This is a genomic window from Knoellia aerolata DSM 18566 (genome assembly GCF_000768695.1).
Taxonomy (GTDB): Bacteria; Actinomycetota; Actinomycetes; order Actinomycetales; family Dermatophilaceae; genus Knoellia; species Knoellia aerolata.
This window is the reverse complement of record NZ_AVPL01000024.1, coordinates 1-50718: the sequence shown is the minus strand read 5'-3', so window position 1 is coordinate 50718 and position 50718 is coordinate 1. Positions and strand designations below refer to the sequence as shown.

Here is a 50718-nt window from a genome sequence, read left to right as displayed (position 1 = left end):
CAGGCGCGGACAGCGCGGTCGGCCCGCGCCACCGGTCGGGTCCGGCGGCGGCGTCGCGCCGGTCGAGCTCCGCGAGCAGCCGGGTCATCCGGCGTCGTCGCCGACGGGGGCCCAGGCTCACCCGGTCCCACCACTGCCCCGTCGCCATGCGCCCCAAGATGACACCACCCGCGCGTGATGTCCGCCATTTGCGCGACATCGGGGGAATCGTGATGCCCACGACGGCCGCGGCGTGTCAGAGTGAGGGCGACCGCACCACCGATCCAGGAGGCCACCGTGTCCGAGTCGAAGAGCACGCGTCCGACGCCCAGCGAGGACATGAAGAAGAAGTTCAGGGAGGCCCTGGACAAGAAGCACGCGCACGGCGGTGCCGACGTGTCCGACCATTCCGAGCGTTCCAAGGTCGACCACGGCCACGGCCCGGAGACCTCCGGCCGTGACCAGATGTTCCGCCGCAAGTCCGGCTGACCCGGGGACCGTTTCCCGCCTGACCCGTGAAACGGGCCCGGGGCAAGAGAACTGTTCTCTTGCCCCGGGCCCGTTTTCCGGGTGCCCCGGAAAAGGAGTGGCGGGGGGTCAGCCGGCGTGGTCCTCGATGAGGCGCACGAGGGTGGCGACGCCGTAGCCGGTGCCGCCCTTGGGGGCGACGCCGTCGGCGCCCTTCTCGTTGAACGACGGGCCGGCGATGTCGACGTGGGCCCATGGGATGCCCTCGCCGACGAACTCCTGGAGGAAGAGCCCGGCGGTGAGCATGCCGCCCCACCGGTCGGCCTTGTGGGCGAGGTCGGCGACCACGGAGTCGAGGCCGGCGCGCAGCTCACGGGGGAGCGGCATCGGCCAGGAGTCCTCGCCCTCGGCGCCCCCGGCGTCGACGACACGAGCCCGGAAGTCGTCGTCGTTGCCCATGACCCCCGCGACCTTGCTGCCGAGCGCGACCATCTGCGCGCCGGTGAGGGTGGCGATGTCGACGATGGCGTCGGGCCTGGCCTCGCTGGCGAGGCAGATCCCGTCACCGAGCACCATCCGGCCCTCGGCGTCGGTGTCGATGATCTCGACGGTCGTGCCGTTGCGCATCGTCACGACGTCGCCGGGACGCTGCGCGGTGCCGCTGGGCATGTTCTCGGCGAGGCAGAGGTAGCCGGTGACGGCGACCGGGCCACCGAGCTCCGCGGCGGCGACGACCGCCGCGGCGACGGCGGCGGCTCCGGCCATGTCCGACTTCATCGTCAGCATGCCCGCGGCCGGCTTGATGCAGAGGCCACCGGAGTCGAAGGTGATGCCCTTGCCGACGAGCGCGACGGACGGGGCCTTGCCGGAGCGGGCGCGGCCGGGGGAGTAGGTCATCGTGACGATCCGCGGCGGGTTCGCCGAGCCCTGGCCGACGCCGACGATGCCGCCGAAGCCGCCCATGGCCAGTGCCTTCTCGTCGAGCACCGAGACGGTCACCTTGCCCGAGGAGGCGGCGACGACGGCCTTGACGCGGTCGACGAAGGCCTGCGGGGTGAGGAGGTTCGGCGGCGTGTTGACGAGGTCGCGGGCGAGGTCGCGACCCGCGCCGATCACGGCGGCCCGGGCGACGGCGGCCTTCGCGGACTTGCCCTGGCCGACCGTCGACACCACGGTGATCGCCGGGCCCGACGTCTTCGGGGCTGCGGTCGGCTTCCTGGCCGTTGTCGACACCTTGGTGGAGGCGGCATCGAAGGAGTAGCACCCGGCATACGCACCGTCCGCGACGGCCGCGAGGGCGGCCTCGTCGGCGGCGGGGAGGGCCAGCGCCACGGACTTCTTCGTCGAGACCGAGCGCAGGGCGGTTCCGGCGGCGGCGCGCAGGACGTCGGCGGTGACGTCGCCCTCCGCACCGAGCCCGGTGACGACGACGGCCGTGGCGGTGACGCCCGGGACGGCGACGACGCGGGCGACCTCGCCCGGCTTCCCCTTCGCCTCGAGGTCGGTGAGGACGGCGGCGAGGTGCTTCGCGGCGGCAGCGGGCAGGCCGTGGCCCTCGGCCAGCCGGGCTCCGGCGTCGGTGGAGACGGAGCCGACGACGAGGGCGTCGACCTTGAGGTTCGCGGCGTCGCGCGTGGTGAGGTTGAGGCTGGGCACTGCGGTCACTCCTGGGCTGGTTCGCGGCAGGCGAGGTCGTCGCCCCTTCCGTCCCGCACCCTAGCCGCGACGCCCGTCGGGCCCGCGCGATAGCGTGCGGACATGAGCGACCTGCTGCACTCTCCCGTCCACGACCGCCACGTCGCGCTGGGCGCCAAGATGGCCGACTTCGGCGGCTGGGAGATGCCGATCGAGTACCCCGGTGGTGGCGTCGTCGCCGAGCACACCGCTGTCCGCGAGCGCGTCGGGCTCTTCGACGTCAGCCACCTGGGCAAGGCGCGCGTCAGCGGCCGCTCCGGCGACGTGAGCGCCGTCGACTTCGTCAACACCTGCCTCACCAACGACCTGCGCCGCATCGGTCCCGGCCAGGCCCAGTACACGATGTGCTGCCAGGACGACGGCGGCGTCGTCGACGACCTCATCGCCTATGTCCGCAGCGACGAAGACGTCTTCCTCATCCCCAACGCCGCGAACACCGCCGCGGTCGTCGAGCTGCTGCGGGCGGCCGCGCCGGAGGGCCTGACCGTCGAGAACCTCCACGACGCGTATGCCGTGTTCGCCGTCCAGGGGCCGCTCAGCGACGAGGTCCTCACCGCCCTCGACCTGCCCGTCGACCACGACTACATGTCGTTCGTCGAGGCGCAGTGGCAGGGCTCGCCCGTCATCGTCTGCCGCACCGGCTACACCGGCGAGCGCGGCTACGAGCTCGTCCCGACGTGGGAGAGCGCCGGGCCGCTCTGGGACGCCCTCGCCTCCGCCGTGGCCGACCAGGGCGGTATGCCGGCCGGTCTCGGCGCGCGCGACACGCTCCGCACCGAGATGGGCTACCCGCTGCACGGCAACGACCTCAGCACCGAGATCACCCCCGTCATGGCGGGCGCCGCGTGGGCGGTCGGCTGGGACAAGGAGGCGTTCTGGGGCAAGGAGGCCCTCGCCGAGCAGCGCGCGGCCAAGACCTCGCGCCTGACCCGCGGCCTCGTCGTCACCGGCCGCGGCATCCCCCGCGCGCACTGCGAGGTCCGCAAGGACGGCGAGGTCGTCGGCGAGGTCACGTCGGGGACGTTCAGCCCGACCCGCAAGGAGGGCATCGCGCTGGCCCAGCTCGACCGCTCGGTCACCGTCGGCGACGAGGTCGTCATCGACGTGCGCGGCCGCGAGGTCCCCGCCACCGTCACCAAGCCGCCGTTCGTCGAGGTCGGCGTCCGCGAGGCCTGACCCATGGCAGGCGGACACCGCACGGGTGCGCACACCTACCGCGCCACGATCGCGTGGGAGGGCTCCACGGGAGGCGGCTACACGGCATACGCGCGCGAGCACGAGGGCACGGTGCCGCCGGCGCGCGACCCGGTCGCGCTCAGCGCCGACCCGCACTTCCGCGGCGACGCCGACCGCGCCAACCCGGAGCAGCTCCTCGTCCTCGCGGCCAGCTCCTGCCAGCTGCTGTCCTTCCTGCACGTCGCGGCCACCGCCGGGCTGGACGTCCTCGACTACACCGACGACGCCGAGGGCGTCATGCCCGTCGGGGAGCACCCCCTGCGCCTCACCCGGATCACCCTGCGCCCCCGGGTCCTCGTCGCCGCCGGCAGCGATGTCAGCCGGTTCGAGGACCTGGTGCACGAGGCCCACGAGGGCTGCTTCATCGCCAACTCACTCACCACCGAGATCGTCGTTCAGGCGACGGTCGAGGTCGCACCCAAGGAGAGCCCGACATGACCGATGCCTGGACCTGGACCTACGAGGACGCCCAGGGCGAGCCGGTGACGGGGGAGCCGACGACCGAGACGGCGTTCCCGACCCAGTCGGACGCCGAGAACTGGTTCGGCGAGGTGTGGCGCGAGCTCGCCGAGGCGGGGGTCGCCGCGGTGACGCTGCACCACGACGGCGCCAAGGTCTACGGGCCGATGCGCCTCGACGCGTCCGCCTGAGCGCTCAGCTCGGGAACTGCCCGCGGCCCACGATCGGACGGGGCATGCGGGTGCGACGCATCTGGAAGGCGCGCATCGCGGCGTAGAAGCCGTCGCCGCGGTGCACGGCCGCCTCGCCGTGCTTGGCCTCGAGCTTCTTCTTCACGCGGCGCCACATGAGGAAGGTGTCGATGGCCGCGGCCGTGATGAGGCCGTAGACGAGCGCGAAGACGATGAGCATCGCCCACGGCTCCCGGACGAACGAGAGGGCGAGGACGATGAGCATGACCGGGAGCATGAACTCCGCCACGCCCCAGCGGGCGTCGACGTAGTCGCGGATGTAGCGCTTGACCGGTCCCTTGTCGCGCGGCGGCAGGTGCGCCTCGTCACCGGTGAGCATCGCATGGCGCTGCTTGGCCATCGCCTCGCGTCGCTTGGCGCGGTCGGTGCTGCGCGCCGCCTTGCGGTCGGTGACGACGAGCGGCTGCTTGCGCGCCGCCTCCTGGTCGCGCCGCTTCGGCGTGGGGCGGTTCTTCGCGCCGACGCGGGCGGCGTTGGTCGCCTCCGCGAGCTCTTCGTTGGTGGTCTTGCTGCGTCCGAACACGGGCTGAGTGTATGCCGCCGGGCTGGGTCCCTTCGTCCGACCTCGCCCTGAGTAGGGTCGGGTCGTGACCGACCCCACCAATGCGACCGCCCTGCCCGAGCTCTCTGCGCTCCGCGAGACCGTCCGGGGCCTCATGCCCCAGCTGCGCAGCGACCTCGAGGCGCTGACGCGGATCCCGAGCGTCTCGCTCCCCGCCTTCGACCAGAGCCACGTCGAGGCGTCAGCCGAGGCGACCGCCACGCTGCTGCGGGCCGAAGGGCTCGAGGTGGAGATCGTGCGCGAGGGCGGCGCTCCGGCGGTCATCGGGCACATCGCCGGGCCCGAGGGCGCACCGACCGTCATGCTCTACGCGCACCACGACGTGCAGCCGCCCGGCGACGACGCGGACTGGGACAGCCCGCCGTTCGAGCCGACCGAGCGCGACGGGCGGCTCTACGGTCGCGGCGCCGCCGATGACAAGGCCGGGATCATGGCGCACATCGCGGCGCTGCGCGCCCACGCCGGCAACCTGCCCGTGGGGGTCACGGTGTTCGTCGAGGGGGAGGAGGAGGTCGGCTCCGACTCGCTGCTCACCATCCTCGAGCGCCACGGCGACAAGCTGCGCGCCGACGCGATCGTCCTCGCCGACTCCATGAACTGGGACATCGGCACCCCGGCGCTGACGACGACGCTGCGCGGTCTCATCCGGGTCGTCGTCACCGTCTCGACGCTGGACCACGGCGTCCACTCGGGCATGTTCGGCGGCGCCGTCCCCGACGCCATCACCGCGCTCGTGCGGCTCATCGCCACGCTCCACGACGACGAGGGCAACGTCGCCGTGGCCGGTCTGCGCTCCGGCGAGGCCGCCGACCTCGACTTCTCCGAGGAGCGGCTGCGCGAGGAGTCGGGCCTGCTCGACGGTGTCTCGACGATCGGGTCGGGCTCGCTTCTGTCGCGCATGTGGACCAAGCCGGCCCTCACGACCATCGGCCTCAACGTGCCGACCGTCGAGCGCTCGTCCAACACCCTCGTCCCGTCCGCGTCGGCCAAGCTCTCGATGCGCATCGCCGCCGACGAGGAACCCATGGACGCGTATGCCGCGCTCGAGGCCCACCTGCGTGCGAACGCCCCGTGGGGCGCCCGGGTCGAGGTCCACCTCGACGACCAGGGCGCCGGGTTCGCGGCCGACGCGAGCGGGCCGGTCTACGACCAGGCTCGCGCGGCGTTCGCCGACGCGTGGGGCACGCAGCCGGTGGACATCGGGGTCGGCGGGTCGATCCCGTTCGTCGCCGCCTTCGCCGAGCGCTTCCCCGACGCCGCGATCCTCGTGACCGGCGTCGAGGACCCCGACACCCGAGCCCACGGGGCCAACGAGTCGCTGCACCTCGGCGAGTTCGAGAACGTCTGTGTCGCCGAGGCCGTGCTCTTCGCCCGGCTCGGCGCGATGAGGAGGAGCTGACCATGGCGGAGAGCGGCCACGGGTCGTACGTCGAGCCCGAGTTCGAGCGCGACACGACCTACATCGAGGACCGGATCACCGCCGAGGCCGGACCGTGGCCGGTCGAGGCGGGGCGCTACCGCCTCGTCGTCGCCCGGGCCTGCCCGTGGGCCAACCGCGCGATCATCGTCCGCCGGCTCCTCGGCCTCGAGGACGCCATCTCCATGGGCATCTGCGGGCCGACCCACGACGCCGACTCGTGGACCTTCGACCTCGACCCCGGCGGGCTCGACCCGGTGCTGGGGATCCCGCGCATCAAGGACGCCTACCTCGCCCGCTTCCCCGACTACCCCAAGGGCATCACCGTGCCGGCCGTCGTCGACGTGCCGAGCGGCAAGGTCGTCACCAACGACTTCCCCCGGATGACGATCGACCTCTCGACGCAGTGGACCGAGCACCACCGCGAGGGTGCCCCGGTGCTCTACCCGGAGGCCCTGCGCGCCGAGATCGACGAGGTGAACCAGCGCGTCTACACCGAGGTCAACAACGGCGTCTACCGCTGCGGGTTCGCCGGGACGCAGAAGGCGTACGACGCGGCATACGAGCGGTTGTTCACGGCTCTGGACTGGCTCGAGGAGCGGCTGTCCACGCAGCGCTACCTCGTCGGGGACACGATCACCGAGGCCGACGTCCGGCTGTTCACGACGCTCGCGCGCTTCGACGCCGTCTACCACGGCCACTTCAAGTGCAACCGGAGCAAGCTCAGCGAGATGCCGGTGCTCTGGGCCTACGCGCGCGACCTGTTCCAGACCCCCGGGTTCGGTGACACGACGGACTTCGTGCACATCAAGAGCCACTACTACGAGGTCCACCGCGACATCAACCCGACCGGGGTCGTCCCCGCGGGCCCGGACCTGTCCGGCTGGGCGACGCCGCACGGGCGCGAGTCCCTCGGTGGTCGGCCGTTCGGTGACGGCACGCCTCCCGGACCGCCGCCGGCGTCGGAGCGGGTGCCCACCGCCCACAACCCGCACGTCGGCGAGGACGGCCTCGTCACGACCTGAATTGTCGGGTCCGTCCCGCGGCGCCACGTCGTTCTCGCCGCGCCCTGTCGCCGTGGCACCGTGGCGCGACGAGATCGACGTGGCGCTCGGATTTCTCGCCACAGCGGTCAACCTTTTGGCTCCGCGGTGCGACTCTGCTGGTGTGAGCCCTCTCCTGCGAGCAGTCCGTGACAGCGGGTTCGGTGCGCCGGCCGCCGGCACCGACCTCGGTCGCGAGGAGGCCCTGGTCGTCCTGTTCCGCACCCACTGCGCCGACCTCGTGCGCCTCGGGTACGCCCTCACCGGCGACCGGGGCGCCGCCGAGGAGGCCGTCCAGGACGCCTTCATGTCGCTGCACCGGAACTGGCGCACGCTGCGCGACCGGTCGGCGATGCACGCCTACCTACGGGCGGCCGTGGTGAACCGGTGCCGGTCCGTGCACCGCGCCCGCGCCAGCCGGGTTCGCGCCACCGAGCCGCTGCGGGCCGACCTCTCCGCCCGTCCCGGCGCCGACACCGACGTCCTCGCCCACGAGGCGTCTCGGCGCATCGCCGAGCAGGTCCGGGGGCTGCCGCAGCGCCAGCGCGAGGTCGTCGTCTGCCGCTACTACCTCGACCTCACCGAACGCCAGACGGCTGACCTCCTTCAGGTGTCCGTCGGCTCGGTGAAGAAGCACGCCAGCCGGGCGCTGGCCACGTTGCACGACCGGATGGGGGTGGCGCCATGAGCGAGGTGGAGGCACGCACGCGAGAGGCGCTGCACGAGGTCGTCGACGGTCTCGGCGTGACCGACCACGACGTCGCACGGATGGAGACCGACCTCCTGTCGGCGCTGGAGCGCCCGCGTCGTCTGGGCAGTTCCCGCGTCCGGGCGCTTGCCCCCGGCCGACGTCGGTGGGGGCTGGCCGCTGCGGCGGTGGCGGTGGTTGCCGCGGTCGCCGGAGGGTTCGCCCTGACCTCGGACGACCGAGAGCCGGCACGCCCCGCCGGAGCGCCGACGCCGTCGAACCTGCCGCCGTCGGACCGCCCCCTCGTCCCTGCCGACCTCGTCGGCACGTGGCAGAACGTCCCCGACTCGCCGTGGGTGTGGGACTTCACGGTCGACGGGCGACTGCGGGCGGTGGAAACCGCGGCGGCGTACCTCGAGGGCAGCTTCGAGGACCGGATCGTCTCCCGCACCGGCAACGTCTACACCGTGAGGGCGGAGGACGGATGTGACTCGACCTGGCGGATCAGGACCATGCGCCCGGGTGCCGTGGGGATCACCCCCCTCAAGAACTCGTGCAGTCAGCTCGAGGTCCCCGACGAGGGGGACGAGCTCCTGCTCGAACGGATCTCACCGGATCCGGATCTTCAGGGCGAGCTCGCGGCAGTGGCCACCAACGACGACCAGGGGTTCCTCAGGCAGACGTACTACATCGACGGAACGTGGCTGCACGTCGAGACGGGGACGGTGCTCGTCGTGGGAGCCCCCTGGGGAGGGCCAGTGCTCAGGTACGTCCTCGATGACGACGGTGACGGGGCGACCTCACCGGACCAGCGTGGCCGGGTGACGGTTCCCGAAACCGGTCCTCCGGTGTTCCGCCCGGACGGTGCCGGCTCCACGACGTGCGAGCTGCGCTTCGCCGCGAGCGTCCTCGACAAGGGGAAGGTGTCGACCACGAGCGAAGGGGGTGGGTGCCTCCCGGGACCCGGCCCCCACACGTGGGTCCGCATCACCTGACCCGACTGCTCCTCAGTCCCGCGGCTCAGTCCTGCGGCACCTCTGGTCACCGCGTGACCCGTCCTGGGCAGGCGCCGCGACGCCGGGTGGCCAGGTGGGCGTCATCTCCGTGTGGCGGTTCACCTCGTCGATGTCCGGTGGGACTCTGGTGGTGTGAGCCACCGCCTGCGAGCAGTCGGGGACCGCGGAAACCATGGGCCGGCCGCGGCGGTCGACCTGTCACGCGAGGAGGCGTTGGGAGTCCTCGTGGGTGCTCACGGCGCCGAGCTCCTCCGTCTCGCCCACGCCCTCACCGGCAACCGTGCGGCCGCGGAGGGCGCCGTGCGGGACGCCTACGTCTCTCTGCACCGGGACCCGGACGCCTTGCGAGACCGGTCGGCGGACCTGGCGTTGCTCCGCCGCACCGTGGTGAACGGATGCAGGGCCGTGGACCGTGGTCAACCGCGGGGACCTCGGGTCATTGAGCAGCCGGATCAGCCAGCCCCACCGCCCCGTCCGGTCGCCGGACCCGGCGCGGGCCGTGAGGCGCTGGACCACGACTCAGAGCAACGCCTGTGGGCCGCCCTGGGGCACCTGCCGCCGCGTCAGCGCGAGGTGCTGGTCTGCCGTCACTACCTCGACCTCACCGAGCAGCAGAGCGCCGACCTGCTCCAGGTCTCCCTGAGGTCCGTCAAGGAACAGACGAGCCGCGCGCTCGCCACGGGCGTCGCGGGGACCCTCGGACCCGAGTCGGTGCGCCAGCTGGTGGCCGACCTCGTGGTGACCGAGAGCGATGTCGAACGCCTGGAGGTCGAGATCAGGGAGCGGATCGACTCCGGGGCGCTGGGAGGTCCCGCCGAACGGCCACGTCGGCGGTGGGCTCTCGCCGCTGCGGCGGCGGCCACCGCTGCCGCCGTGGCCGGTGGGCTCGCCCTGTCTGCGGACGACCCTGCGCCCACGCGCCCCGCCCCGACGCCGGTGTCCGACCAGCCGCTCGTCCCCGCAGACCTCGTTGGCCTGTGGCGCAACGTTCCGGAGAGCCCGTGGTTGTGGGAGTTCACCGCGGACGGCCGCATGGGGGCCACCGAGACGTCGAGCGGATATCTCAGCGGTGGCACGGTGGCGAAGACCATCAGCCGTCGCGACGGTGACCGGTACATCACTTCCGACCCGACCGAGGACTGCGGCACCGACTACCGGGTCCGCCTCACGTCGGCGGGGGCAGTGGTGACCGTTCTCAGCGGTACCTGTGCGGAGGACTGGGTCGGCGCCGAGTACGACCTCGAGCGACTCTCGCCCGGTGTCGCCGGACCAGGTGCCATCCTGCCCCGGCACGCCAAGGCCGATGCCCCCACCCGAATGACCACCGCCCAGCTCGACGGAACGTGGTTCGATCCCGAGTCGAGCACCGTGCTCGTCGTCGGACAGGGGTACTCCGGCGTGTCCCTGACTTACGTGATGGATGACGACGGTGACGGTGCCACGGACCCGGACCAGCGCGGGCTCCTCGCCATGGAACCGGACGGGTCGATCCGTGCTCGGCCCTCCGCCGGCAACGCCGATGTGGAGTGTGGGCCACAGTTCACGAACGTGATGACCGACTCCGCGACGATGACGACGACAGGTGCGGACGGTGGCTGCGCCCCCACGGGGAGTCAGCAGACCTGGATCCGTGTGAACTGAGCGCTGCAGGTGCCAGCGGCAGTCAGTCCTTGGACGTCTCGCCGGGCAGGGCGAGCATCTGGTCCAGCGCCACGCGGGCGTCCGCGGCCACCTGCGGCTCGACCCGGATGGGGTTGACCACCCGTCCGTCGACGAGGGACTCCAGCGCCCACACGAGGTGGGGCAGGTCGATCCGGTTCATCGTCGAGCAGTAGCAGACGTTCTTCTCGAGGAACGTGATCCGCTGCGCCGGGAACATCTGCCCGAGCCGCTGCACGAGGTTGAGCTCGGTCCCGACGGCCCACGCCGTCCCGTCGGGCGCGGCGGCGATCGTCTGGATGATCCGCTCGGTCGATCCGACCTCGTCCGCGAGCTCGACGACCTCGTGCCGGCACTCCGGGTGGACGATGACGCGCACGCCCGGGATGGTGGCGCGAGCGGCCGCGACGGCCTCGGTCGTGAACCGGCCGTGCACCGAGCAGTGCCCGCGCCAGAGGATCATCCGGGCCGCACGCAGCTCCTCGACGGTGAGCCCACCCAGCGGGCGGTGCGGGTCCCAGACGACGCAGTCGTCGAGCGAGCCGCCGAGGTCGCGGGCCCACGTGTTGCGGCCGAGGTGCTGGTCGGGCAGGAACAGGACCTTGCCGTCGCCCTCGAGGCCACCGCGCTCGGACAGGGCCCAGGTGAGCGCGGTCCTGGCGTTGGAGGAGGTGCACACGGTGCCGCCGTGGCGCCCGGTGAACGCCTTGATCGCCGCCGAGCTGTTCATGTAGGTCACCGGCACGACCGCGTCTGCGACCCCGGCCTCGACGAGCTCGTCCCAGCAGTCCTCCACCTGGGCGATCGCCGCCATGTCCGCCATGGAGCACCCGGCGGCGAGGTCCGGGAGGATGACGGTCTGGTCCTCGCTCGTGAGGATGTCGGCCGACTCGGCCATGAAGTGCACCCCGCAGAAGACGATCCACGGCGCGTCCGGGCGGGCGGCGGCCTCCTTGGCGAGCTTGAACGAGTCTCCGGTGACGTCGGCGAACTCGATGACCTCGTCGCGCTGGTAGTGGTGACCCAGGACGAAGACCTTGTCGCCGAGCGCGGCCTTCGCGGCCCGGGCGCGCTCGACGAGGCCCGGGTCCGAGGGGGCAGGCAGGTCGCCGGGGCACTCCACACCGCGCTCGGAGTGGAGGTCGCGCCCACGTCCGAGCACGAGGAGGGGGAGCGGAGCAGCAGGCGTTGTCGTCACGAGAACGATCGTATGCCGCGTGGCCGGGTGGTGATCGGCCCGACGGTCACGACCACGGCGACGGGCGGCGCCGGTCGTTCGCTAGCGTTCGTTCCGTGCACGTCGTCATCGCTCCGGACTGCTTCACCGGAACCCTCACCGCCACCCAGGCCGCGGAGGCGATGGCGGCCGGCTGGCACGACACGGCCCCGGGCGACACCCTGACCCTGCTGCCCCTGTCCGACGGGGGCCCCGGCTTCCTCGACGTCCTCGCGCACGCCCTCGGCGGGACCACCGTCGCCCTCACCGTGAGCGACCCGCTTGGGCGGGAGGTGCCCGCAGCGGTCCTCGTCACGGGCGACCCCGGGGACCGGACGGCATACGTCGAGTCGGCGCAGGCCGCTGGACTGCACCTCCTGGCGGCGGACGAGCGCAACCCCGCCCTCACGAGCACGTGGGGGGTCGGCCAGCTCGTGCGGGCCGCCCTCACCGAGCAGCCGCGCCGCATCGTCGTCGGCCTCGGCGGCAGCGGCACCAACGACGGCGGGGCGGGGATGCTCGCGGCCCTCGGCGCGGGCCCGGCCGAGAGCCTCGCCCGCGGTGGGAGCGCCCTCGCGACGGCCCCCGACGACGCCCTGTCCGGCCTGCTCGCCGTGCGCGGCGAGCTCGCGGACGTCGAGCTCGTCATCGCCAGCGACGTCGACAACCCGCTCCTCGGCTTCAAGGGCGCGAGTGCGGTGTTCTCCCCGCAGAAGGGGGCCACCCCCGAGGTCGCGCAGGAGCTCGAGGCGGCCCTGGGTCGGTTCTCCGAGATCGTCGCGCGCACCGTGCCCGCCCCCACGGACCTGCTCACCGGCGCACCGCGCCGCCTCGAGCGCGAGCCCGGTGCCGGCGCGGCCGGGGGCCTCGGCTACGCCCTCATGCTGCTCGGCGGGCACCGGGTCAGCGGGGTCCAGCTCGTGCTCGACGCGGTCGGCTTCCACGACGTCATCTCGGGCAGCGACCTCGTCGTGACGGGGGAGGGGACCTTCGACTGGCAGAGCCTCAGCGGCAAGGTCGCGTCCGGGGTGGCGGAGGCCGCCCTCGGCGCAGGGCTGCCCACCGTCGTCCTCGCGGGTCAGGTCCTCGTCGGGCGCCGGGAGACCATGGGCCTCGGGATCAGCGGGGCGTATGCCGTCGCGGAGACGCCCGCGGAGCTCGAGGCGGCCATGCTCGACCCGGTGGGGACGCTCCGCGCCCGCGCCGCGCGGGTGGCCAGGACGTGGTCCCCTGCTCGGTGATCCTCCCGAGGGGACGTACTCTGGGGGGACGAACGGGAACAGACGAGGGTTGCGGACCGTTGCGACCTGATGCACGACGACAGACCACCCGAGCCCCGACGCAGCACAGGAGTCACCCATGAGCGAGCTCGACACCCAGGCCCCCGAGACCACCACCGAGGCGCCCGCACACGGCGTCCTCCTCACCGACCTCGCGGCCGGCAAGGTCCGCTCGCTCCTCGAGCAGGAGGGTCGCGACGACCTGCGCCTGCGCGTCGGAGTGCAGCCCGGCGGCTGCTCCGGCCTCATCTACCAGCTCTACTTCGACGAGCGCAGCCTCGACGGTGACCTCGTCCGCGACTTCGACGGTGTCGAGGTCGTCGTCGACCGCATGAGCGGCCCCTACCTCGAGGGCGCGACGATCGACTTCTCCGACACCATCGAGAAGCAGGGTTTCACCATCGACAACCCCAACGCCGGCAGCTCCTGCGCCTGCGGTGACAGCTTCGGCTGAGCCGAACCCACGGCGACTTATTGCCCGAAACGGCGGCTGCGGGACCGATCACATCGGTCCCGCAGCCGCCGTTTCGGGCCTCAGCGGTACTCGGGGTTGGGGTGGTCGAAGTTCACGCCCTGGTCCCACTGGACCCGCTCGTTGCCGCCGGTGGGGAAGCCGCCTCGCTCCTTGAGCAGCCGGGCGAGGTGCATGAGGTTCCACGTCATGAACGTCGTGTTGCGCTGGGTGAACTCGTTCTCGGGGCCGCCGCTGCCCTCGTCGAGGTACGAGGGGCCCGGCCCGGCCTCGCCGATCCAGCCGGCGTCGGCGTTCGGCGGGATCGTGCAGCCGAGGTGCTGGAGGCTGTAGAGGATGTTGGACGCGCAGTGCTTGATGCCGTCCTCGTTGCCGGTGATGATGGCGCCGCCGACCTTGCCGTAGTAGATGTACTGGCCCTGCTCGTTGGTCAGCCCGCTCATGGCGTAGAGCCGCTCGATGACCCGCTTGGTGACGCTCGAGTTGTCGCCGAGCCAGATCGGGCCGGCGATGACGAGGATGTCGCTGGCCCGCACCCGCTCCCAGATCTCGGGCCACGCGTCGCTCGCCCAGCCGTGCTCGGTCATGTCGGGGTAGACGCCGGTGGCGATGTCGTGGTCGACGACGCGCAGCACCTCCACGTCGACGCCGTGCTTCTGCATGATCGCGGTGCTCACGTCGATGAGCCCCTGCGTGTGGCTCTTCTCGGGAGAGCGCTTGAGGGTGCAGTTGAAGACGATGGCCCGAAGGCCCGTGAAGTCGGCGTCCTGCCAGCGGGGTGTGTCCATGTCGAGCACTCTGCTCGCTCGATCCGCGGCGGACAAGGGCGGTGATGCCCGCGGTGGGTCGCAGTCGGCGACTGCTCAGGCTCGGTCGCGTGCGCGTGCGGTGGACGTCGCTGCGGCGGCGGGCTGCTGCCGGCGCAGGAGACGCCACGGCTGCGCGACGAGGAGGAAGACGAGGAGCGGCACGCCGAGGAACCACGTGCCCACGCCCCCGGCCCCGGTCGAGAACCCGCCGCCGTCCGCCTCCACGCGCGCCGAGAAGTCGACCCCGAACCAGGGGAAGACGAACCCGCGCACGGCCCGTCCCGTGACCCCGCTGGCCTCCACCCCCGCGGTGAACGCGATCGCCGTGAAGAGGCACGCGAAGGCGACGAGCCCGAAGGCCACCGAGGCCCAGATCGCCGCCTGCGACCACCGGGGCCGGGAGGGGTTGGTGTCCGTGGCGGCGTAGGCGAGTCCCTTGGGGGAGCCGATGCCGAAGAGGGCGCGCGTGGTGCCCACGTCCGCGCTGGCCGCGCCGAGGTTGGCCCGCAGCTCGCGGCGCAGCTCGCGCCGCCTCGAGCCGCGCACCCCGCGCATCTCGAGCCAGAAGTCGTAGCGGAGGACGGCGTTCTCGATGCGAAGTCGGTCCAGGACGGTCATGCGGTTTCCCCTGTCGTGAGTGCGGCGCTGACGGCGGCGGTGGCGGTCTCCACCGACCGGACGAGGCCGTTCCACGCCGTCTGGCGGTGGGCGAGCTCGGCGTGGCCGGTATCGGTGAGCCGGTAGTACTTCCGCGCGGGCCCGGAGTCGCTGCGCAGGAGGTAGGACTCGAGGAACCCCGCGGCCTCGAGTCGGGTGAGGGCGGGATAGACCGTCCCCTCGGCCAGGTCGTCGAAGCCGGCGACCCGGAGCTGGGTGACGATCCCGTATCCGTACTGGTCGCCCGTCGAGAGCATGCTCAGGAGGAGGAGTCCGAGGACTCCCTTGAGCATCTGCGGGTCGTGGGCGGGCATGGGAGCATTCTTGGCCCAGTACTAATCAATGTCAAGTACCTGCGTATGTCGAGACCGCGGCCGGACGGTAGGTTGCCGAGGTGCGCATCGCAGTCACCGGGTCCATCGCGACCGACCACCTCATGACCTTCCGCGGCCGCTTCGCCGACTCCCTCGTCGTCGAGCAGCTCGACAAGATCTCGGTGTCCTTCCTCGCGGACACGCTCGAGATCCGGCGCGGGGGAGTCGCGGGCAACATCTGCTTCGGCATGGCCGCTCTCGGGCAGCGGCCGCTGCTCGTCGGTGCGGCCGGGGAGGACTTCGCCGACTACCGGAGCTGGCTGACCCGCCACGGCGTGAACTGCGACCACGTCCACGTCTCCGACTCCCGGCACACCGCGCGCTTCGTCTGCACCACCGACGACGACATGGCCCAGATGGCGACGTTCTACGCCGGTGCGATGAGCGAGGCCCGTCTCATCGAGCTCGGGCCGATCGCCGATCAGGGTCTCGACCTCGTCCTCATCGGCGCCAACGACCCGGAGGCGATGCTGCGCCACACCGAGGAGTGCCGCACCCGCGGCATCACCTTCGTCGCCGACCCCTCCCAACAGCTCGCCTTCGCGGACGGGCCGTTCATCCGCCGGCTCATCGAGGGCGCCGACTACCTCTTCACCAACGAGTACGAGGCGCACCTCACCGAGCAGAAGACCGGCTGGAGCGAGGCCGACATCGACGCCCAGGTGACGACCCGGGTCACCACGAAGGGCAAGAACGGCGCCGTCATCACGACCCGCGGCGAGGAGCCGATCGAGGTCCCCATCGCGCTCGAGGCGCGCCGCGCCGACCCCACCGGCGTCGGCGACGCCTTCCGGGCCGGCTTCCTCACCGGGCTCTCCGCGGGCCTGCACCACCGGCGCTGCGCCGAGATCGGCTCGCTCCTCGCGACCTACGTCCTCGAGACCGTCGGGACCCAGGAGTACACGCTCGACAAGCGCGCCTTCCTCGACCGGCTCGCCCGGGCCTACGGTGACGACTCGGCCGCCGACGTCGAGCCGCACATCACCGTCGCGGGGCACTGACCACACGACCGTGCCCGTGCCCGTGCCCTTCCCGCCGGTCGAGCCGCCTCCCAGCGAGTGGGAGCTCGGCCGCCTCCGGCCCACGCCCGACGACGACCTCGTCGGGGCCGGCGCCGACCTCGCCCCCGGAACGGTGCTCGCGGCCTACCGCGCGGGCCTGTTCCCCATGGGGCTCGGCGTCGACGGCGGTCGCCCCCTCGGGTGGTGGTCGCCGCAGCCCCGGGGTGTCCTCGACCCCGATGCGTTCCGCGAGCGACGCTCGCTGAGGAAGGCCCGCGCCCGCTTCGAGATCCGGGTGGACACCGCGTTCCAGGAGGTCGTGCGCCGGTGCGGCGACCCCGAGCGTGAGGGGCGGTGGATCACCGACGAGATCGCCGCGGCCTACGCCGAGCTGCACCGGCTGGGCTGGGCGCACAGCATCGAGACCTGGCGCGAGGACCGGCTCGTGGGAGGGCTCTACGGCATCGCGATCGGGGGGCTGTTCGCCGGCGAGTCGATGTTCCACGCCGAGCGGGACGCATCCAAGGTCGCGCTGGCCGCCCTCGTGGACCTCGTCCGGGCCGACGGCGACCCGCGCCGCATCATCGACGTGCAGTGGGCCACCGAGCACCTGCAGCGGCTCGGGGTGGCCGAGTGGCCGCGCGAGCGCTACCTCGACGCGCTGGCGGAGGCGCTGCACGCCCCGCCGATCGACTTCGGCTCGTCCTAGACCTGCTCAGCCGAGCACGACGACGTATGCCGTGTGCGCACCCCGGCGCTCGAGCGTCACCGTGTGTCCGCGCATCCGGGCCCACGCCGGGATGTCGGCCTCGGCGGCCGGGTCGTCGGCCAGCGCCACCAGGGTGCGGCCGGGCGGAAGGTCGCGCGCGAGGCGGGCGAGCTCGATGACCGGCAGCGGGCACCGCAGCCCGCGAGCGTCGAGGTCGACCTCGCCGGTCACAGCCCGTCCACCCCGAGACGGGCCCGGAGCTGCGCGACCACGCCCGGCAGCTCGCGGCACAGGGTGTCGACGTCGCGGGCTCGGTCGGGCCTCACCGCTGCCAGCGGGAGCGTGACCCGCACGTTGCCGTGGGTCAGCGCCCCCATCGCCGCGAGGACGTGGCTGGGCTCGAGCCGGCTGGAGGTGCAGGCCGAGCCCGAGGCGACGACCACGCCCCGGCGGTCGAGGGCGTCGACGAGGCTCTCGCCGTCGACGTAGAGCACGCTGAAGGTGACGACGTGGGGGAGGCGCCCGGTCCCGTCGCCGACGACGTCGACGTCGTCGATGGCGGCAGCGGCGGCGCGGATCCGGTCGACCAGCGCGCGGGCGGTGGGGTCCTCCTCGGCCCGGGCGTGGTCGGCCTGGCGCCAGGCCTCGGCCGCGGCGAGAGCCGCGGGCACCCACGGGTCGGCGGGCTCGCGGCCGTGCTCGGGTTCCCACCGGGGCCCGGGGAGGTCGAAGCGGGTTCCCGTGCGCACGGCGAGCACTCCGAGGGGAGGCCCGGCCACGGTGGCGGCGTCACCGACGAGGAGGTCCCAGGCGGACGGGGGCGCCACCCGGCCCAGCGACGAGGTGCCGTCGACGAGCAGCGGGACCCGCGCGGAACGGCATACGGCGTGGAGCCCGTAGAGGGGCTGGGTGGTGCCCACCTCGCCGTTGGCCTGCTGGAGGGCGACCGCCGCCACCGGGGCTCCGCCGGCCAGCGCGCTCGCCAGCGTGTCGGGGTGGAGCCGTCCGAGGGGGTCGACGGCGAGCGGCGCGGTCGCCGGGTCCGCGTCGTGGGCCTCGTGGACGAGGACGGCCTGGTCCACCGCCGAGGTGACCACCCGGGTGCCGACCCGACGGCGAGCGTGCCGGAGGCCCGCGACCCCGGTCCGCAGGGCGTGGACCCCACTGGGGTGGAAGGAGACCTCGTCGGCCCGGGCGCCGAGCGACGCGGCGACGCTCTCGCGCGCCTGGTCGAGGAGGAGGCGGGCCTGGCGCCCCTCGCGGTGCAGGCGACGCGGGTCGGCCCAGCCGGCGTCCAGCGCCGCCAGCAGCGTCTCGCGCGCGGCGGGGGGCAGGGGGCTGCGGGGGGCATCGAGCACGTGCTGACCGTAACCCCACCCGTCCCCGGCTGTGAGCCCTCCATGCACTAGTGTTTGTTGCTGTTCCAGCCCACGACGCAGGAGGGTGCTCCGGTGCCTCAGCACGACCATCTCAACCCCCGCTCGCGCGGTCGGCGGCTGACCACGTGGGCCGTGGTGACCGTGGCGGCGATGGTGGCGCTCAGCGGCTGTGAGCTCGGTGAGTTCAAGGACGGCTACCTCCCCAACGGCATCACCGAGAACGCCGACCGGGTGCGTGACCTGTGGATCGGCGCCTGGATCGCGCTCCTCGTCGTCGGTGCCCTCGTCTGGGGGCTCATCGGCTGGTGCGTCGTGGCCTACCGGCGTCGACGCGACGACAACGAGCTCCCCGTCCAGCTGCGCTACAACGTGCCGCTCGAGATCCTCTACACGATCGTCCCGATCTTCATGATCGCGGTCTTCTTCTTCTACACCGCCCGGGACCAGACCGCCCTGCTCGACACCGAGCAGGACCCGGCCGTGACGGTCAACGTCGTCGGCAAGCAGTGGTCCTGGGACTTCAACTACCTCGAGGCCGACGTCCACGAGACCGGCTCGCAGGCCATCCTCACCGGGGAGCCCGGCGCCGAGGAGACCATCCCGACGATGTACCTGCCGGTGGGGGAGCGCGTCGAGTTCGTGCTCACCGCCCGCGACGTCATCCACTCCTTCTGGGTGCCGCAGTTCCTCCAGAAGCTCGACATGATCCCCGGCCGGGTCAACAAGTTCCAGGTCGTCCCCACCGAGGAGGGCACCTTCAAGGGCAAGTGCGCCGAGCTCTGCGGCGCCTACCACTCGGCCATGCTGTTCAACGTCAAGGTCGTCCCCCGCGCCGAGTTCGACGCGCACATGGAGGACCTCAAGTCGCAGGGTCAGACCGGACTGCTCGGTCCTGACCTCAACCGCGAGAACCTTTCGCCGGCGGAGCAGGAGAAGCTGCCCGAGGAACTGAGGACCCGATGAGTGCCGCAGCCGACACCAGGACGATGCTCCGCGAGCGTGAGTCCGTCTCACGTGCCCGGGTTGCCCCCGGAGCCACGGTGGTCAAGTGGATCACGACGACCGACCACAAGGTCATCGGCAACCTCTACTTCATCACCTCGTTCATGTGGTTCCTCCTCGGCGGCCTCATGGCGCTGGTCATCCGCGCCGAGCTCATGCAGCCCGGCATGCAGATCGTGGACAACCCCGACCAGTACAACCAGATGTTCACGATGCACGGCACGATCATGCTGCTGCTCTTCGCGACGCCGCTGTTCGCCGCCTTCGCCAACGCGCTCATGCCGCTGCAGATCGGCGCGCCCGACGTGTCGTTCCCGCGCCTCAACATGTTCGCCTACTGGCTCTACCTCTTCGGTGGCCTCATCGCGGCCGGCGGCTTCCTCACGCCCGGCGGCGCGGCCTCCTTCGGCTGGTTCGCCTACACGCCGCTGTCCGACACCTCGTACAGCCCGGGCATGGGCGGTGACCTCTGGGTCTTCGGCCTCGCCCTCGCCGGCTTCGGCACCATCCTCGGGGCGGTCAACTTCATCACGACGATCCTCACGATGCGCGCACCCGGCATGACGATGTTCCGGATGCCCGTCTTCACGTGGACGGTCCTCGTCACCTCGATCCTCGTGCTGCTCATCTTCCCGGCGCTGGCCGCGGCCCTGTTCGCCCTCGGCGCCGACCGGCGCTTCGGTGCGCACATCTTCGACCCGGAGGCGGGAGGGGTGATGCTCTGGCAGCACATCTTCTGGTTCTTCGGCCACCCCGAGGTCTACGTCATCGCCCTGCCCTTCTTCGGCATCATCTCCGAGATCCTCCCGGTCTTCTCGCGCAAGCCGGTCTTCGGCTACAAGACCCTCGTCTACGCCACGATCTCGATCGCGGCGCTGTCGGTCTCGGTCTGGGCCCACCACATGTACGGCACGGGCCAGGTGCTGCTGCCGTTCTTCGCGATCATGACGATGCTCATCGCCGTCCCCACGGGCGTGAAGTTCTTCAACTGGATCGGCACGATGTGGGGCGGCAAGCTCACCTTCGAGACCCCGATGCTGTGGGCGCTGGGCTTCCTCGTGACCTTCCTCTTCGGTGGCCTCACCGGCGTCATCCTCGCCAGCCCGGCGCTCGACTTCCACCTCACCGACAGCTACTTCGTCGTGGCGCACTTCCACTACGTCGTCTTCGGGACCGTCGTGTTCGCGATGTTCGGTGGCTTCTACTTCTGGTGGCCCAAGCTCACCGGCCGGATGCTCGACGAGCCGCTGGGCAAGATCCACTTCTGGATGCTCTTCGTCGGCTTCCACACGACCTTCCTCATCCAGCACCTGCTCGGGATCTGGGGCATGCCCCGTCGCTACGCCGACTACCTCCCCGAGGACGGCTTCACCTTCGCCAACCAGGTGTCGACGGTCGGCGCCTTCATCCTCGGCGCCTCGATGATCCCGTTCTTCTACAACGTGTGGAAGACGTGGCGCTACGCACCGCTGGTCGAGACCGACGACCCGTGGGGCTACGGCGCCTCGCTCGAGTGGGCGACGTCCTGCCCGCCCCCGCGCCACAACTTCAACTCCATCCCGCGCATCCGCTCGGAGCGCCCGGCCTTCGACCTCAACCACCCCGAGGCCGCCCCCGCCGGCTACGAGTCCTCCGGCCTCGTGAAGGCGATGGGCCCGGCCGACCTCGGTGGCGACTCGATGTCCGCCAACAGCAAGGAGTCCTGACCGATGCTGGCCATGGAACGACTCGGCTACGTCCTCGGCGTCTTCTGCGCGGGAGTGGCTCTCCTGTACGGCGTGTGGGGGGACTGGGCCGAGCCCGTCGGCGTCGTCGGCCTCACCCTCGGGGCGCTCCTGGGGTTCATGATCGCGGGCTACCTCAACATCACCCGGCGCAAGCTCGACGGCGTCCCGCCGGAGGACGACCCGCTCGGTGAGATCAGCGACATCGCCGGCGACTTCGGCTTCTTCAGCCCGCACAGCTGGTGGCCGCTCTGGCTCGCCGGCTCGGCCGCCATCATCTTCCTGGGCCTGGCCATCGGCTGGTGGCTCGTCGCCCTGGGGACGTTCTTCGCCATCCCGGCGCTCGTCGGCTGGGTCTTCGAGTACTGGAAGGGCCCGCACGCCCTCTGAGCGGGCTCAGCCCCACCCGAGCTCGTGCAGGGTGTCGTCGTCGATGCCGAAGTGGTGCGCGATCTCGTGGACCACGGTCACCGCGATCTCCTCGCGCAGCTCCTTGACGTCCTCGCACATCCGCGTCAGGGGCCCGCGGAACAGGGTGATCCGGTCCGGCAGGTTGCCCAGGCCCCACCCGGCGTCCCGCTCGGTGAGCGGCACCCCGTCGTAGACCCCGAGCAGGTCGGGGTCGTCCGCGGCGGGCTCGTCCTCGACGAGGAAGACGACGTTGTCGAGCATCGCCATGAGCTCCTCGGGCACCTCGTCGAGCGACTCCTCGACGATGGCCTCGAAGGCGGCGGGTTCAATCGGCTGCACCCGCCACACCCTGTCACGGTTGCCGGAGCCGGGCGTGCAGGCGGGCCGCCAGTCGGGTGAGGTGGTCGCGCTCGGCGGCGCTGGCCGCGGCACGGGACGCGACGGCATACAGCCGTTGCGCCTCGCCGAGGTCACCCGCGCGCTCGTGCAGGTGCGCGCGGACGGCCGCGTGCCGTGGGACGCTCTCGGGCACCTCCGCGACCGCCCGCAGGCCCGCGAGGGGACCATCCACCTCCCCGAGGGCGACGGCGCGGTTGAGCGCGACGACGGGTGAGGGGTGGAGCCGCAGCAGCTCGTCGTACCACTCGAGGACCTGCGTCCAGTCGGTCTCCGCCGTCGACCGCGCGTCGGCGTGCAGCGCCGCGATGGCCGCCTGCGCCTGGAACTCCCCGAGCCGGTCCCGGGCGAGCGCGTCCTGGAGGATCTGCACGCCCTCGGCGACGAGCGCCGTGTCCCACCGGGAGCGGTCCTGCTCGTCCAGCGGCACGAGCTCGCCGCTCGGCCCCCAGCGCGCCGACCGACGGGCGTGGTGGAGCAGCATGAGCGCGAGGAGTCCGGACACCTCGGGCTCGGACGACGCGGCCGCCAGCTGGCGGGTGAGCCGGATCGCCTCCTCGGCGAGGTCGACCTCGCCGGTGTGGCCCTCGTTGTAGATGAGGTAGAGCACGCGCAGGACGCTGTCGAGGGAGCCCGGCTCGACCAGACCCTCCCGGGCGATGGTGCGTTTGGCCCGTGAGATGCGCTGCGCCATCGTGGCCTCGGGGACGAGGTGCGCACGGGCGATCTGCCGGGTCGTGAGCCCACCCACGGCGCGCAGGGTGAGCGCCACCGCCGACGAGGTCGACAGCGCCGGGTGGCACGCGAGGAAGAGCAGGAGCAGGGTCTCGTCCGCGCCGGTCACGGGACCCGGAGCGGGCTCGAGGTGATCGGCGACCTCGCGGCGCCGGCGGGCGGCGCCGGACCGCACCGCGTCGAGGTGCTTGCGCCAGGCGGTCGTCACGAGCCAGGCGAACGGCGCGTCCGGTGGCTGCGCGTCCCAGCTCAGGTGCGCCTCGAGGAGGGCCTCCTGGACGGCGTCCTCGGCCGACGCGAAGTCGGCGCCGCGGCGGACGAGGACGCCGAGCACCCGGGGACCGAGGTCCTTGCAGAGCGCCTCGAGGTCGGTCATCGCGAGCCGGCCGCGGTCAGCCGGTGACCTCGGGCAGCGAGGTGAGGAAGGGCCGGACCTCGATCCACTCCTCGAGCGGCACCCCGCCGGGGCCCGGGGCCGACGACAGGAACGCCGCGACCTCGTGGGCGCGCTCGACCGAGTCGACGTCGATCGCCATCCAGCCCGCGATGAGGTCCTTGGTCTCGACGAACGGACCGTCGGTGACCGGCGGGCTGCCGGCGCCGCCGTACCGCACGAAGGTGCCGCTGGGGGAGAGGGCCTGCGCGTCGACGAACTCGCCCCGCTCACGCAACGTGTCGGCCACGTGGTCCATGAAGGCGATGTGGTCGGTGACCTCCTGAGGAGCCCACTGGTCCATCGGGATGTCACCCTGGGGTCGACGCGGCGGCCCGCCGCGGTAGTGCTTGAGAAGCAGGTACTTCGCCATGGGGTCTCTCCTTGGTCGGTGACGGCCCTCCTGGCCGTCGACACTACCGAGACGGTGCCGGCGAGCGGTTCTCGACATCCGGGCCCGGGACGGGACCAGTCTCGCCCCGGGTGGAACGTGACAGCGGCCCCCGGGACGAGGTGTCCTGGAGGCCGCTGTCACTGCTGAGCGGGGAGCCGGCGTCAGCTCACTCCTTCATGCGGCTGGCGCTGCCGACACCGCGGGCCTGCGAGTCGACGTCGGCGCCGTGGCCGCCGTCGCCGGGGCCGTGGTCCTGCCGACCGTCGATGCCCTCGTAGTCGAGCGGGGCCTCGATGGCCTCGGCCTGCTGACCGTCGTGGTGCGCGGCCGCGAGCTCTGCCGGGGTCACGGGGTTGACCGCGTCCTTGAAGTAGAAGTGCGACAGCTTCGCCCGCAGACGGTCCTTGCGGCTGAGCGGGCGCTCGACGCCGTTCTCGTCGACCTGCGCGGTGAGCTGCAGGGGTGCCACCGGCTCGTGCTGGACGAGGATCCACCGCTCCTGCTCGGTGAGCGCGTCGTGGCGCTCGTGGAAGGAGCCGTCCGCCCCACGCATGATGCGACCCGACTCGCGGGCGTGCAGGGCGAGGTCGCGGTCACGGCGCTGCAGGCTGAGGCAGATCCGCTTGGTGACCCAGAACGCGAGCGGAGGCCCGACGAACAGGGAGATCTGGAAGACCCGGGTGATGTCGTTGATCGACATCCCGAGCTTGATCGCCATGATGTCGTTGCCCGCGGCGAACATGAACACCGAGTACGCGACGATGCCGGCCATGCCGATGCCGGTGCGGGTCGGGTTGTTGCGGGGCCGGTCGAGCAGGTGGTGCTCGCCGGTGTCACCGGTGACCCACCTCTCGACGAACGGGTAGGCACCGAGGACGATGTAGACCAGCGGGAGGAGCACCAGCGCCCCGAGGGCGATGTTGAGCGACAGGGTGTTGCCGAAGATCTCGAACTCCAGCCAGCCGGGCAGCAGGCGCAGGGCACCGTCGTAGGCGCCCATGTACCAGTCGGGCTGCGAACCCGCGGTGACCGGCGACGGGTCGTACGGGCCGTAGGCCCAGATCGGGTTGATCGTGAACAGGGCCGAGATCAGGGCGATGATGCCGAAGACGATGAAGAAGAACCCACCGGCCTTCGCGGCGTACACCGGCATGACGCGGTAGCCGACGACGTTGTCGTTGGTCCGACCCGGGCCGGGGAACTGGGTGTGCCTCTGGACCGCGACGAGGACGATGTGCGCCGTGAACAGACCGACGATGACCGCCGGGAGCAGCAGCACGTGGGCGCTGTAGAGGCGGGGGATGATCGCCTCTCCCGGGAAGGGGCCACCGAAGATGCCGTAGGCGAGGTAGGAGCCGATGACCGGTGCGGTCTGGACGAACCCCTCCATGGCGCGAAGACCGGTGCCGGAGAGCAGGTCGTCCGGGAGGGAGTAGCCGGCGAAGCCCTCGATGGCCGCGAGCAGCGCGAGCACCGTGCCGATGACCCAGTTGAGCTCACGCGGCTTGCGGAACGCCCCGGTGAAGAACACGCGGAACATGTGCACCGTGAGGCCGACGACGAACATCAGCGCGGCCCAGTGGTGGATCTGGCGGACGATGAGTCCGCCCTTGATGTCGAAGGAGATGTTGAGCGTCGAGGCGTAGGCGTCCGACATCGTCTGGCCGCGCAGCGGCACGTAGGAGCCGTCGTAGACCACCTGGGTGGCGCTCGGGACGAACCAGAGGGTCAGCAGCGCACCGGAGATGAGGCAGATGATGAGCGAGTACATCGCGATCTCGCCGAGCATGAACGACCAGTGGTCGGGGAAGACCTTGCGCAGCAGGTAGTTGACGCCCTTGGCCGAGCTCGTGCGGTCGTCGATCCAGCCGGCGACGCCGCCGACCTTGCGGGCGGCCGCACTCGGGCCGGGCTCGACCTTGGTGTCGCCGTCGCGGAGACGGTCGGCCGGTCGCCCGGAGGGGACGGTGTCGGTGCTCATGCGGAACCACGCTCCCAGAAGCTCGGTCCAACGGCCTCTTTGAACGGGCCCTTGGAGATGAGGTAACCCTCGTCGTCGACGGTGATCTCCAGCTGGGGAAGCGGGCGCTTGGCCGGGCCGAAGATGACCTTGCAGTCCTGCGTCACGTCGAACGTCGACTGGTGGCACGGGCACAGCAGGTGGTGGGTCTGCTGCTCGTAGAGCCCGACCGGGCAACCCACGTGCGTGCAGATCTTGGAGTAGGCAACGATGCCCTGGTAGCCCCAGTCCTTCTCCTTCTGGGACCTGATGTCGTCGGGGTCGAGCCGCATGACGATCACCGCGGCCTTGCCCTTCTCCTCGAGCACGTGCTTCTCGAGGTCGAGAAGCCCCTCGGGCATGACGTGGAAGACCGAGCCGATGGTCACGTCGCTCGCCTTGATGGGGGTGTTCTGCGGGTCACGCATGAGGCGGAGCGGGGCGTTGGGGTAGCTGCCGTCCTCCTCCTGATGGCCGTTCCAGAAGCTCACCGAGAGGTCGTCGCCCGGCAGCGGGCCGAGGCCTCCGATGACGGGCAGGATGACCGGGACCGCGAAGAGGCCGAGGGCGCCGCCGAGGGCGTACTTGATGATCGGGCGGCGGGTGAGGTGGGCGCTCTCCGCGCCGTCACCGAGGATCTGGACGAAGTCCTTCCGGGCCTCGTCGCTCGAGCGCATCGGGTGACGCATCTCGACCTCCTCGGTGTCCGGCATGAGGGTCTTGGCCCAGTGGACCGCCCCGAAGCCGATGCCGAGCAGGGACAGCGCCATCGTGAGACCGAGCACGGCGTGCAGCGCGTTGGCCTGCCCGATGCCCGGGATGAACATCGTCGACTGCTTGTCGATGGCGAAGTAGGCGACGACGAAGCCGAGCGTGCCGAGGATCGAAAGGATGAAGAGGCCGCCGACGGCGCGCTCGGCCCGCTTGGCGCCGCTCTCGCTGAGGTCGGAGGCCCGGTGGGTGTGCGGCGGGAAGCCCGGGTTCTCGAAGCGCGCCGGGATGCCGCCGTCGCCGACGACGTGGCCCTGGTCGAGGCGAACGGCGGTGGAGCCGAACTCACCCGGCTGGGTGACCTCGCCCCCGCTGGGGTGGCTGTCCTTCTCGTTCATCGGCTGTTCGATCCTGTCGACGGTGCGTGGGAGGCGGTGGCCGGCATGGCTCAGGCGGCCTTCTGCCCGAGCCACACGGCGGTGGCGATGAGGATGCCGAGCCCGAAGAACCAGGCGAACCAGCCCTCGGTCACGGGCCCGAGGGAGCCCAGGGCGTGCCCGCCCTGCTGCGGTGCGTCCTCGATGGACTTGAGGAAGGCGATGATGTCGCGCTTCTCCTCCGGGGCGATGTTGCCGTCGTTGAAGACCGGCATCGACTGCGGCCCCGTCTCCATCGCCTCGTAGATGTGCTTGCCGGAGACGCCCTCGAGGGCCGGGGCGTACTTGCCGCGGGTGAGCGCGCCGCCGGAGCCGGCGAAGTTGTGGCACATCGCGCAGTTGACCCGGAAGAGCTCGCCACCCTTGGCGGGGTCGCCCTTGCTCGGGTCGACGTCCTCCTCCGACGGGACGGCCGGGCCCGGCGCCAGCGAGGCGACGTAGGCCGCGACCTTGTCGATCTCGTCCTGCGAGAACTGGACGGTGGCGCGGGGGGCCTGGACGGCCGGCGCGCGCATCGGCATCCGTCCGGTGCCCATCTGGAAGTCGACCGCGGCCGCGCCGACGCCGGCGAGGGCGGGGCCGGCGACCTGGTCGCCCTTGCCCGTGGCGCGACCCTCGGCGTTGACGCCGTGGCAGGTGGCGCAGTTGGCCACGAAGAGCTGCTTGCCGGCGGCGACGTCCTCGGCGGTGCTCGTCTCGGCCTGCGCCGGCTGGGGCGCGACGGCCGCGTAGGCGAACCCGGTCACGAGGAGGCCGAGCATGAGCAGGAGGGCGATCGCTGCCGGGTGCCGGCGGCGGGCGGCCAGTGCGTTCACGGTGCGGTCCTGTCGGGGGTCTCGGGGGTGGGTGGTCCGATGATGGCGGTCACGACCGACACCTCACTGCAGCAGGTAGATCATCGCGAACAGCGCGATCCAGACGACGTCGACGAAGTGCCAGTAGTAGGAGGTGACGATGGCGCCGGTCTCCTGGAGGTGCGTGTAGCGACGGGTCGTGAACGTCCGTCCGATGATGAGCAGGAAGGCGATGAGCCCACCGGTCACGTGCATGCCGTGGAAGCCGGTGGCGAGGTAGAAGATCGACGAGTACGAGTCGGTGCTGAGGGTGACGCCCTCGTGCACGAGGTGGGCGTACTCGTAGACCTGTCCGGCGATGAAGATCGAGCCGAAGGCGTAGGTGAGGACGTACCACTCGCGCATGCCCCAGCCCTTGACGTCGAGCAGGCCGCCGGTGCGGGCGACCTGGCCGCGCTCGGCCTTCCAGACGCCGAGCTGGCACCACACCGACGAGATGACGAGGACGAGCGTGTTGGCGGCGGCGAAGGGGACGTTGAGCAGCTCGGTCCGCTCGGCCCACTGGGTGGGCAGGTTGCCGCGCAGCGAGAAGTAGAAGGCGAAGAGAGCGGCAAAGAACATCAGCTCGCTCGCGAGCCACACCATGGTGCCGACCGCGACCATGTTGGGACGCGTCGCGGGACCGTAGTCCGGGATGCTGGGAACCGGACCGGAGACTCGAGTCGCTGCTTCTATCGCCACGTCGGCCATTATGGCCGTAATCCCTGTCAAGCGCTGCACCGACCCCCGACTCAACTCGGGTCAGTTCCAGAAAGCGTGCGTGGCTAGGATGAGGCCATGACCTCACCGCACGCGGCTGCCCCCGCGGAGACCGGCTCGCAGACCCGGTCCACCGACGGAATCCACCAGGTTTCGGTCCTGCTCTACAGCGACGACATCACGACCCGCGACGCCGTGCGCGCCGCGGCCGGTCGTCGCCCGGCACGGGACGTCGAGGTCACCCGCTGGCTGGAGTGCGCGACCGCGTTCGCCGTCACCGAGGCGCTCGACGCCGGCGGCTGGGACGTCGTCGTCCTCGACGGCGAGGCGGCCAAGAACGGTGGGCTCGGCCTGTGCCGCGAGCTCAAGAACGAGATCTACCAGTGCCCGCCGATCCTCGTGCTCACCGGACGCCCGCAGGACGGCTGGCTCGCGGCGTGGTCGATGGCCGACGACGCGGTGCCGCACCCGCTCGACCCGATCAGGATCGCGGAGTCGATCGCGGGCCTCGCGCGCCAGCGCGCCGCGGCGCGCTGACGTGCCGGCCGCGGCGTCCTCGGGCCCGACGTGGCCCGACCTGCTGACCCGCCTCCTCGCCCGGCAGGACCTCACGCTCGAGCACTCCCGCTGGGCGATGGACCAGATCATGAGCGGTGAGGCGAGCGTCGCCCAGGTCGCCGGCTTCCTCATGGCCCTGCGCTCCAAGGTCGAGTCGGTGGCCGAGGTGCGCGGCCTCGCCGACGTCATGCTCGAGCACGCGCGCCGGATCGAGGTCCCGGGCGAGACCATCGACATCGTCGGCACCGGCGGCGACCGCTTCGGCACCGTCAACATCTCGACGATGTCGTCGGTGGTCATCGCTGCCACCGGGCTGCGTGTCGTCAAGCACGGCAACCGGGCGGCGTCGTCGAAGTCCGGGTCCGCGGACGTCCTCGAGTCCCTCGGGGTGAACCTCACCCTGAGCCCCGAACAGGTGCGGCAGGTCGCCCTCGACGTCGGCATCACCTTCTGCTTCGCCCAGACCTTCCACCCGTCGATGCGCTTCGCGGGTCCGGCCCGGGCCGAGCTGGGCGTCGCCACGGCCTTCAACCTCCTGGGCCCGTTGACCAACCCCGCGCAGCCGACGTATGCCGCGGTCGGCGTCGCGGACGCCCGTTTCCTCCCCGTCATCGCCGGGGTCTTCGCGGACCGGGGGACGTCGGCGGCGGTCTTCCGCGGCGACGAGGGCCTGGACGAGATGTCGATCGCGGGGACGACGACGGTGCTGTGGGTGCGCGACGGCGCGGTCACCGAGGTGTCGGTGCACCCCACCGACGTCGGCCTCGGCGTGTCGACGATCGACAGCATCAAGGGTGGGCTCGCCGACGAGAACGCCGAGGTCGCGCGTCGGGTGTTCGCCGGCGAGGCGGGTCCCGCCCGGGACGCCGTCCTGCTCAACGCCGGAACCGCCCTCGCCGTCGCCGCGCACGTGGGGGGGACCGAGCCGGGCGAGGTCGTCGCCGCGGTCCGCGACGGGGTCACCCGGGCTGCTGCGGCCATCGACTCCGGTGGGGCAGCGGCGCAGCTGGCCCGCTGGGTCGTCGCGAGCCGCGAGGCCGCACCCGCCTGACCCCACCCGCCCACGTGTTGGGTTGAGGCCGGTGAGGGGGGTTACTCGAGGCCGAGGCTGAAGGCGGCCTCGAGGTCGTGCTTGGAGTAGGTCTGGAATGCGATGTGGGTCGCCGTGCCCGTGACGCCGACGACCTTGTTGAGGCGGTCGGCGATGACGCTCGCGAGCTCGTCGTGCTGGCGGACGCGCACCATGGCGATGAGGTCCGCGTCGCCGGCGACCGAGTAGACCTCGCTCACGCCGTCGAGCTCGGCGACCTCCTGGGCCACCTCGGGGATCCGGTCGACGTCGGCGGTGATGAGAACGATGGCGGTGATCACGTCTCGCAGCGTAGCCGGGTCAGTCCGTGACCCAGACGTTGTCGTGGTAGGCCATGAACTCGGCGCGCTGGTCCGGGCTCATCGCGGCCACGCCGCCGTCCTGCGCGAGCCCCTCGAAGTAGGCCTCGCGGGGCGCACCCGGTGCGAAGTGCAGGAGCATCGAGGCGGGCCCGTCCTCGTTGCGGAAGCCGTGCAGCCCGCCCGGCGGCACGTGGAGGAAGTCGCCGGACCCGGCCCTCACCCACCGGTCGCCGTCGAAGATCGAGACGGTGCCGTCGAGGACGTAGAACGACTCCGAGATGGTGCGGTGGAAGTGGGCGCCGGGGCCGCTCGGTGGCCCGGCGAACTCCCACCGGTAGAGGCCGAACAGCCCACCGGTGGCCTCGCCGCGCGCGACGTAGTGGACGCGGTTGCCGTTGGGGTAGACGAGGTCCGGCTCGCTGTCACCGGCCCGGACCCACGCGGACCGCTCGCCGCCCTCGCCGGTGTAGAGCGGTGGGGGATAGGACATGGGAGCCCTCCTGGGGTGGACCGGCGCGACCGTGGTCCGAGACTAGGCCGAACGGAAGCCCGGTGCGTTCCACTTCGAGGCTTCCACCGGCTCGAGCTCCTGCCGGATGCCCGTGGCTCCGCCGACCGGGCAGGTCCACGTCCCCACGATGTCGACGAGCCGCACACCGGGGGCGTCGAGCCAGCGCAGGACCTTCTCGCTCTCCTCGGGCGTCGCGGCGGTGGACGGGGGCAGCGGGGCGGGGACCACCTCGGCGCTGGCCCGCAGGGCCTCGACGTAGGGCATCGGGTCGGCGCCACGCGGCGACTGCGTGCTTCCGGCGAGCCGGCCGAAGCGGATGCACATGATCTCCCAGCCACCGGTCTCGCTGCGCCGCGCGGCGACGAGCTCGGCGGTGCGCGCCAGCGGGTCGAGCCGCTGCGCCCGGGACGCCCCCCGGACGAGGCTGATCATCCGGTCGCGCACGACCCCCGCGTCCTCGAACCGCTGCTGCTCGGCGAGGTGGTCCATCCGGTGGCGCCACGTGGAGACCGCGGGGCGCGCGTCGCCGGTGAGGAGCGCCACCGCCTCGGCGACGACCTCGGCGTACTCGTCGACGCTCTGGGTGCCGTCGCACGGCGCGCCGCACCGACCCATGTCGGCGAGCGCGCAGGCCGACCGCAGCCGGGTCACCGACAGCCGCTCGAGGCACTGGCGCAGCGGCACGATCTCGTGGACCCCGGCGACGGCGTCGTCGGCGGAGCCGCGCGAGGCGAACGGGCCGATGTAGCGGGCGTCGTCCCCGGCGACGTCGCGCACGATCGACAGCCGCGGGAACGGCTCGACGGTGAGCTTGACCCACCACGCGCGCTCGGGGTGGCGGGAGCGCCGGTTGTAGCGGGGCTTGTGCTCGGCGATGAGGCGCAGCTCGCGGACCTCGGCCTCGAGCGGCGTCGCGCAGACGATCGGCGTGACCGACTCGGCGATGCGCACCATCTCGGCCATCCGCCGGCGCTGCTCGGACGCCGTGAAGTAGCTGCGCACCCGGGTGCGGATCGACACGGAGGTGCCGACGTAGAGGACGCGCCCCTGGCCGTCCTTGAAGAGGTAGACGCCGGCCGCCTCGGGCAGGTGGTCGGCGAGGTGGCGCTTGCGCCGCGTGGCGGTGGGCACCCGTGAGGAGTAGCCCTTGAGCTCCTCGAGCGAGTGCACCCCGAGGGAGCCGACGCGGGCGATGAGGCCGTGCAGGACGTCGACGGTCGCGCGTGCGTCGTGCAGGGCCCGGTGGTCGGGCACCGTGGTGGCACCGAAGAGCCGGGCGAGGGAGCCCAGCCGGTGGTTGGGGACCTCGTCACGCGACACGAGCTGGCGGGCGAGGTGCACCGTGTCGACGACCGGGAAGCGCGGCCAGTCGCGGTCGGCCCGCGCGCACGCCGCCTTGAGGAAGGAGATGTCGAACCCGGCGTTGTGGGCGACGAGCACCGACCCCGCGGCGAACTCGAGGAAGGCGACGAGGGCGGGCTCGACGCGCGGCGCGCTGCGCACCATGGCGTCGGTGATGCCGGTGAGCACGGTGATGAACGCGGGGATGGGCTCGCCCGGGTTGACGAACGTCTGGAACTCGCCGAGGACCTCCCCGCCGCGGACCTTGACCGCACCGATCTCGGTGATGCCGCACTCGCTGGGGCTGCCACCGGTGGTCTCGAGGTCGACGACGACGAACGTCACGTCGGACAGGGGGGTGCCCAGGTCGTCGAGCGTGCCCTGGACCATCCGCATGGGAGCGAGGCTAGGTGGGGCCGCCGACACCGCCCGGGAGGCCGGGCCGCACGAGGGCGAGGAGGGCTGTCAGTGCCCGCTCCTAGCGTGGGCGGTGCCCGATGAAAGGAGTGACGACATGACTCACGACCTGACCCGTGACAGCCTGACCATCCTCTGTTCGCGCTGCCCGGTGCGCGACCTCCACTGCGGTGACTGCATGGTGACCGCGATGGTCGACCCGGCGGCGATGGGGCTCGGCAGCGAGCTCCCGCTCGACGTGGACGAGCGGGCCGCCGTGACGGCGTGCGTGCGCGCCGGGCTGGTCTCGGCGGAGGCAGCGGCGACGGTCCGCTCGCAGCGAGTCCCGTTCGACATCGGGCGGGCGGTCGGCTGACCCCGGCCTGACACCATGGGCGCGTGTCCGTGACCGACCACCACTCCCGTATGCCGTGGGGCCCGGCGCGTGCCCGCGTCACCGTGGCCGTCGTGGTCGGGTCCGCGACGCTCGTGGTCGGCGGGTGCGCCGGCTCCTCCCCGAAGCCGACGGCGTCCGCGTCCGCCACCCGGAGCACGTCGGCGCCCGGGACCCCCCAGCCGGGGCCGAACACCCCGACGCCGCAGACCGCCTCGCCACCGGGCGCCGACGCCGAGCAGGAGCCCCTCCCCGGCGCGCGCACCGTCACCGGTGCCTCCAGCACCGTGACCGGCACCGTCGACGAGGCGGCCCTCACGGCATACGCCACGATGGCCGACCGTGCCGTCGCCCAGGTCGCGAAGCACTGGAGCCCCACGTGGCCGCGCCGCGTCACGATCGTGGCACCCGCCGACGCCACGGCCTTCCGGGAGCTGGTCGGCCGGGCCGACGACCTCAGCCAGGTCGCGGCCGTCACCGTCGGGCCCGTCGACCCCACCACCGGCCTGGCCACGCGCGACCGCGTCGTCCTCAACCCCGACGCCTTCCGGTCGTTGACGCCGAGCGGTCGCCAGTTCGTCATCACCCACGAGAGCACCCACGTCGCGGTCCGCGCCTCGATCGGCGGAGCCGCCCCGTTGTGGCTCGCCGAGGGGTTCGCCGACCATGTGGGCTACGCCGGGTCGGGGCGCAGCAGGACCGAGCTGGCCGCCGCGCTGCTCGACGAGGTCGACGCGGCGCGGGGGCCCACCCGGCTTCCCACGCAGGCCGACTTCGACCCCGGTCAGGGCGAGATCGCCCCCACCTACCTCGCCGCCTGGCTCGCGGTCGACCTCATCCACCGTCGACGAGGACCGGCTGTCCTGCAGCGGTTCTACGAGGCGTCGGTGGTCGACGGCTCCCCGGCGGCGGCCGACGCGGCCACGGACGAGGCCTTCGTCGAGGTGCTCGGCACGACCCGGGCCGAGTTCACGCGGCTGTGGCTCTCGGAGCTGGCCCGGCTCGCGTCCCCGCCGTGACCTCCGGTGGCTCGCGGTGGAGCCGGTACCGACCGACACCACGGCCCGGACACACCGCAGTGTGCCCGGGCCGTGGTCGTGCGGTCGGCTGTCAGGTCGGGCTCAGCCGTTGACCTCGACGGTCATCTTCCCGGTGCGGTTGCTCTGGACGACCCTGAGCGTCACACCGGCACCAGCGACCTTGACGCTGCCCATCGGGTTGGCGGCGTCGTAGTAGCGGTTCGGGTCACTGTCGTCGAAGACCGGGACCGGAGCCCGGACGGGGACGTCCAGCGTGGTCATCCCGGCGGACGTCTCGCGGTGCAGCGAGATCGGGTCCGTCGGCTCGACGCCGAACGTCGCGTCGAAGCTCTGGATCCGGTTCCGCGCCACCGTGTCGTCGCTCCACCGCAGGGCGGCGGGCCGTGCGTCGACCGGAAGAACACGTCCCGTGCCGGGGTGCGTGCGCGTGTTGTTGTTGGACACCGCGGTGTTCCAGTAGCTCACGAGCAGCCCGTCCTGGTAGGGGAAGTGCTCGACCCAGTCGGGCCTGCTCAGCGGCCACCCGAAGTTGTACGGCCCCGTCCTGAGGGTCGCGTCGTAACCGACGTACTGGCGGTTCTCGGCGATGTAGAAGCGGTCCCGGCCGTTCGCGTCCTTGGGCAGCGTGACGACGAGCGCCTGCTGCTTCTTCGTGGCGTGCGCCGACGGCCCCAGGACGACGGTGGCCTCCTCGTCGTGGGCGACGGTCGCGTGGTCGAGCCAGCCGAGCTGCAGCTTCTCCCAGGCACCCATGTGGTCCGGCGTCGTACCGATCGAGTCCTGGCCGTGGCCGAGCCATGAGCCGGAGCTCATGAGGGTCCAGAATCCGGTGCCGTTCTCGCCGCCACTGGTGTCGTAGAGGTCCGGCAGGCCGAGGTCGTGGCCGAACTCGTGGGCGAAGACACCGAGGCCGCCGTTCTCGGGCTCGGTGGTGTAGTCACGGATCCAGAACCCGGTCTGCCCGATCTGGACGCCCCCGTTGCGGTTCCACTCGGGACCTCCTCCCGAACGCTGGCCCACGGACCAACGGTGCGACCAGATCGTCGACTCCGGTGCACCGGCCTCCTCGCCCTCACCTGCGTGCACCGCCTGGAAGTGGTCGATGTACCCGTCGGGCTCGGTGAAGACGCCGTCCCTGTCGTGGTCGTAGCGGTCCCACTGGTCGAACTCGGCGAGGTACGCGGCGATCTGCGCCTCGGACGTGCCGATGGACTTCTGGTGCTCGTACCAGGCGGAGGCCCCGTCCTGGATGAAGCGGGTCATGTCCGCCTGGCTCTCCGTCTGGCCGTAGCTCGCCGAGTTCCAGGGAACGGTGACCCACTCCGAGGTGTCGCCCTTGACGGTGTAGCGGCCGCTCGACATCTCCCGGTAGAGGCTCGACATCGACTCGCCGGGACCGAAGAACATGTCCTGGAAGTGCTCACGGTCGAAGTCGTCGACCCAGTAGGTGGTGTTGTCCACCGCCCGGTCGGGCTGGGGGATCGCGTTGTGCACCGGGCCCGCACCGGCCGCGGGGAAGCGCGGGTCGACCTGGTCACCGAACTCGATGAGGAACGTCAGGATGCTGTCGGTGGACTGCAGGCCGTACTGCGCCCACTGACCCGGCGCGACCTCCACCGAGCGGCCCCGGCCCTTGGCCACCGGCTTCGCCTCGCCCCGGAGCACCGTGGCCACGCCCTCTTCGACGAGGGCCCGGCGGGCCTCGTTCTGCTCGTCGGGCCGGTCGTCGACCCGTTGCGCCGCCGAGTCGCCACGGTCGGGACTCGCCATGGCGGCGGAACCCGGGACGAGCGCTGCCGCCGCGGCAACGGCCACCCCCACGAGCACCCGCGATCTGGTGTGTCGCATGTGAAACCTCCTCGGCCCCCCCGGTCAGCGGAACCGTTCGAGTGAGTGCGCGCCCCGCTGCACCGGGCGCTGACCGCCGGGCGGCGGCTACCGCGAGCCTAAAGTTCGTCGGCTCATTCCGCTCGGCGAGCAGCGCTCGGGAGAGCCCCGCCATGGCCCCGGGGCACCGCCAGCGACATCGCGACCAGGGCCGCGCTGAGCCAGAACTGGTTGTAGAACGCCTGCTTGTTGACGAGGTTGGCGGCGAGCAGCACGAGCGCGCACCACCGCAGCAGCTCGTCGAGCGGGGGCTGCCGCCGGTGGACGAGCAGGGCCGCGACGGCGAGGGCGCCGAGCGCGATGACTCCGGTCACCCAGAACGGCAACGTCACCCCGTGCTCGTTGAGGAAGTAGAGGTACCACGTGTTCGCGAACCGGATCGGGTGGAAGCCGAGCAGCAACGTGACCGTGTCGTGCACGAAGTCGGACGGCGACGCGAGGAACCAGGGCGCGACGAGGACCCCGGTGAGCGCACCGGTCGCCACGGCCCGCCGGGGCCCGAAGGGCTGCCAGAGCAGCAGCAGCGGCAGCAGCAGCGCGAGGTGCTGCTTGCTCGCACAGGCGAGCGCGAGCGGGACCACGGCCCACCAGGCGTGCCCGCGACGCACGAGCACAGCCCACCACACGAGGCCTGCGGCGAGCAGCGGCTCGGTCCAGGCCTGGTCGATCTGGGTGAGGGCCCCCGGGGCGACGACGAGCGCGGTCACCGGCACGGCCGCGCGAAGTGCCGTGGCGCGGGCGGTGCTCGGCTCGTCGCCGCGCAGCGGCCGGGCCAGCGCCCAGACCCCGAGGAAGAGGACGACCGACCAGAACGCGATCGCCCAGCGGACGTCGCCGCCGAGCCACCGCCCCGGTGCGAGCAGGACGGCCGTCCACGGCAGGTAGGTGAAGGCGTCCTGGACGCCGGGGGAGTCGGTCCACGTCATGTCGTAGAAGTTCTCGCCGCGAGCCAGCGCGTCGCTCGCCTGCTGCAGGGTGACCCAGACGTCGATCCGCGGTGCGGGGTCGCCGAGCGTGGCGATCGTCGCGGTGACGACGTGGCCGGCGACCGCGAGCCCGTATGCCGTCCGCGCCCGCGCCGCTGTCGGCCGCGACAGCAGCGCCGCGCCGCCGACCCCGACGACGGTCAGGGTCGCGAGCGCGGCCGTGAGCGGCCCGCCGCGCAGGTAGCTGAAGAGGGGGACGGCCCACGTGACCGCCACCGACCCGAGGAGCACGACGGGCACGAGCCACGCCGGTGCCGGGTGGATCCGGGTGCGACGACCGAGCCAGAGCGCGAGGCCGACCGCGCACACCGTGAGGGTGAGCACGATCGGCACGCGGAACCGGACGACGCTCCACTGGAGCACGCCGAGGTAGGCGAGCCAGGCCGCGGCGAGCGCGCACGCGGCATACGCGGTCGTGGCGGTGGAGCGGGTCGAGGGCGAGGTGGGGTCAGCCGCCGTAGAGCGCATCGACCTCGTCCGCGTAGTCGCGCATGACGATGTTGCGCTTGAGCTTGAGCGAGGGCGTGAGGTGACCCGACTCCTCGGTGAAGTCGTTCTCGAGGACGGCGAACTTGCGGATCGACTCGGCCTTGGACACCGCGGAGTTGGCGTCGTCGACGGCCTTCTGGATCTCGGCGAGGACGGTCTCGTCGGTGCGCGCCTTGGCCGGGGTGATGCCCTCGAGCCCGTGGTTGGCCGCCCACATCGGCAGCATCTCCTCGTCGAGGGTGAGCAGCGCACCGATGAACGGCTTCTGGTCGCCCACGACGATGCACTGGGAGACGAGGGGGTGGGCGCGCAGGCGGTCCTCGAGCACGGCGGGGGCGACGTTCTTGCCACCGGCGGTCACGAGGATCTCCTTCTTGCGGCCGGTGATGCGCAGGTAGCCGTCCTCGTCGAGCTCGCCGATGTCACCGGTGTGGAACCACCCGTCACGGATGGCTTCGGCCGAGGCATCGGGATTGTTGCGGTAGGTCCCGAAGACGTTGACGCCCTTGGCGAGGATCTCGCCGTCGTCGGCGATCCGGATCGTCGTGCCGGGCAGCGGCGGACCCACGGTGCCGATCTTGAGGGCCCCGGGAAGGTTGACGCAGATCGGCGCCGTGGTCTCGGTGAGGCCGTAGCCCTCGAGGATGGTCACGCCGATGCCACGGAAGAAGTGTCCCAGGCGGGTGCCCAGCGGCGCCCCGCCGGAGACGGCGTACTGGACCTTGCCGCCCATGGCGTCGCGCAGCTTGCCGTAGACGAGCTTGTCGAAGACGGCGTGCTTGGCCTTGAGGCCGAAGCCGACCGAGCCCTGCTCCTGGGCCTCCGACCACGCGATGGCGGTCTCGGCGGCCTTGGCGAAGATGGCGCCCTTGCCGCCGGCGACGGCCTTGGCCTCGGCGGAGTTGTAGACCTTCTCGAAGACCCGCGGCACGGCGAGGATGAAGGTGGGCTGGTAGCTCGCGAAGTCGTCGAGCAGGGTCTTGATGTCGGCCGAGTGGCCCATCTTGGCCCCGGACGCCAGGCACAGGACCTCGATGAAGCGCGCGAACACGTGCGCGAGGGGGAGGAAGAGCAGTGTGGAGGCACCGGGGGCCGACACGACCTCGGAGAGCTTGGCCGTGGTGTTCTCGGCGAGGTCGAGGAAGTTGCCGTGGGTCAGCTCGACGCCCTTGGGCCGGCCCGTGGTGCCGGAGGTGTAGATGATCGTCGCGACCGACCGGCGGTCGACGCCGGCCCGGGCCTCCTCGAGCGTCGCGTCGTCGGCGGTGGCACCGGTGGCGGCGAGGGCGTCGAGGTCGCCGTTGTCGATGATCCAGGTGTGGGCGAGGGACGGCAGGTTGCCGGAGATGCCCTCGAGCGAGCGCTGGTGCTTCTCGGTCTCGAGGACGACCCCCACGGCATGGGAGTCCTGGAGGATCCACTCGACCTGGTCGGGGGAGGAGGTCTCGTAGATCGGGACGGGCACGGCACCGGCGGTCCACAGGGCGAAGTCGGTGAGGGTCCACTCGTATCGGGTGCGGCTCATGATGCCCACGGCGCTGCCCGGCGTGATCCCGGCGGCGATGAAGCCCTTGGCCAGCGCGTCGACCTGGTCGGCGAACTCCTTCGCGGAGAGGTCGCGCCAGCCGGCACCGTCACGCACGGAGAACAGGGCGAGGGACGGGGTCTCACGGCGGTGCCGCGCGGGGAGGTCGGCGAGGCTGCCCTCGGTCGTGGTCGGGACGAGCGTGGGAGTGGACTTCTCGAGCAACGTGGTCTCCTTCGACGGGTCCGACGTCGACGTCGGTCCGGGTCGCCAGCGGCGGTCGGTGGACGCACATCCACCGTCCTCCGATCCTAGAGGTAGCCCCCGTTGGGTAGCCTGCGCCCATGACCGATCGCACGTCGTCCTCCATCCACATCGCCGCCGACGCCGGCGCGGTGCTCGATGTCATCGCCGACTTCGAGGCCTACCCCGAGTGGGCCGAGCAGGTGAAGACGGCGACGGTCCTCAGCGAGGACGGTGACGGCTGGGCCGACCAGGTCGAGTACGTCCTCGACGCCGGCGCCATCAAGGACACCTACGTCCTCGAGTACGACTGGGACCAGATCGCCGAGGACGGCTCGGGCTCGGTCTCCTGGAAGCTCGTGCGGGCCGGTGTCCTCAAGGCCCTCGACGGCACCTACACCCTCACGCCGGACGAGACCGGGACGACGGTCGACTACGCGCTGGCCGTCGACGTCCGCGTCCCGATGATCGGCATGCTCAAGCGCAAGGCGGAGAAGCTCATCGTCGACACGGCGCTCAAGGAGCTGCGGAAGCGCGTCGAGTCCGTCGCCTGACGGGCCTCGAAACCCGCCGTCCCGGAGCCCCGTGACCCCATCACCGCGGATCGTCCTCGTCACCGGCAAGGGCGGCGTCGGCAAGACGACGACCGCTGCCGCGCTCGCGGTCGAGTCGGCACGCGCTGGCCGGCGCACCCTCGTCATGTCGACCGACGTCGCCCACAGCCTCGGCGACGCGCTCGAGATCGGCCTGCGCACGTCGCCCACGTGGGACCGGACGCTGGAGGTCGAGGAGCGCCTGCACGCCCAGGCCGTCGGTGCCCGCACGAGCGTCGCGGCGGACTGGGGGACGATGCGCGACTACCTCCTCACCGTGCTGGACTCGTTCGGTGTCGACCCGGTCGTCGCCGAGGAGCTCACCGCCCTGCCCGGCGCCGACGAAATCAGCGCCCTGCTCACCCTCGGCCACCACGCGACGAGCGGGGAGTGGGACGTCGTCGTCGTCGACTGCGCGCCCACCGCCGAGACGCTGCGGCTGCTCGCCCTCCCCGAGCTCCTCGGCTGGCACCTCGACCGCCTCATGCCCACCCAGCGGCGCCTGCTCACGGCCATGCGCCCCGCCGCCGCCGCGGCCGCCGGGCTGCCGATGCCGGGCAACGAGGTCCTCGACGTGCTCTCGACGTGGCGGGCGCACATGGCCGACGTCCGCACGCTGCTCACCTCCGAGCGCGCGAGCGTGCGCATCGTCCTCACTCCCGAGAACGTCGTCATCGCCGAGGCACGTCGCATCCTCACGTCGCTGTCCCTGCACGGGTATGCCGTCGACGCCGTCGTCGTCAACCGGGTCATCCCTGTCGACGACGACCCGTGGCGCTCGGCCTGGAACGCCGCGCAGACGGCCGGCATCGCGACGATCGTCGAGTCCTTCCGTGGGACACCGGTGCTCGTCGCGCCCTACCTCGCCGGCGAGCCGACGGGGGCCGATGCCCTCGCCGAGCTGGCCGTGCAGACGACGACCCTCGATGGCGAGCTGCCTCCACTGGACTCGCCGGTGCGTGGTGGCGGCCTGCGGGTGGAGCCCGACGGGGAGGACTTCGTGCTCCTCCTGCCGCTGCCGCTCGCCCGCTCCGGCGACGTCGACCTGGCCCGGCGCGGCGACGACCTCGTCGTCGACGTCGGCGGTGTGCGGCGCGTCATCGCCCTGCCGTCGGTGCTGCGCCGCTGCATCGTCAAGAATGCTGGGGTGCGCGCCGGGGAGCTCCGGGTGCGGTTCGTGCGTGATGAGGAGGTGTGGCCCCGTGGACGCTGAGCAGCGACTCGACGCCGCCGTGGGATCGGTGGCGGAGGAGGCGGCCCGGCTGCTCGAGGCGCTGGGGCGCCCGCCGGCCGCGCAGCGCGACGCGCCGTCCGGCTCGGACGGCGGGACGACTTCCACCGGCTCGACCACCGCCCACGACCCGACGCAGGGCGGCACCGAGCACGTGCACGTCGCGATGGGCGACGCCCAGACGTGCACGTGGTGCCCGGTGTGCCGCTCGGTGGGCGTCCTGCGCGGCGTGAGCCCCGAGACCCTCACCCGGCTGGCCGACCTAGCGACCGCGGCCGCCACGGTGCTCGCCGACCTGGCCACGCGGCACCCGAACGGCGCGGGCGAGCGACGCGAGCCCGCCGAGCGGGGCACGCGCACCGAACCCATCACCGTCGTCGACGAGGAGGAGCTGTCGTGAGCCTGGCCATCGGGATCGACATCGGCGGGACCAAGGTCGCGGGAGGGGTCGTCGACGAGAACGGCGAGATCCTCGCCCGGGCCCGCCGCGACACGCCCCACCGCTCGAAGCGGCCGCAGGTCGTCGAGGACACCATCGTCGACGTCGTGCACGAGCTGCTGTCGACGGAGCCGTCGGTCGCTGCGGTCGGCATCGGTGCAGCCGGTTTCGTCGCCGCCGACCGCGCCACGGTGGTCTTCGCACCGCACCTGTCCTGGCGCGACGAGCCGTTGCGGGACGCCCTGAGCAAGCGCATCGACGTCCCGATCCTCGTCGACAACGACGCCAACGCGGCCAGCTGGGCGGAGTGGCGCTTCGGTGCGGCGCAGGGGGAGTCGCACGTCGTCATGGTCAACCTCGGCACCGGCATCGGGGGCGCCATCGTCATGCACGGCGAGGTGATCCGCGGCCGCTACGGCATCGCCGGCGAGTTCGGCCACATGCAGGTCGTGCCCGAGGGCCAGCGCTGCGAGTGCGGCAACCGCGGCTGCTGGGAGCAGTACGCCTCCGGCAACGCCCTCGTGCGCGAGGCCCGCGCGATGATCCTCGCCAACTCCCCGGTCGCCTCCGACCTCGCCGCCCGGGTCGGCGGCCGTGCCGACGACCTCACCGGACCGATCGTCACCGAGGCCGCCCGCGACGGTGACCCGACCTCGATCGAGCTGCTCGCCGAGATCGGGCACTGGCTCGGCATCGGCATCGCCAACCTCGCCGCGGCCTTCGACCCGGGGACGTTCGTCATCGGTGGCGGGGTCTCCGCGGCGGGTGAGCTCCTGCTCGGACCCGCGCGCGAGACGTTCCGTCGCCGCCTCACGGGCCGCGGCTACCGCCCCGAGGCGAGGATCGTCGCGGCCCACCTCGGCAACGAGGCAGGGCTCATCGGCGCCGCCGACCTCGCCCGCAAGGATGCGGCGTCCTGACGACGATCCGGATCGCGAGCTACAACACCCGCGACTTCCTCGAGGACCCGTATGCCGCGGCGCGAGTCGTGCGCGCCATCGACCCCGACGTCCTCTGTCTCCAGGAGGTCCCGCGACGGCTCTTCTCGACCCAGCGGGTCGCGAACTTCGCGCAGCAGTGCGGGATGTACTGGTCGGGCCGGCACCGCGGGAGCGGCGGCACGACGATCTTCACCTCGCTGCGGGTCGACGTCGTCGAGTCCCGGCACACCCGGCTGAGGGTGGCCCGCCTGCAGCGGACCCGCGGCTTCGCGCTCGCCCGGGTGGCCGCGCCGGGGCGCGAGCCGATCGCCGTCGCGAGCGTGCACCTCGGCCTCGACGCCCGCGAGCGCGCCGCCCACGCGCAGGTCATCCTCAGGGCCGTCAACGTCGGCGGGGAGGTCGTGCTCGCCGGCGACCTCAACGAGAACGAGTCCGGTCAGGCGTGGCAGGCCTTCGCCGGCGTCATGCGGCTCGTCTCGCCGCTCACCCCGACCTACCCGGCCACGCGCCCGCGCAAGGTCCTCGACGTCATCTTCGCCTCGCCCGGCCTCCTGGCGGAGCCGCACGTGCCGATCGCCATCCCCGAGGCCGACCTCGTCGCTGGCAGCGACCACCGCCCGACCTGGGTCGACCTCCGCCTCGGGGAGCCGACGCCGCTGCAGGAGAGAGCGGACGAGGCGACCGCCGAGGTCAGCGCGTCGGTCACCGACGAGATGGTGCAGCACGCCGAGTCCGCCGGGGGCGGGCCGGCCGACCCCGCCGGCTGAGCCGTCGGGTCCGGTCAGACCCGGGCGCCGTCGTCGTCGTCGAAGGGGTCGCGGTGCGCGGGCTGGCGCAGGACGAGCAGCCCGAAGCCGCCGAGGAAGAGAGCGATGCCGCCGAGGATCCACCAGCCGGCGTGGAACGGGGAGGCCAGCGCCACCCAGAGCAGCAGCAGCGGTCCGCCGACGAGGCCGATGAGCGCGCCCCAGTAGCCGAGGTCCTCTCCGGGGGGCAGTCGCACCGGGCCGGGCTCGAAGTGGTCGTCCTCGGCGTCGACGCTCGGGGCCTGTCGCCACGACTCCGGCTCGGCCGGCTCGACCCGCTCGACCGGCTCGTCGGACGCCGCGGCTGCGTCGCCGGCACCGGCGGGCGCGTCCGTCACCGCGTCGTCGTCCGGACTGGGCTGCGTCGCGGGGTCGGGCTCGGCACGGGACAACGCGGCATACGCCGTCGTGATGTCCTGGACGGTGCGCGGCTTGGGCGGCTGGGGGGCGTCGTCGTCCCAGCGAGCCACGATCGCGTCGAACTGCGCGTCGATGTCACGGTCGCTCATGGCTGCCTCGCGAGAGTTGGTGTCGAACACCGAAATCCTGCCACGTCCGCGCCCGCGTGACAGCCTCGGGGGGAAGATCTCGTGCACTAGAGTCATGGCGACTCGACGGAAAGGACGCTGGTGTTCTACTGGGTGCTCAAGACGGTGATTCTTGGCCCGATCCTGAGGCTCCTGTTCCGTCCCTGGCTCGAGGGTGAGGAGAACATCCCGGCGACGGGCGGCGCGATCTTCGCCAGCAACCACCTGTCCTTCTCCGACTCGGTGTTCCTGCCTCTCGCCGTGCCTCGTCGGGTGACGTTCCTCGCCAAGGCCGACTACTTCACGGGCGTCGGCCCCAAGGGGCGTCTCACCGCGGCCTTCATGCGTGCGATCGGGCAGGTCCCGGTGGACCGGGCCGGCGGCAAGGCCAGCGAGGCCGCCCTCAAGTCGGGCCTGAGGATCCTGCGGCGCGGCGAGCTGCTCGCGCTCTACCCCGAGGGAACCCGCTCGCCCGACGGCCGTCTCTACAAGGGCAAGACCGGGGTGGCCCGGATGGCGCTCGAGGCCAAGGTCCCGGTCATCCCCGTGGCGATGGTCGACACCGACAAGGCGCAGCCCACCGGCCAGGTCATCCCCAAGGTCATGCGGGTCGGCGTCCGCATCGGCACCCCGCTCGACTTCTCGCGCTACCAGGGCATGGAGGACGACCGGTTCGTCCTCCGCTCGATCACCGACGAGATCATGTACGCGCTCATGGAGCTCTCGGGCCAGGAGTACGTCGACATGTACGCCGGGTCGATGAAGGACCGGATCAGCCGCGCCAAGCGCATCCTCCAGCGGGAGCAGGCCGAGGCGGAGAAGCCGGGCCGGGCCGCCGACGAGCTCGAGCGCGAGCTGGACGCCGCCGAGTCCTCCGACGGGACCCGAGGTGCCGACGAGCAACGTGCCGGGTGAGGCCGTGACCCGCCGGGGGGCGCTGTTCGGGGTCACGAGCACGTCGGCGCGCACCGGACGCTCGGAGCCCGTCATCGTCGAGGCGTTCTCTCGTGGCCTCGACCTGTTCCGTCCCGCCGCCGCCCTGTATGCCGGCGCCGTCCTCTGGCGTCGACACGAGACGATGGCGCGGCCCTGGGTGGGGTTCGCCGTCATCGCGGTGCTCATGGGCTTCTCGCTGCTCCTGCTGGCGTTCCGTCGCCGCACGACCGGGCTGCTCGTGGTCGAGGTGCTGCTCGCGGTCGGCGGGATCTTCGCGACGCTGCTGGCCGACCACCCGGAGGACGTCGCCGCCGGGCAGTTCACCCTGCCGACGATCTGGGCGGCCGGCTGCGTCGTCGGCGCCGCCGTCCTCCACGGCCGCACCGGCGGGCTCGTCGTGGCCGGCGTCATCGCGGTCGCCGACGTCCTCGAGGTCGGGTCGGCCAACGCCACGACGTGGCACAACATCCTCCTACTCTTCCTCCTCGGCGGGCTCATCGGGCTCGCCGTCGACCTCGCCCGCGGTGGGCTGCACCGCTACGAGATCGTCGTCGCCGAGCGGGAGCGCCTCCGCGAGCGCGAGCGGCTCGCCCGCGTCGTCCACGACGGGGTGCTCCAGACGCTGGCGTTCATCCACCGCCGCGGCGACGAGATCGGGGGAGCGGGCGCCGAGCTGGGCGCCCTCGCCGCCGAGCAGGAGCGCACCCTCCGGCGCCTCGTCTCGCAGGACGTGGCCGGCCTACGCGCCGACGCGGGCGGTGGGGCCCGGCGCGACCTGCGGATGCTGCTCGGCGCCCACGAGGGCGAGCGGGTGAGCGTCTCGCTGCCCGGCGGGCCGGTCCCGCTCGAGCGGGCGCGCGCCGAGGAGCTCGACGCTGCCGTCACCGCCGCCCTCGACAACGTCGTCCGCCACGCCGGCGACGACGCCCGGGCGTGGCTGCTCCTCGAGGACCACGGCGACACCGTCACGGTCACCGTGCGCGACAACGGGGTCGGCGACGAGCCGGATCACCTCCTGACGGCCGCCGACCGTGGGCGCCTCGGCGTGAGCCAGTCCATCCTCGGCCGCGCCCGAGACCTCGGCGGAGACGCGGACGTCATCACCCGACCCGGAGGCGGCTGCCGCGTCGTCATCACCGTGCCCCGCGAGGAGAACGCATGACCGACACCGTCCGACCCACGACCGTGCTCGTGGCCGACGACCACCCGCTCTGGCTGGGAGCGCTCGAGCGCGACCTCGTCCAGGCCGGGCTCCAGGTCGTCGCGACCGCGGCCGACGGGCCGGCGACGGTGCGGCGCACCCGGGCCACGCGGCCCGACGTCCTCGTCCTCGACCTCAACCTGCCGGGTCTGCGCGGCGACGAGGTGTGCCGCGCCCTCGGCGACCTCGAGACGCGGGTGCTCATCCTCTCGGCCAGCGGTGAGCAGCTCGACGTGCTCGCCGCCATCAAGGCGGGCGCCACGGGCTACCTCGTGAAGTCGGCGTCGAGCCGGGAGATCGTCGAGGCCGTGGCCGCCACGGCCCGCGGCGAGGCGGTCTTCACGCCTGGCCTGGCCGGGCTCGTCCTCGGGGAGTTCCGCCGGATGGCGGCCGGGGGCGCCGAGACCGAGTCCGCGCCCCAGCCCGCCGGTCGCCCGATCCCCGAGCTCACCGACCGGGAGACCGAGGTCCTGCGCCTCGTGGCCACCGGGATGTCCTACAAGGAGATCGCCGCCGAGCTCGTCCTCTCGCACCGCACGGTCCAGAACCACGTCCAGAACACCCTCGGCAAGCTCCACCTGCACAACCGGGTCGAGCTCGTCCGGTTCGCGCTGGCGCGCGGTCTCGAGGACGGTCCGGGCGCCGCGGACGGCTGACCGGGACGGACCGGAACTGACCGGCATACGGGCGGCCGCCGCCCCTTCGGGCGGCGCGCCTATCCTTGACGGGTGAGCCTGACCACGGACGCTGATTCGCGCACTCTTCTCGAGGCGACCCCCGGCCTGACCGCTGCCCAGCAGCCGCTGTGGCCGGACGCCGCCGCCCTCGAGGCCGCCGTCGCGGAGCTCGCGGTGTATCCGCCGCTCGTCTTCGCCGGCGAGTGCGACGTGCTGCGCGACCGCATGGCCGCGGCCGGCCGCGGCGAGGCGTTCGTCCTCCAGGGCGGCGACTGCGCCGAGACCTTCGCCGGCGCCACCGCCGACAACATCAAGAACCGGATCAAGACGATCCTGCAGATGGCGGCCGTCCTCACCTACGGCGCCTCCGTGCCGGTGGTCAAGGTCGGGCGCATGGCCGGCCAGTTCGCCAAGCCGCGCAGCAGCAACACCGAGACGCGCGAGGACGTGACGCTGCCCGCCTACCGCGGAGACATGGTCAACGACTTCGAGTTCACCCCGGCGGCCCGGCACCCCGACCCGCAGCGGCTGGTCCGCGCCTACCACGCGAGCAGCGCGACGCTGAACCTCGTGCGCGCCTTCACCACCGGCGGCTTCGCCGACCTGCGGCACGTCCACGACTGGAACCGCGGGTTCGTCGCCAACGCCGCCAACCAGCGCTACGAGAAGCTCGCCCGCGACATCGACAAGGCGATGAAGTTCATGTCCGCGTGCGGCGCCGACTTCGAGGCGATGCGCACCACGGAGTTCTTCGCCGCGCACGAGGCGCTCATCCTCGACTACGAGCGCCCGCTCACCCGCGTCGACTCCCGCACCGGCGACCTCTACGACACCTCGGGCCACTTCATCTGGATCGGGGAGCGCACCCGCGACATCGGCGGGGCCCACCTCGACTTCGTCAGCCGGATCCACAACCCGATCGGGGTCAAGGTCTCGGCCAAGGCGCACGTCGACGACCTGCTGCGCCTCATCGACCTCGTCGACCCCGAGCGCACGCCGGGTCGCCTCACCTTCATCACCCGGATGGGCGCCGGCCAGGTCCGCGAGTCGCTGCCGGACGTCGTCGAGAAGGTCACCGCGAGCGGCGCCGCCGTGACGTGGATCTGCGACCCGATGCACGGCAACACCTTCGAGTCGGCCTCCGGCTACAAGACGCGCGACTTCGACGACGTCGTCGACGAGGTGCGCGGCTTCTTCGAGGTCCACCACGCGCTCGGGACGGTGCCCGGCGGCATCCACGTCGAGCTCACCGGCAACGACGTCACCGAGTGCATCGGCGGCTCCGAGAAGATCCTCGACGCCGACCTCAACAAGCGCTACGAGTCGGTGTGCGACCCGCGCCTCAACCACCAGCAGAGCCTGGAGCTCGCCTTCCTCGTCGCCGAGATGCTCAGCCGCGACTGACGTGACCGACTCCTCGACGGCGGCCCCGAGCCGCTGGGTCGCCGACCTTCTCTCGGACACCCTCACCCGGCCCACCGCCGCCATGCGTGACGCGATGGCCCACGCCGAGGTGGGCGACGACGTCTTCGGCGAGGACCCGACCGTCGCGGCCCTCGAGTCGCGGGTCGCGGCCCTGCTCGGCCACGAGGCGGCGCTCTACACGCCCACCGGTTCGATGGCCAACCAGCTCGGCATGCGCCTGCACGTCGAGGCGGGTGAGGAGGTCATCGCCGACTCCCTCGCGCACGTGCTGCGCGCCGAGCTCGGCGCCGCGGCGGTGCTCTCGGGCATCTCCTCGCGCAGCTGGGCCGCCGACCGCGGCCGCCTCGACCCGGCCGCCCCGCTCGCGCTGATGAGCACCGGCGCCGGTCCGTACCAGGTCGGCACCGCGCTCATCGTCGTCGAGAACACGCACAACTTCGGCGGCGGCACGATCCAGCCGCTCGAGGCCATCCGTACGGTGCGCGAGGCGAGCCGCGCGGCCGGGGTGGCGATGCACCTCGACGGGGCACGCCTCTGGAACGCGCACGTCGCGACCCGCATCCCGCTCGCCGACTACGGCCGCGAGTTCGACACCGTCAGCGTGTGCCTCTCCAAGGGACTGGGTGCCCCGGTCGGCTCCGTGCTCGTGGGGTCGGTCGAGCTCATGGCGCGAGCGCGCATCTGGCGCAAGCGCTTCGGCGGCGGCATGCGCCAGGTCGGCATCCTCGCCGCGGCCGGACTGCACGCCCTCGACCACCACGTCGACCGGCTCGCCGAGGACCACGCGCGCGCCTCGCGCTTCGCCGCCGCGGTCGGAGCCGTGGCCCCCGCGGTGGTCGACCCCGCGCTCGTCGAGACCAACATCGTCATGCTGTCGCTGCCGTCGACGACGTGGTCACCGCCCGACCTCGTCGAGGCCGCGGCCGCCCGCGGCATCCGCACGTATGCCGCTGGGCCGGCTGCCGTGCGTCTCGTCTGGCACCTCGACGTCGACGACGCCGGCACCGACGCCGCCATCGAGGTCTTCACCGACCTCCTCGCCTGACCCCATCCCCCCGACTGATTGCGCATTCCGGTCACGGCGAGCGCAGCGAGCCGGGACCGGAATGCGCAACAAGTCGGATGTCAGACGTCGTGGTGGAGGATCTCGACCGGTGGGTCCTCGAGGGCCGAGGCGTCCTCGGCGTGGGCGCTGCCCCGCAGCTCGACGAGGTACATCGCCCCCAGCACGAGCCCGCCGCCGAGCAGGAGGCGCAGGGTCACCGACTCGTCGCCGAAGAGGACCGCGAACACGGCCGCGAACACCGGCTCCATCGCCATGACGATGGCCGCTCTGGTCGCCGTGAGGTGGGCCTGCGCCCACGTCTGGGCGATGAGCGCGCCCGCCCCGGCGAAGACCGCCATGTAGAGCAGGGAGACCCACTGACCGCCGGTCGACGGCAGCGTCACCCCTCCCGGGAGGGCCCCGACCAGGCAGGTCAGGGCGATGACGGTCGCCTGCACCGTCGACAGGCCGAGGGCGGTCGACCCCGTCGACCACCGGCCGAGCGCGAGGATGTGCAGCGCGTAGACCGCGGCGGATCCGAGGGTGAGGGCCTCGCCGTAGCCCATGGCCAGGCCCTGGAGCGACAGCACGCCGATGCCGGCCGTGGCGATGACGGCCGCGACCCAGGCGACGCGTGGGACGTGGTCGCGCAGCAGCAGTGCGCCGAGCACCGGCGTGAGGACGATGTAGGTGCCGGTGAGGAAGCCGGACACCGACGCCGCGGTCGTCTCGAGCCCGACGGTCTGCAGGAGCTGCGCCACGGCATACAACAGCCCGAGACCGGCCCCGAGCCCCGCCTCGCGGCGGGTCAGGGCGAGGGTCTGGCGGTGGAACACCGCGAACATCAGCACCGCCGCGATGCCGAAGCGCACCGCGAGGAAGTCGGCCGACGGCACGTGGGTCACGAGGTCGCGGATGAGGAAGAACGTCGACCCCCAGATCGCGGTGACCCCGAGCAGGAGCAGCACCGCGAGGCGGGCCCGCCGGTCGGTGCCCGGCGGGGGAGCGGTGCTCACCTCAGACCGTCGTCAGGGTGATCGTCGAGCCCTTCGGCACCATCGTCCCCTGACCGGGGTCCACCTTGCCCACGGTGCCGAAGTTGATGCCGGGGATGCCGCCCTGGACGATCTTCACGACGAAGCCGGCGGCCTCCAACGTCTGCCGGACGGCGGTGGCCTGGCGGCCGATGAGGCCGCCGGGCACGGCCACGAGGACCGGGCCCTTCGAGACGACGACGGAGACCTTGTCGCCCTTGAACAGGGTGCCCTCCGCCGGGTCCTGGCTGATGATGGAGCCGGCGGGGACCTTGTCGTCGTTCTGCTCGGCGGTGACCTCGACCGTGAGCCCGGCCTTGCCGAGGGCGGCCCGGGCGACCTCGAGGGTCTTGCCGGTGTAGTCCTTGACCGTGATCGGCTGGCGGCCCTTGCTCACCGTGAGGGCGACGACGGCGTCGCGCTTGAGCGAGGTGCCGGCCTCGGGCGAGGTCGAGATGACCCGACCCTCGGGGACCTTGTCGTCGAACGACTCGGTGATCTTGCCGAGGACGAGGTTGGCGCGGGTGATGAGGTCGGTGGCCTCGGCCAGGGTCACCCCCGAGAGCGTGGGCACGGCGTGGCGCTCGGGACCCTGCGAGACGACGACGGTGACGTCGGTCCCGCGGCGGACCTGCGCGTTGGGCCTGGGGTCCGTGGACACGACGAGGCCCTTGGCGATGGTCTCGCTGAACGCCTCCTCGCGGGTGGGGTCGAGGTGCTGGGTCCGCAGCGACGCCTCCGCGGCGGCGACGGGGGTGCCGACGACCGTCGGCACGACGGTCGGGGAGCCGGGCCCCGCGAGGAAGAACCACGCGGTGGCGGCGGCGATGGCGGCGGACACGACGACGAGGACCCACGGCCACACGGGGCGCCGGGGGGTACGCGCCGGCCGGGATGCGGCTGAGCGCCCGGCCACGCCACCAGCGGTGGCCGGCC

The 50718-nt window shown here is 72.2% G+C and carries 54 protein-coding genes; 30 read left to right on the top strand and 24 right to left on the bottom strand.

From position 1 onward, the window contains the following. The first annotated feature begins 276 nt into the window (after positions 1-276). A complete protein-coding gene (locus N801_RS10465) occupies positions 277-468 on the top strand; it encodes a DUF5302 domain-containing protein (RefSeq protein ID WP_156996677.1) in 192 nt (63 codons plus the stop codon). A 108-nt stretch (positions 469-576) separates the two neighbouring features. Here N801_RS10465 and N801_RS10460 read toward each other — a convergent pair whose 3' ends face one another. Further along, positions 577-2103, bottom strand: a complete 1527-nt coding sequence (locus N801_RS10460; protein ID WP_035937346.1) for a leucyl aminopeptidase — start codon at positions 2101-2103, stop codon at positions 577-579. A gap of 102 nt (positions 2104-2205) precedes the next feature. Between N801_RS10460 and gcvT the strand changes: the two genes are divergently transcribed. Genes gcvT through N801_RS10445 form a run of 3 tightly spaced genes read left to right on the top strand, consistent with a single transcriptional unit; the run spans position 2206 to position 4028 of the window. Further along, the gene (gene gcvT / locus N801_RS10455) at positions 2206-3318 is read left to right on the top strand and encodes a glycine cleavage system aminomethyltransferase GcvT (RefSeq protein WP_035937344.1); all 1113 of its coding nucleotides are present in this window, start codon (positions 2206-2208) and stop codon (positions 3316-3318) included. A 3-nt stretch (positions 3319-3321) separates the two neighbouring features. Continuing rightward, positions 3322-3816 carry an OsmC family protein gene (locus tag N801_RS10450; protein WP_035937342.1) on the top strand — a complete coding sequence of 165 codons (495 nt, stop codon included), beginning with the start codon at positions 3322-3324 and terminating at the stop codon, positions 3814-3816. Next, positions 3813-4028: a hypothetical protein gene (locus N801_RS10445; protein WP_035937339.1), complete on the top strand. Its 216-nt coding sequence runs from the start codon at positions 3813-3815 to the stop codon at positions 4026-4028. Before N801_RS10450 ends, N801_RS10445 begins: the two co-directional genes overlap by 4 nt. Before the next feature lie 4 nt (positions 4029-4032). On the opposite strand, the gene N801_RS10440 is transcribed toward N801_RS10445, so the two are convergent. Next, entirely contained in the window at positions 4033-4611 is a 579-nt protein-coding gene (locus N801_RS10440) for a DUF3043 domain-containing protein (protein WP_035937337.1), read from the bottom strand. Positions 4612-4675: 64 nt separating this feature from the next. Between N801_RS10440 and N801_RS10435 the strand changes: the two genes are divergently transcribed. From N801_RS10435 to N801_RS10410, 5 genes are all read left to right on the top strand, one after another. After that, the gene (locus N801_RS10435) at positions 4676-6049 is read left to right on the top strand and encodes a dipeptidase (protein ID WP_035937334.1); all 1374 of its coding nucleotides are present in this window, start codon (positions 4676-4678) and stop codon (positions 6047-6049) included. Between the two features lie 2 nt (positions 6050-6051). Beyond that, positions 6052-7092 (top strand): glutathione S-transferase family protein, encoded by a 1041-nt coding sequence (locus N801_RS10430; protein WP_035937331.1) that lies wholly within the window; start codon positions 6052-6054, stop codon positions 7090-7092. A 142-nt stretch (positions 7093-7234) separates the two neighbouring features. Next, positions 7235-7798, top strand: a complete 564-nt coding sequence (locus N801_RS10425) for an RNA polymerase sigma factor (protein WP_052112850.1) — start codon at positions 7235-7237, stop codon at positions 7796-7798. Continuing rightward, positions 7795-8793, top strand: coding sequence for a hypothetical protein (locus N801_RS10420; RefSeq protein ID WP_035937328.1), 999 nt, complete (start codon positions 7795-7797; stop codon positions 8791-8793). The genes N801_RS10425 and N801_RS10420 overlap by 4 nt, the downstream gene beginning before the upstream one ends. A 153-nt stretch (positions 8794-8946) precedes the next feature. Continuing rightward, a complete protein-coding gene (locus tag N801_RS10410; RefSeq protein ID WP_156996675.1) occupies positions 8947-10455 on the top strand; it encodes an RNA polymerase sigma factor in 1509 nt (502 codons plus the stop codon). A 22-nt stretch (positions 10456-10477) separates the two neighbouring features. Here the strand turns inward: N801_RS10410 and nadA are convergent, their stop codons facing one another. Next, entirely contained in the window at positions 10478-11671 is a 1194-nt protein-coding gene (gene nadA / locus N801_RS10405; RefSeq protein ID WP_035937315.1) for a quinolinate synthase NadA, read from the bottom strand. Positions 11672-11766: 95 nt separating this feature from the next. Between nadA and N801_RS10400 the strand changes: the two genes are divergently transcribed. Together N801_RS10400 and N801_RS10395 are read left to right on the top strand one after the other, a co-directional pair. Then, positions 11767-12930: a glycerate kinase family protein gene (locus N801_RS10400; RefSeq protein WP_035937312.1), complete on the top strand. Its 1164-nt coding sequence runs from the start codon at positions 11767-11769 to the stop codon at positions 12928-12930. 118 nt (positions 12931-13048) lie between these two features. Then, complete coding sequence (locus N801_RS10395; RefSeq protein WP_035937310.1) at positions 13049-13423, top strand: HesB/IscA family protein; 375 nt, start codon at positions 13049-13051, stop codon at positions 13421-13423. An 80-nt stretch (positions 13424-13503) separates the two neighbouring features. Here the strand turns inward: N801_RS10395 and N801_RS10390 are convergent, their stop codons facing one another. The 3 genes from N801_RS10390 to N801_RS10380 all read right to left on the bottom strand — a co-directional run bounded on the left by N801_RS10390 (position 13504) and on the right by N801_RS10380 (position 15221). Next, positions 13504-14229, bottom strand: coding sequence for a flavodoxin family protein (locus tag N801_RS10390; RefSeq protein ID WP_035937373.1), 726 nt, complete (start codon positions 14227-14229; stop codon positions 13504-13506). 75 nt (positions 14230-14304) lie between these two features. Beyond that, complete coding sequence (locus N801_RS10385) at positions 14305-14868, bottom strand: hypothetical protein (protein WP_052112849.1); 564 nt, start codon at positions 14866-14868, stop codon at positions 14305-14307. After that, positions 14865-15221: a PadR family transcriptional regulator gene (locus N801_RS10380; RefSeq protein WP_035937307.1), complete on the bottom strand. Its 357-nt coding sequence runs from the start codon at positions 15219-15221 to the stop codon at positions 14865-14867. Before N801_RS10380 ends, N801_RS10385 begins: the two co-directional genes overlap by 4 nt. An 80-nt stretch (positions 15222-15301) precedes the next feature. Between N801_RS10380 and N801_RS10375 the strand changes: the two genes are divergently transcribed. Together N801_RS10375 and aat are read left to right on the top strand one after the other, a co-directional pair. Continuing rightward, positions 15302-16282, top strand: a complete 981-nt coding sequence (locus N801_RS10375; RefSeq protein ID WP_035937303.1) for a carbohydrate kinase family protein — start codon at positions 15302-15304, stop codon at positions 16280-16282. A gap of 16 nt (positions 16283-16298) precedes the next feature. Next, a complete protein-coding gene (gene aat, locus N801_RS10370) occupies positions 16299-16991 on the top strand; it encodes a leucyl/phenylalanyl-tRNA--protein transferase (protein ID WP_035937302.1) in 693 nt (230 codons plus the stop codon). Between the two features lie 6 nt (positions 16992-16997). Here aat and N801_RS10365 read toward each other — a convergent pair whose 3' ends face one another. Together N801_RS10365 and N801_RS10360 are read right to left on the bottom strand one after the other, a co-directional pair. Next, complete coding sequence (locus N801_RS10365) at positions 16998-17222, bottom strand: sulfurtransferase TusA family protein (protein ID WP_035937300.1); 225 nt, start codon at positions 17220-17222, stop codon at positions 16998-17000. Then, positions 17219-18349, bottom strand: a complete 1131-nt coding sequence (locus tag N801_RS10360; protein WP_035937299.1) for an aminotransferase class V-fold PLP-dependent enzyme — start codon at positions 18347-18349, stop codon at positions 17219-17221. The genes N801_RS10365 and N801_RS10360 overlap by 4 nt, the downstream gene beginning before the upstream one ends. Before the next feature lie 93 nt (positions 18350-18442). Between N801_RS10360 and ctaC the strand changes: the two genes are divergently transcribed. The 3 genes from ctaC to N801_RS10345 are packed head-to-tail and all read left to right on the top strand — an operon-like array spanning position 18443 to position 21486. Next, entirely contained in the window at positions 18443-19333 is an 891-nt protein-coding gene (gene ctaC / locus N801_RS10355) for an aa3-type cytochrome oxidase subunit II (protein ID WP_035937297.1), read from the top strand. A gap of 23 nt (positions 19334-19356) precedes the next feature. Beyond that, positions 19357-21078, top strand: coding sequence for an aa3-type cytochrome oxidase subunit I (gene ctaD, locus N801_RS10350; protein WP_035937366.1), 1722 nt, complete (start codon positions 19357-19359; stop codon positions 21076-21078). 3 nt (positions 21079-21081) lie between these two features. After that, positions 21082-21486: a cytochrome c oxidase subunit 4 gene (locus tag N801_RS10345; protein WP_035937294.1), complete on the top strand. Its 405-nt coding sequence runs from the start codon at positions 21082-21084 to the stop codon at positions 21484-21486. 6 nt (positions 21487-21492) lie between these two features. Here N801_RS10345 and N801_RS10340 read toward each other — a convergent pair whose 3' ends face one another. From N801_RS10340 to ctaE, 7 genes are all read right to left on the bottom strand, one after another. Then, positions 21493-21846, bottom strand: coding sequence for a metallopeptidase family protein (locus N801_RS10340; RefSeq protein WP_035937291.1), 354 nt, complete (start codon positions 21844-21846; stop codon positions 21493-21495). 13 nt (positions 21847-21859) lie between these two features. Then, a complete protein-coding gene (locus tag N801_RS10335; RefSeq protein ID WP_035937288.1) occupies positions 21860-23014 on the bottom strand; it encodes an RNA polymerase sigma factor in 1155 nt (384 codons plus the stop codon). Between the two features lie 16 nt (positions 23015-23030). Beyond that, complete coding sequence (locus N801_RS10330; RefSeq protein ID WP_035937285.1) at positions 23031-23444, bottom strand: YciI family protein; 414 nt, start codon at positions 23442-23444, stop codon at positions 23031-23033. 187 nt (positions 23445-23631) lie between these two features. Continuing rightward, entirely contained in the window at positions 23632-25446 is a 1815-nt protein-coding gene (gene qcrB / locus N801_RS10325; protein WP_035937282.1) for a cytochrome bc1 complex cytochrome b subunit, read from the bottom strand. Next, positions 25443-26573, bottom strand: coding sequence for a cytochrome bc1 complex Rieske iron-sulfur subunit (qcrA, locus tag N801_RS10320; protein WP_035937279.1), 1131 nt, complete (start codon positions 26571-26573; stop codon positions 25443-25445). The genes qcrB and qcrA overlap by 4 nt, the downstream gene beginning before the upstream one ends. 50 nt (positions 26574-26623) lie before the next feature. Continuing rightward, a complete protein-coding gene (gene qcrC / locus N801_RS10315) occupies positions 26624-27427 on the bottom strand; it encodes a cytochrome bc1 complex diheme cytochrome c subunit (protein ID WP_035937277.1) in 804 nt (267 codons plus the stop codon). A 63-nt stretch (positions 27428-27490) separates the two neighbouring features. Continuing rightward, a complete protein-coding gene (gene ctaE / locus N801_RS10310; protein WP_084108668.1) occupies positions 27491-28156 on the bottom strand; it encodes an aa3-type cytochrome oxidase subunit III in 666 nt (221 codons plus the stop codon). An 87-nt stretch (positions 28157-28243) separates the two neighbouring features. Here ctaE and N801_RS10305 point away from each other — a divergent pair, with 87 nt between their 5' ends. Next, the gene (locus N801_RS10305; RefSeq protein ID WP_035937272.1) at positions 28244-28702 is read left to right on the top strand and encodes a response regulator transcription factor; all 459 of its coding nucleotides are present in this window, start codon (positions 28244-28246) and stop codon (positions 28700-28702) included. A gap of 1 nt (position 28703) precedes the next feature. After that, on the top strand, positions 28704-29774 hold the full coding sequence (trpD, locus tag N801_RS10300) for an anthranilate phosphoribosyltransferase (RefSeq protein ID WP_035937270.1): 1071 nt from the start codon (positions 28704-28706) through the stop codon (positions 29772-29774). 41 nt (positions 29775-29815) lie between these two features. On the opposite strand, the gene N801_RS10295 is transcribed toward trpD, so the two are convergent. Genes N801_RS10295 through N801_RS10285 form a run of 3 tightly spaced genes read right to left on the bottom strand, consistent with a single transcriptional unit; the run spans position 29816 to position 32363 of the window. Continuing rightward, on the bottom strand, positions 29816-30094 hold the full coding sequence (locus tag N801_RS10295) for an Lrp/AsnC family transcriptional regulator (RefSeq protein WP_035937267.1): 279 nt from the start codon (positions 30092-30094) through the stop codon (positions 29816-29818). 19 nt (positions 30095-30113) lie between these two features. Beyond that, positions 30114-30605: a cupin domain-containing protein gene (locus N801_RS10290; RefSeq protein ID WP_035937265.1), complete on the bottom strand. Its 492-nt coding sequence runs from the start codon at positions 30603-30605 to the stop codon at positions 30114-30116. Positions 30606-30647: 42 nt separating this feature from the next. Next, positions 30648-32363 (bottom strand): DEDD exonuclease domain-containing protein, encoded by a 1716-nt coding sequence (locus N801_RS10285; protein WP_035937263.1) that lies wholly within the window; start codon positions 32361-32363, stop codon positions 30648-30650. 118 nt (positions 32364-32481) lie between these two features. Here N801_RS10285 and N801_RS10280 point away from each other — a divergent pair, with 118 nt between their 5' ends. Both N801_RS10280 and N801_RS10275 read left to right on the top strand, forming a co-directional pair. After that, positions 32482-32739: a hypothetical protein gene (locus N801_RS10280; RefSeq protein WP_052112848.1), complete on the top strand. Its 258-nt coding sequence runs from the start codon at positions 32482-32484 to the stop codon at positions 32737-32739. A gap of 23 nt (positions 32740-32762) precedes the next feature. Further along, positions 32763-33776: a hypothetical protein gene (locus tag N801_RS10275; RefSeq protein WP_156996673.1), complete on the top strand. Its 1014-nt coding sequence runs from the start codon at positions 32763-32765 to the stop codon at positions 33774-33776. Positions 33777-33878: 102 nt separating this feature from the next. Here N801_RS10275 and N801_RS10270 read toward each other — a convergent pair whose 3' ends face one another. From N801_RS10270 to N801_RS10260, 3 genes are all read right to left on the bottom strand, one after another. After that, positions 33879-35645 carry an immune inhibitor A domain-containing protein gene (locus N801_RS10270; protein WP_035937261.1) on the bottom strand — a complete coding sequence of 589 codons (1767 nt, stop codon included), beginning with the start codon at positions 35643-35645 and terminating at the stop codon, positions 33879-33881. A 113-nt stretch (positions 35646-35758) separates the two neighbouring features. Further along, positions 35759-37138, bottom strand: coding sequence for a DUF2029 domain-containing protein (locus N801_RS10265; RefSeq protein WP_052112845.1), 1380 nt, complete (start codon positions 37136-37138; stop codon positions 35759-35761). After that, positions 37119-38909 carry an AMP-dependent synthetase/ligase gene (locus N801_RS10260; protein ID WP_035937258.1) on the bottom strand — a complete coding sequence of 597 codons (1791 nt, stop codon included), beginning with the start codon at positions 38907-38909 and terminating at the stop codon, positions 37119-37121. The genes N801_RS10265 and N801_RS10260 overlap by 20 nt, the downstream gene beginning before the upstream one ends. Before the next feature lie 119 nt (positions 38910-39028). Between N801_RS10260 and N801_RS10255 the strand changes: the two genes are divergently transcribed. From N801_RS10255 to N801_RS10235, 5 genes are read left to right on the top strand one after another with little or no spacing between them, the layout of a single operon-like run. Continuing rightward, positions 39029-39481, top strand: coding sequence for an SRPBCC family protein (locus N801_RS10255; RefSeq protein WP_035937256.1), 453 nt, complete (start codon positions 39029-39031; stop codon positions 39479-39481). A gap of 31 nt (positions 39482-39512) precedes the next feature. Next, the gene (locus N801_RS10250; RefSeq protein ID WP_052112844.1) at positions 39513-40733 is read left to right on the top strand and encodes an ArsA family ATPase; all 1221 of its coding nucleotides are present in this window, start codon (positions 39513-39515) and stop codon (positions 40731-40733) included. Next, entirely contained in the window at positions 40723-41151 is a 429-nt protein-coding gene (locus N801_RS10245; RefSeq protein WP_035937253.1) for a hypothetical protein, read from the top strand. Before N801_RS10250 ends, N801_RS10245 begins: the two co-directional genes overlap by 11 nt. Continuing rightward, positions 41148-42110, top strand: a complete 963-nt coding sequence (locus N801_RS10240) for an ROK family glucokinase (protein WP_035937250.1) — start codon at positions 41148-41150, stop codon at positions 42108-42110. The genes N801_RS10245 and N801_RS10240 overlap by 4 nt, the downstream gene beginning before the upstream one ends. Continuing rightward, the gene (locus tag N801_RS10235) at positions 42107-42898 is read left to right on the top strand and encodes an endonuclease/exonuclease/phosphatase family protein (RefSeq protein ID WP_084108665.1); all 792 of its coding nucleotides are present in this window, start codon (positions 42107-42109) and stop codon (positions 42896-42898) included. Before N801_RS10240 ends, N801_RS10235 begins: the two co-directional genes overlap by 4 nt. 14 nt (positions 42899-42912) lie before the next feature. On the opposite strand, the gene N801_RS10230 is transcribed toward N801_RS10235, so the two are convergent. Then, a complete protein-coding gene (locus N801_RS10230; protein ID WP_156996671.1) occupies positions 42913-43446 on the bottom strand; it encodes a hypothetical protein in 534 nt (177 codons plus the stop codon). Between the two features lie 120 nt (positions 43447-43566). Here N801_RS10230 and N801_RS10225 point away from each other — a divergent pair, with 120 nt between their 5' ends. The 5 genes from N801_RS10225 (at position 43567) to N801_RS10205 (ending at position 48748) form a co-directional block, all read left to right on the top strand. Continuing rightward, positions 43567-44379, top strand: coding sequence for a lysophospholipid acyltransferase family protein (locus N801_RS10225; protein ID WP_035937246.1), 813 nt, complete (start codon positions 43567-43569; stop codon positions 44377-44379). Beyond that, the gene (gene macS / locus N801_RS10220; RefSeq protein ID WP_052112843.1) at positions 44354-45562 is read left to right on the top strand and encodes a MacS family sensor histidine kinase; all 1209 of its coding nucleotides are present in this window, start codon (positions 44354-44356) and stop codon (positions 45560-45562) included. The genes N801_RS10225 and macS overlap by 26 nt, the downstream gene beginning before the upstream one ends. Beyond that, positions 45559-46257: a response regulator gene (locus N801_RS10215; protein WP_035937242.1), complete on the top strand. Its 699-nt coding sequence runs from the start codon at positions 45559-45561 to the stop codon at positions 46255-46257. The genes macS and N801_RS10215 overlap by 4 nt, the downstream gene beginning before the upstream one ends. Positions 46258-46329: 72 nt before the next feature. Next, positions 46330-47682 (top strand): class II 3-deoxy-7-phosphoheptulonate synthase, encoded by a 1353-nt coding sequence (locus N801_RS10210; protein ID WP_035937239.1) that lies wholly within the window; start codon positions 46330-46332, stop codon positions 47680-47682. A 1-nt stretch (position 47683) separates the two neighbouring features. Beyond that, a complete protein-coding gene (locus N801_RS10205) occupies positions 47684-48748 on the top strand; it encodes a threonine aldolase family protein (RefSeq protein ID WP_035937235.1) in 1065 nt (354 codons plus the stop codon). Between the two features lie 80 nt (positions 48749-48828). Here the strand turns inward: N801_RS10205 and N801_RS10200 are convergent, their stop codons facing one another. Both N801_RS10200 and N801_RS10195 read right to left on the bottom strand, forming a co-directional pair. Then, positions 48829-49764, bottom strand: coding sequence for a DMT family transporter (locus N801_RS10200; RefSeq protein WP_035937232.1), 936 nt, complete (start codon positions 49762-49764; stop codon positions 48829-48831). A 1-nt stretch (position 49765) separates the two neighbouring features. After that, positions 49766-50718, bottom strand: a 953-nt coding sequence (locus N801_RS10195) for a Stk1 family PASTA domain-containing Ser/Thr kinase (protein WP_035937351.1), incomplete at its 5' end; no start/stop codon positions are given.

What these genes read in the sequence shown, in the direction of transcription:
- N801_RS10230 (WP_156996671.1), bottom strand. Translation starts at nt 43,446, where the DNA reads ATGAGCGACCGTGACATCGACGCGCAGTTCGACGCGATCGTGGCTCGC.
- N801_RS10285 (WP_035937263.1), bottom strand. Translation starts at nt 32,363, where the DNA reads ATGCGGATGGTCCAGGGCACGCTCGACGACCTGGGCACCCCCCTGTCC.
- ctaD (WP_035937366.1), top strand. Translation starts at nt 19,357, where the DNA reads ATGCTCCGCGAGCGTGAGTCCGTCTCACGTGCCCGGGTTGCCCCCGGA.
- N801_RS10280 (WP_052112848.1), top strand. Translation starts at nt 32,482, where the DNA reads ATGACTCACGACCTGACCCGTGACAGCCTGACCATCCTCTGTTCGCGC.
- qcrA (WP_035937279.1), bottom strand. Translation starts at nt 26,573, where the DNA reads ATGAACGAGAAGGACAGCCACCCCAGCGGGGGCGAGGTCACCCAGCCG.
- N801_RS10430 (WP_035937331.1), top strand. Translation starts at nt 6,052, where the DNA reads ATGGCGGAGAGCGGCCACGGGTCGTACGTCGAGCCCGAGTTCGAGCGC.
- N801_RS10450 (WP_035937342.1), top strand. Translation starts at nt 3,322, where the DNA reads ATGGCAGGCGGACACCGCACGGGTGCGCACACCTACCGCGCCACGATC.
- N801_RS10345 (WP_035937294.1), top strand. Translation starts at nt 21,082, where the DNA reads ATGCTGGCCATGGAACGACTCGGCTACGTCCTCGGCGTCTTCTGCGCG.
- ctaE (WP_084108668.1), bottom strand. Translation starts at nt 28,156, where the DNA reads ATGGCCGACGTGGCGATAGAAGCAGCGACTCGAGTCTCCGGTCCGGTT.
- N801_RS10290 (WP_035937265.1), bottom strand. Translation starts at nt 30,605, where the DNA reads ATGTCCTATCCCCCACCGCTCTACACCGGCGAGGGCGGCGAGCGGTCC.
- N801_RS10255 (WP_035937256.1), top strand. Translation starts at nt 39,029, where the DNA reads ATGACCGATCGCACGTCGTCCTCCATCCACATCGCCGCCGACGCCGGC.
- N801_RS10420 (WP_035937328.1), top strand. Translation starts at nt 7,795, where the DNA reads ATGAGCGAGGTGGAGGCACGCACGCGAGAGGCGCTGCACGAGGTCGTC.
- N801_RS10385 (WP_052112849.1), bottom strand. Translation starts at nt 14,868, where the DNA reads ATGACCGTCCTGGACCGACTTCGCATCGAGAACGCCGTCCTCCGCTAC.
- qcrB (WP_035937282.1), bottom strand. Translation starts at nt 25,446, where the DNA reads ATGAGCACCGACACCGTCCCCTCCGGGCGACCGGCCGACCGTCTCCGC.
- N801_RS10305 (WP_035937272.1), top strand. Translation starts at nt 28,244, where the DNA reads ATGACCTCACCGCACGCGGCTGCCCCCGCGGAGACCGGCTCGCAGACC.
- gcvT (WP_035937344.1), top strand. Translation starts at nt 2,206, where the DNA reads ATGAGCGACCTGCTGCACTCTCCCGTCCACGACCGCCACGTCGCGCTG.
- N801_RS10215 (WP_035937242.1), top strand. Translation starts at nt 45,559, where the DNA reads ATGACCGACACCGTCCGACCCACGACCGTGCTCGTGGCCGACGACCAC.
- N801_RS10265 (WP_052112845.1), bottom strand. Translation starts at nt 37,138, where the DNA reads ATGCGCTCTACGGCGGCTGACCCCACCTCGCCCTCGACCCGCTCCACC.
- N801_RS10445 (WP_035937339.1), top strand. Translation starts at nt 3,813, where the DNA reads ATGACCGATGCCTGGACCTGGACCTACGAGGACGCCCAGGGCGAGCCG.
- N801_RS10330 (WP_035937285.1), bottom strand. Translation starts at nt 23,444, where the DNA reads ATGGCGAAGTACCTGCTTCTCAAGCACTACCGCGGCGGGCCGCCGCGT.
- N801_RS10380 (WP_035937307.1), bottom strand. Translation starts at nt 15,221, where the DNA reads ATGCCCGCCCACGACCCGCAGATGCTCAAGGGAGTCCTCGGACTCCTC.
- N801_RS10335 (WP_035937288.1), bottom strand. Translation starts at nt 23,014, where the DNA reads ATGACCGACCTCGAGGCGCTCTGCAAGGACCTCGGTCCCCGGGTGCTC.
- N801_RS10390 (WP_035937373.1), bottom strand. Translation starts at nt 14,229, where the DNA reads ATGGACACACCCCGCTGGCAGGACGCCGACTTCACGGGCCTTCGGGCC.
- N801_RS10395 (WP_035937310.1), top strand. Translation starts at nt 13,049, where the DNA reads ATGAGCGAGCTCGACACCCAGGCCCCCGAGACCACCACCGAGGCGCCC.
- N801_RS10270 (WP_035937261.1), bottom strand. Translation starts at nt 35,645, where the DNA reads ATGCGACACACCAGATCGCGGGTGCTCGTGGGGGTGGCCGTTGCCGCG.